Origin of the sequence: Acinetobacter sp. NIPH 2100 (assembly GCF_000369805.1) — a bacterium.
Taxonomy (GTDB): domain Bacteria; phylum Pseudomonadota; class Gammaproteobacteria; order Pseudomonadales; family Moraxellaceae; genus Acinetobacter.
This window is the reverse complement of sequence record NZ_KB850224.1, coordinates 2,129,633-2,186,386: the sequence shown is the minus strand read 5'-3', so window position 1 is coordinate 2,186,386 and position 56,754 is coordinate 2,129,633. Positions and strand designations below refer to the sequence as shown.

Sequence of the window (56,754 nt, the reverse complement as noted above, 5' to 3'; positions counted from 1 at the left end):
TTGCAGTTCAAACACGTGTTGAAAATGAAGACAGCATTGGCGAACTTGGTCAGTTCGATGTCATTACAAGTCGAGCATTTGCTTCTTTGACTGATTTTGTTGATGCAGCACAACCTTATATGCATGAGCAAAGTATCATTGCTGCAATGAAAGGCTTGATTCCAGAGGATGAAGTTGAGCAGATGAAAGATCAGTATTCATGTAAGATCATTGAACTGCGTGTGCCGAGATTGGATGAACAGCGTCACTTACTTTTACTTCAACTTATTCAATAAAAAATATTAAGGGTAGTCATGGCTCAAATTATTGCGATTGCAAACCAAAAAGGTGGTGTGGGAAAAACCACGACAGCAGTCAATCTTGCTGCCTCTTTGGCGATCTTGAAAAAACGTGTCTTGTTAGTCGATATGGACTCACAAGGGAATGCCACCATGGGGTCAGGTATTCAAAAGAATGATTTACTTTACTCAGTCACAGATGTGTTGTTGGGTGAAGTGCCAATTGAAACTGCGATTCAAAAAGCAGAAGTAGGTTATAAAGTTTTAGGTGCAAACCGTGAGCTAGCAGGTGTAGAACTTGCTATTGCCGAGCAAGAAGGCCGAGAGTTTATTCTGAAGAATGCTTTGCAGGAAGTAGATGCTGCATTTGACTATATCATTGTCGATTGTGCGCCAAGCCTCAGCTTAATTACCGTCAATGCCTTGGCTGCCGTGAATGGTGTGATTATTCCAATGCAATGTGAATATTATGCTTTGGAAGGATTAGCGGATCTCACCCAGACCATTGATCGTATACAAAAAGCCCTTAATCCAAACTTGGAAATTGTTGGGGTATTACGTACCATGTATGACGCTCGTAATGCGTTGACACGTGATGTGTCGGCAGAGTTGGAGCAATATTTTGGTAAAAAACTCTATGAAACGGTGATTCCTCGAAATATTCGTTTGGCAGAAGCACCAGCTCATGGTTTACCTGTAATTTATTTTGAAAAGAGTTCAAAAGGTGCAATTGCATATTTGAATTTAGCCGCAGAAATGTTGAAGAAAAGTAAAGTGAAAAAAGGAAGTGCTGTATGAGCATCAAAAAACGCGGATTGGCTAAAGGTCGTGGTTTAGATGCGCTATTAGGTTCAATTCAAAAAGAGAAATTGCAACTTGAAGCACAAGCCTTGGATCATGGTCAACTCAAGCAAATTGATGTCAATTTATTGAAACGTGGTGAATATCAACCACGTAGCTTTATCCAAGAACAAGATTTACAAGAGCTCGCAGCATCGATTGAAAAACATGGTGTGATGCAGCCAATTGTGATTCGTCCTGTGGATGATGAACAACATCCTTATGAAATTATTGCGGGTGAACGTCGTTGGCGTGCTGCCCAATTAGCAGGTTTGGCAGAAATTCCGGCAATTGTGCGTGACTTGAATGATCAAGTCGCAATTGCTTTGGCGTTGATTGAAAATATTCAACGTCAAGATCTCAATCCGATTGATCAAGCAGTTGCTTTACAACGCTTCCACGATGAATTTGGTTTAAGCCATCAAGAAATTGCAGATACGGTAGGCAAGGCACGTACCACGGTGAGTAACCTGTTACGCTTACTGAGCTTGGCTGATCCAATTAAAGAGTTAATCCAACAAGGTCAGATTGACATGGGGCATGCCCGTGCCATCCTGACGCTGAAGGCAAAAGATCAAATTGCGGTTGCACAAATCGTGATTGAAAAAGGTTTGTCGGTACGTCAAACTGAACAGTTAGTTCGTGAGTGGAGTGAACCAAAACCTGAAAAGGAAAAGGCTCAAATTTCTCCAGATATTGAACAATTGACTCAGAAGCTTTCCGAGCGTTTCGGAGCGAATGTGAAAATTGACCATAACCAGAAAGGTAAAGGGAAAATGGTCATTCATTACCACTCATTGGATGAGTTGGATGGAATCCTCAATATTTGCTTACCTAACTAATCTTGAGGGCGCATCCTTTTATATTTTAGATATTATTGGGGAATAATATGTGGGAACTTGTGAAAGCGGGTGGCTGGTTAATGCTGCCCCTTATTCTTTCATCAATTTTTACGGTTGCCATTACAATTGAACGATACATTCGTTTAAAACGGTCACAAGTTTTACCGCAAGCATTGCTTGTAAATGGTTCTGATGTTGATGCAGTTATTGTGCAATTAGAACAAGAAGATGCTCAAAAAAGTCCATTAGGTCGTATTCTTAAATCTGGCTACGATCAGCGCGATCAAGGTGAGCAATTTGCCCGTGCGCAAATGGAAGCAACAGCATCTCAAGAAATCAGTTATCTCGAAAAAAATATTAACTTTCTTGGAACCTTAAGTGCAATTGCACCTTTGTTGGGTTTACTCGGCACAGTTCTGGGCATCATTGAGTCTTTTTTGGTGATTGATATCGGTTCTGCGGGTAATGCCAGTATGATGATGCCAGGTATCTCTAAGGCCTTGATTACCACAGCTGTCGGAATGCTGATTGCGATTCCTGCAATGATTGCATATCGTTATTTTCAGCGTGTAGTACATGAATATATTGCTGAATTAGAACAGCAATCAACCTTGTTTCATGCAGCACTTTTCTATAAAAAAGCTGCTCATGTACAAGAACACCGTCGTGCAAGCTAAGCCGAGGTGGCATCATGAAGTTTAAACGTTCTCAAGTTGAAGATATTCATATCAATTTGACACCAATGATTGACTGTATGTTATTTATTTTGGTGTTTTTATTATTATCAACGACTTTTAGTCAGCAAAGCCGTATAAATCTGACATTGCCCGATGCGCAAGGTGTTCCACCTAAACAATTCGATCACAAAATTGAAATCATGGTAGACTCCACAGGGCATTATTCTGTGAACGGTCAGGCATTATCAAGTAAAGATATCGCTGATTTAAGCACAGCCATTAAGCAAGTTGCACAAGATCGTCGTGATTTTATGTTTATTATTGCGGCTGATGCCAAAGCAGCGCATCAAGATGTGATTCGAGTGATGGATGTCGCCGGTCAACTCGGTTTTGTTAACGTCAATATCAGCACCAAAGTTCCAACGAGAGGTTTTACTGAGTGAATCAGGATTTTAAGGTTTATGTCCGTTTAATATCGTATTTAAAATCTTATTGGGGCGTTGCCTTACTCGTCTTGCTTGGTTTTGGTATCAACGCGGCGACGGAGGTCTCTGTCGCAAAGCTATTGAAATACATCATTGATGCGATCCAAGAGGGTAGTCGTAGCAATCTGGATTGGTTTCCAGCACTCATTGTTTTATTGATGTTTTTCCGTGGCGTTGGTCTATTCCTCGGTGGTTACTTTTCCGCTGTGATTTCACGTAGTTTAGTGTTTAGCATCCGTCAGGAAGTGTATGCAAAACTGTTAAGATTACCAGCGCAATATTATCTTGATAACAGTGCTGGTCACATCAGTGCAAAGCTGATGTATAACGTGGAGCAGTTAACAGCTGCGTCTTCTGAGTCTTTGCAGACCTTAATTAAAGATGGTTTGATTGTTCTTGGTTTATTGAGTTATCTACTCTACACCAACTGGCGATTAACCTTATGTATTGTGGTCTTCATGCCTTTTATTGGCATATTGGTCAGAATCGCATCGAAGAAGATGCGTAAATTGTCAATCCAAGTACAAAATACCATGGGTGATGTAAACCACGTGGTACAAGAAACCATTACTGCAAATTCGGTGGTAAAAAGCTTTACTGGCGAAGAGTTTGAACAGAAACGTTTTTATAAATCGTCTGAAGAAAACTTGCGTCGTGGTTTGAAAATGGTTGTGGTGCAAAATATTAACAGCCCAATCATTCAGCTTTTATTATCAATGGCGATGGCAATCATTCTTTGGCTGGCTTTACGTCCACAGGTTTTTGGTGATACTTCTGCGGGTGAATTCATTTCATTCATTACCGCTGCGGGCCTTATTTCTAAGCCTGTTAAGAATTTGACCGATATCAATGAAAAGTTACAACGTGGTTTAGCTGCAGCACATTCCGTGTTTGAGCTATTGGATACGCCTGAAGAAATCAATAATGGTCAATTGAAACCTGCTTTAAAAGGGAATATTCAATTTGATCATGCCAACTTGCGCTATGAAGATGGTACGCATGCGATCAAGGATTTTTCTTTAGATATCAAGGCAGGACAAACCGTTGCTTTAGTTGGGCGTTCAGGTGCAGGTAAGACCTCATTAGTAAATATGCTGCCGCGTTTCCAAGAGTTGAGTGAAGGGCAAATCTATTTTGATGGTATTCCCGTTCAGGATATTGAGTTGGCTTATTTACGTTCTCAAATTGCGACAGTGAATCAGCAAGTTGTGCTATTCAATCGCTCAGTTCGCGATAATATTGCCTATGGGCAGTTACAAGACTCAAGCGATGAGCAAGTCATTGCGGCAGCGAAAGCAGCGTATGCACATGACTTTATTATGAACCTGCCGCAAGGTTATGACACCATTTTGGGTGCGCAAGGTTTGAACCTCTCAGGTGGTCAGCGTCAACGTATTGCCATTGCTAGAGCAATCTTAAAAGATTCTCCAATTCTGATTTTAGATGAAGCAACCAGTGCGCTTGATAATGAATCAGAATACTTCATTCAACAGGCATTTGATAAAGCGATGCAAGACCGTACCACGATTGTAATTGCTCATCGTTTGTCTACTGTTGAAAATGCAGATCTGATCGTGGTCATGGATAAAGGCCAGATTATTGAGCAAGGCACACATGCTGAGCTTTTAGCAAAACATGGTATGTATTATCAATTACATCAACGTAATTTCGAGGAAAACTAAGCATGTCGATGGCGCAACGTATTCAGGATGCTTGGAATCAACAAGCGTCATGGTTGATGGTGTTGCGTCCCTTGTCATGGCTATATCGATTGGGTTTTTGTACGAATAAAGCGCTTTATCAACATGGAATTAAACCCGTATATACAGCGCCCGTACCTGTTATGGTGATTGGGAACATTACCGTGGGCGGCAGTGGTAAAACACCATTGCTGATCCAACTGGTCAAATATTTGCAACAACACAATGTGCGGGTCGGTGTAATCAGCCGTGGTTATGGTGGTGCAGGTCCTTTTCCTGTTTTGGTTACTTCGCGTTCTGAGCCTGATATTGTAGGTGATGAACCTTGTCTGATTGTTCAATCTACCCATGTGCCCATGGCTGTCGGTCCTAATCGTCAAGCTTCAATCGAGTTGTTATTGGAAAATGAGCAGCTTGACCTGATTATTAGTGATGATGGTTTGCAGCATTGGGCTTTGGCGCGTCAGATTGAATGGATTGTGTTAGATCAAAATCGTGGTCTAGGCAATGAGAAGTTATTGCCAGAAGGTTATTTACGTGAACCTAAGTCACGCTTGAATGAAAGTACGGTCATTGAGCATACTAAAATTGCACAGGCTCAAAAAAATATGCATTTAGCGGTGGGTCAGCCTTATCTTTTAAATGCAAATACAGATACACATTGGTTTGATCCCAATCAATATTTCAATGCGGTTGTTGGAATTGGTTTTCCGCAGCGTTTTTATCAAACCTTGGCATCTTTGGGTGTACAGCAATATCAGGCACATGAATTCCCAGATCACCATGATTATGAAATTGATGATTTAATATTTGAAAATCATGATGCCATTATCACCACTGAAAAAGATGCCGTAAAGTTCAAGACTTTATTAAAGCAACATTCTGAATTCACGACCCCTATTTGGGTAGTACCCGTAGAAGCTGTTTTGTCAGCAGATTGTTATGATGTATTGAAACAACAATTACAGCACCTCGGTATTCAATTTTCTTAGAGAGCGACCATGAAACATATCGTCATCCCAGCTCGTTTTGCGAGTTCTCGTCTTCCAGCAAAACCGTTACTCCTGATTCATGGCCGTCCAATGATTCTCCGTGTGGTCGATCAAGCGAAAAAAGTTGCTGGTTTTGATGATTTGTGCGTTGCGACCGATGATGAGCGCATTGCTGAAGTATGTCGTGCTGAAGGTGTTGATGTGGTTTTGACAAACCCAGATCATCCATCGGGTACAGATCGGCTGAGTGAGGTTGCTCGTATTAAAGGATGGTCAGCAGACGATATTATTGTGAATGTTCAGGGGGATGAACCCTTACTTCCTGCGCAACTTGTGCAACAGGTGAGTCAACTGTTGATTGATCATCCACATTGTGCCATGTCTACTTTATGTGAACCGATTCATCAGTTAGAGGAATTTCAACGCGATAGTATTGTCAAAGTGGTGATGAGTAATCGCAATGAGGCGTTATATTTTAGTCGTGCAACCATTCCTTATGATCGTGATGGAGCAAAACAGGCTGAACAGCAAGTGCATAATCAAGCTTTTCGTCATTTAGGCTTATATGCCTATCGCGTCAAATTGCTACAAGAGTATGTCACTTGGGAACAGGGACAGCTTGAGAAATTGGAAAGCTTAGAGCAACTTCGCGTGCTAGAAAATGGCCATCGTATTGCCATTGCTGTGGCGGAAGCAAATTTACCCCCTGGTGTGGATACCCAAGCGGATCTGGATCGATTAAATGCAATGCCTGTGAGTTTATTTGAATAATATTATGGTCGATACTCAATCTACAGTGATTTACCCATGGCATGAGCAGACCTGGGAATTGCTCAGTACACGATTCCCAGAACTTGGACATGGTCTATTGTTTTATGGAAAGAAGGGCTGTGCCAAGAAAGAGTTTGCGGAGCGTTTCGTTGCTTGGGTATTGTGTTTGAATAAACAGCCGCAACATGCTTGTGGTGAATGTTCAAGTTGTCAGTGGTTACGCTCAGATACGCATCCAAATTATGTGCATATCACGACGGATGAAGATAATAAAAAACAAAATGCCAAAATTAAGATTGAGAAAATCCGAGAACTTCTGCCTTTTGTTCAGCAAACTGGTGAAGGTTGGCGTGTTGTAATGATTGAACCTGCTGAAGCATTAAATACCGCATCAGCAAACGCATTGTTAAAAACCTTAGAAGAACCTGGTGAAAAAGTTGTTCTGATTTTACTTGCTGATCATTACTTAAAACTTCCAGCCACGATCCGTAGTCGTTTACAGCATTTTGCGCTAGACCGAATGTCGATTCAGGATGCACAAGCATTTGTACAACAACAAATTCCAGAGACTACAACCGAACAAGTTAAACTGTTATTGAATCTTGCCAATGATATGCCACTGACGGCGATTGAGATTGAAAAGAGTGTTTGGCTACAAAAGCGGGCTTTATTCTTGAATGATTGGTTTAAATTGGTAGCTGAAAAAAATATGCCTTTAAACTATTCAAATAAATGGTCTAAAGAATTAAATTTTTCTGAATTTATCACGATGTTTGAATATCTTTTAGCTGATATCGTGAGTTTAAAACTGAACCAATCGTTAAAAAATGATGATTTAGATTTTAACCCATTGGCAGAATTTTATAGCTTAGAGGCTTTGTTTACAATCTATTCGGATTTGCAGCAAAAGAAATTAATGGTTGAGCAAAATGTACAAACACAATTGGTTCTCGATGAGTTATTTATTCAGTTAATGAATGTGAGTTAAGTAAGATTTAATACAGAATGAAGTTTTATTTTATCAAATAAGCTTTATTTTTGATTTTGATAGATCTTTGTTTTTATAGCATTTAATTGAGTTTTGTATATAAATTGTTCGTCTCTCTTTAATCCTGATTGAAAGTATATAAAATGTGAGTTACTTCACAATAATATTAAAAAATAAGGAATATGGAGATGAAAACAACATTTATAGCGATTGCTTTATCACTTACCATGATACCAAGCATTACAAAAGCTGAACCAAAGTTTGTATCGAATATTAATGGCTCATCTTTTGAGATTAATGCTTCGAATTTGGGTACACAGGCATACGAGTGTGTTTATAGCTACTCTTTTAATCATGCTCAAAGTTCTGCTGGAAATCAGTTTAGTGGTAAGTTTTATATTGAAGCTGGGGTAAACAATATTTCGGTACTTACGCGAAATACCGATCAAATGATCAGTAAGTTAAACTTTGATTATAAATGTACCGAAAAATAGAAAAGCATAAACCTAAGCTAGACAGGAAAAAAACCGCTCTTAAGAGCGGTTTTTTTATGGCAAAAAATTTTCATTATACAGAATGTTAAAAATTCACATCTTTTATTAAATATGTTATTTTTTCACATAGCGCTTTGCTATGTAAGTTAGGGAATTTTGAGATGCATATAAAAACACTTTTAGTTACTTTAAGCCTTCTTTCATTGAGTGGTTGCCAGACTTTGGATTCGGCCATGTCTGCAACGGATGGGATACTCAATAAAACTGGAGATATTTTGAGTGGTGACTTTCGCGGTTTAGGGCCTGCAAAGAAAGCAACTTTGTCTGAAATATGGAAAGACTGGCAGCAAAATGAAATCACCGCGAAACGGAAGTGGGATTCACAACGCCTTGAGGTACCTGGAATTATTACTCGTATTACTAAAACGGGTGAAATCGTTTCTCAAAATCAGATTGCGATTATTTTTAAAGATCCAAGCAATGGGAAGTGTAAAGGGCAAGGACTTACTCGTGATGATTTAAAAGTAAATACAGACAAAATCAGCAATTTAAAAGTTGGTGATCGAATTGTAGTCACTGGCGTATTAGGCACAACAGAATCAAAGTGGGCGACTCAAGGCGAATGTTGGTTCTCCTTTGACAAGGCAGAAATTGTCAAGGCTGCAAAATAATTGATAATGGAGATATAGCAAGCAGGTCTTGCTATATCACTTTCATTTATTGGCATCAGCATCGCTATCTAGATGCACTAAATAATTATGTTTCAGAGTATTCATCTTCATTCAGATCATATTGCTTTTAGGCTGATGTATCTCCTTGTTGGTTTGTCTCAATTGTACTGAGTCGCTAACCAATCCCTTCCAATGGTCTTATCCATCCATAAGTAACTGTCATAAGATTTTAAATAACGCTTTATACAATGCATTATTTGCTCTAATCATGGTAATTTTAGTTGTTTTACAAGGCTTTTGCTGAAACAGTATTTGTTGTTTGCTTGATTGTTTTCTATAATCAGGTCATAAATCACATATAGATCTTTATTTAACGGTCACCAATGGAAACTCTATAAAACTTATCAAAAGGAATGATATTTTTTTAGATTTATCAATGGTATAAAATTATTAATGTTTTAATCGATTCAGTATTTAACAGGGGAATGTTATGCAACCACAAATGATGGGCGGAATTATACAGGTTAATATTCCAGATAAAGCGACATTGCAATCTAGTTTTATGCCTTTTGTTGTCGGTGGTGGTTTGTTCGTACCGACCAAGCAAGCCGTTAAAATGGGACAGGAAGTTTTTGTGTTGGCGACCTTACCAGAGCAATCACAGAAGATTCCTTTAACGGGTAAAGTGATCTGGATTTCGCATAAGCAAACACATTTTAAGCCTCAAGGATTTGCAATCCAGTTGGTTGGTGAAAAAGGTGTGTATTATAAAAATGAAGCTGAAAAGTTATTAGCGGGTATGAAAGGCTTGGATCGTCCAAGTTATACGATGTAGTTGTAAAGAGAATAGGAAGACAGAGTGTTTGTTGATACGCATTGCCATTTAACCATGTTAGATCTAAATCCTTATCAAGGAGATTTAGATCAAGCACTTGAACAAGCTCGACTTGCAGGTGTTTCGAAATTCATGGGGATTTCAGTTGATCTGGAAGATCATATTAAATTGGCAGAAATTGCAGCCCGACATGACGATGTTGGGTATTCTGTAGGTGTGCATCCTTGTGAAGATGAGCAGATCATGGCACGTGCAACAACGGAGTATCTGGTCAATCTTGCTCAGTCAGACAAGGTATGGGCTTTGGGTGAAACAGGTCTGGATTATTATCACAGTACCGACTTCGTGGCTGAGCAAAAGCGTTGTTTCGCACGTCACATTGAAGCCTCTAAAATTGTTAAAAAGCCTGTTGTAGTTCATACGCGAGCGGCAAAACACGATACTGTGGATATCATTCGTGCAGAACAATCCACGCATGGTATTTTGCATTGTTTTACCGAAGATTGGGAAACTGCAAAAGCTGTTTTGGATTGCGGATATTATATTTCTTTCTCAGGTATTGTCTCTTTCAAAAATGCGCAGGACTTGCGTGATGTTGCCAAGCAGGTGCCACTGGATCGTTTACTGATTGAAACGGATAGCCCTTATTTAGCACCAGTCCCGTATCGTGGTAAAACCAATGAACCTAAATACGTTCCTTTTGTAGCAAAAGCGCTAAGTGATGTATATGATAAATCGGTTGAAGAGATTGGCATGATTACAACGCAAAATTTTGAGAATCTCTTAAATTTGAAATAAACGGTTTTGTTGTACTAGGAAAGAGAGTTATTACGTGAAAATGGATCGTCAAGCTCAGTTTAGAGCACGAGAAGTATTAATTTTTCAAATCGCGGAGCAACTCCTATTAGAAAATGGTGAAGCTGGCATGACGCTCGATGCTCTGGCAGCAGAGCTAGATCTTGCCAAGGGTACTTTATATAAGCATTTTCAGAGTAAGGATGAGCTGTATATGTTGCTCATTATTCGTAATGAGCGAATGTTGCTTGAAATGATTCAAGACACCGAAAAGGCATTTCCAGAACATTTAGCTTTCTTCATGTTGCATCATTTACATCATCCTGAGCGTACAGCGTTATTTCACCAAATTGAGGAACGTCTCTCAACCACTGGACAGGGTATTCAATTACTGTTCAGTGAGTTGTATAAAGTGAGAAGACAGCGGTTGCGTATTATTATCCGTATGACAGAAAGTTATTTACTGGACATCAATAGTACGATGACAACACGCGATTATCTCGCTTCAGTTTGGTCGTTGACCTATGGTGCGGCGGTTATCCTGAATTCAAGTTTTTATCAGCGTTATTTGGGATCGAGAGATACATTGCGTGTCGCTTATATAGAGCAAGCTTTAGCATTGCCAAAGCTACTTGAACAATCTGTTCCATAGTCGAAAATAGAATGAAATCACCACAGAGATTACAAACAGGTTTTACGCTTATTGAGGTCATGGTGGTGATTGTCATTATGACCATCATGGCATCTTTGGTGGTCTTAAATATTGGTGGGGTCGATCAACGCCGAGCGATGCAAGCCAGAGAGATGTTTATTCTAGATCTCAAAAAAATTAATAAAGAAGCGACTGATCAAGCCAAGGTCTTTGCTTTAAATACTCAAAATGCCACTGATGTTGCACCATTTAGTTATAATTTATTTGAATATCATGACCAAAGCCGTGAACAAATTCAGCAGGCTGATCGCACTTGGCAACTGTATAAAGAATTTAAAACACGTCAATTACCAGATCGTGTTTCTTTTAGTATTCAAAGCTTAGATGCTGAAAACTATAACAAAGCAAAAAATGAAGACTTATTGGGCGGCAGAGCTCCTCAGTTGATTTGGTTTGGGAATGGCGAGGTAAAACCTGTTCGGATCCAGTTCTATTATGAGCAACAACCCATTGGCCATGAGTTTGCATTAGATCACTTGGGTAAAATAGATGAAAATTAAATACTCAGAAGATCGTGCTTTGCCGTCTTATAAGGTGAACCTTTGCACTCGAAGCAGAGCTTTCGGTCTTGCAGCAGGGAGACCTGCTCACTTTGAGTATAGCCCTCCGTCATCTTGCGAAGCTGAGCTTCTCAGGGAGAAACGTTGTTTCTCTAATCCAGTTGTAACTCAAAGCATAGCTTCTCGCCTTGCGACACGATCGAGCGTTGCTCGATTTAATCGTGTCTCAGGATTTACATTGCTTGAAGTGATGGTTGCACTGGCGATCTTTGCAGTTGCAGCGATTGCTCTGACCAAAGTCGCTATGCAATACACACAATCAACGTCCAATGCGATCTTGCGGACCAAAGCGCAATTTGTGGGTATGAATGAAGTCGCTATGATGGAAATCAATCAGGAATGGCTGGAAGGAACACAGTCAAAACAAGTCACCTCTCAAGGTGAAACCTGGCAAATTGACAAAAAAGCCCAATCCACGATTAGTCCCAAGATACAGCGTATCGAATTGCAAGTCAGCTTGTTTAATAATGAGCAAGGTAAGGTTGAAGCAGGTATTACCAATCTTGTGTTCTTTAACTATCCGGCACAGGCTAGAACACAATGAAGTATAATTACAAGCATGGTGTTTCACCTCGCTCAGGCTTTACTCTGGTTGAGTTACTAGTTGCAATTGCAATCTTTGCAGTACTTTCTATGTTGGGCTGGAAGGTTTTTGATTATTTATTAAAAGTAAAAGATCGTAATGCTGAGCATGAGTTACACCTATTTGCATTGCAAGATGCCTATCAGCAGGTTTTAAGAGATAGCCTGCAAATCATTCCATTGACCGCCAATGATGGCAGGCAACTGCAAGCAGCTTTGGTTTTAAATAATGGAAGTTTTATATTTAGTAAGGCTGGTGTTTCAGATCCATTGAAGCAAGGGCTGTCACCTTATGAACGTATTGAATATCGCTATGATTCAGCACAGAAGAAAGTATATCGGTTGAAATATTCAAATCTCAATATTCCGAATCGTGTACAGCCTGTATCAAGTACATTATTGGAAAATGTAGATCAATTTAAAGTGATGGTTTTGAATCCACAAGAATTGACGCAGTGGCCCGAAAATAGTGATCCAAGCAATATTGCTGAATTGAAAAAATTACCGCTGGGTATAAAGATACAGTTAACTTTTGCGGGTACAGATTATGAATGGATTTATAGCTTGTTGAATACACAGGTGTATTTGCAGGCGATAGGAAATTCAAATGGCACGGGTGGAAGCACAAATCCACCAAATAATAAAGATAGATCAAATTCTCCAAGTCCCACTGAGCTTCCTACACAATGAGCAAGAGGCAATATCCCGTGATTAAAAAGGCTCAAAGTTATGGAACATCTCAGCGTGGCATTGCATTATTGACCATTCTTGTCATGGTGGCTTTGGCAACCATTCTTGCAGCGACCATTGCTAAACGACAAACCAATACCTCTGAAAATACAGGGTATCTGATGCGTCAAGATCAATCTTTATTGTATGCAAAAAGTGCTGAAGCCTTTTTTTCTGAACTCTTGATTCAAGATAGTGATAATGGAAGCAGTATTGATCACCTGCAAGAGAATTGGGCCAAGCCTATGCCTCCATTTCCGGTTGAGGATGGCTCTGTTTCTGGACGTTTAATGGATGAATCAGGCAAATTCAATCTTAATAATTTGGTGAAAGCAGATGGCAGTCAAGTGGATGATTCTGCTCGACGTTGGTTTGAAAAGTTACTGCAACGTGTTGGCTTGCCAGCAGAGTTGAGTCAAGCCGTGATTGATTGGCAAGATGTCGATGATGAAACTACAGGTGCAATGGGGGCTGAGAGTAATTATTATCAAGGTTTAGATCCTGCATATTTGGCCCCAAACACCAAGTTTCACAGTGTTGAAGAATTAAAACTGGTGAGGGGATTTGAGGGTAAAAATTACGACTTAATTAAGCCCTATGTCACTGCATTGCCTGAACAAACGAAAGTGAATATGAATACCGCACCAGCATTATTGCTTGCCAGTATTGATCCAAAAGTTGATATCAAAGCAGTGGAGCAAGAGCTTAAAACCAAGCAAGCGAATTTGACCTATTTTAATAATGTTGATGATTTGTGGAAATTAAATGCTTTTTCTGGGATAGAAGAGCAAAATAAAACTGATGCCGTTGCTTTGTTGGATAGCAAGTCCAATTATTTTACTGCACAAATTGAGGTTGTTTTAAGCGAACGAAAAAGGCAATTTACAAGTTCTTTGATCCGAAAAGATAAGCAAGTCTTTGTATATTCAAGAAGTCTTTCACCATTTCAGTAGCTTTTAATATTGGTTTATCAAATGGTGACAAGATTTAAAATCAATCCCAATGCACGTTTTTTTGCTTTATAATAAAATCCGTTTGCAGATAAAGATTAGCTTGGTGCATGTTAATTCGAAAATTGTTTAAGTTTGAAAATGCTCATATTGTGCGTAACTGTACATCGGATCGCTGTAAGCGTTCGATTCATGGGCATAGTTATAAAGTTGAATTATTATTAAAAGCGTCAAAGCTCGATCACGGACAAATGGTTTATGATTTCGGCTTACTCAAAGGCGTGATCAAAGAATTGTATGATAGTTTTGATCATGCAATTTGTTTTTGGCAGAAAGATGATCCTGCTTATATCGATGCATGTAAAACATTTAGTGCACGTTGGATTGCTTTACCCGTTTCGCCTTCGGCAGAACAGTTTTCGCGTATTTTCTTTTATCTTGCTCAGCAGGTATTAAACTCAACAACGACTCAAAATGGTGAGGGTGATGTTGAAGTTTATTCGGTGATTGTACACGAGACCGATACGGGCTACGCTCAAAGCTTTCAAGAAGATATTGATAATGCGCAAATGGGTACTTTAAGTCTGGATCAAATCGTATTTTCAGAACAAGTACAGGCTGAATGGAGTGATGTTCAGATGTATGAAAACCTGAAAAAAGGAATCAAGTTCCAAAATCCAAACGTAGAATTACAAGTCAATATTTGAGTGCTTTTTCACTCAGGTGAGTGAACTTATTTTCAAGGAATATGGATGCAATTTACTGAACAGCAACAGGACAAATTAAGTAAAGTTCAGTTGGACGAGTCTTGGAAAATTTCATTGTCAGAGTTCTTGCTCAGTCAAAAAATGGATAATTTGCGTGAGTTTTTACAGCAAGAAAAACTTGCACAGAAAACGATTTATCCACCAAGTAAACAGATTTTTAACGCGATGAATACCACGCCACAAACGGGTGTTAAAGTCGTGATTTTAGGACAAGACCCTTATCATGGTCCGAATCAAGCCAATGGTTTGAGCTTTTCGGTACAAAGAGGGGTTGCATTACCGCCATCTTTACGTAATATTTTCCATGAGTTGCATACAGATTTAGCTGTGCCTGTTTCACGTCATGGTGACTTGAGCAAATGGGCTGAACAAGGTGTACTGTTACTGAACAGTGTACTAACGGTAGAAGCAGGACAACCAACCTCACATCAGAAACAGGGATGGGAAGATTTCACTGATGCAGTGATTGATGTATTAAATGAACAGCGTGAACATATCGTGTTTATTTTGTGGGGCGCTTATGCTCAACGTAAAGGGCAACGTATTGACCGTAATAAACACCTTGTTCTAACAGCAGCGCATCCATCACCACTTGCTGCGAACCGTGGTGGTTTCTTTGGCTGTAAAGTATTTTCTAAAACCAATCAATATTTGAAACAACATGGCATTGAGCCTATAGACTGGCAATTGGACGCATAATGACTTCTCCTGATTTAAATAGCTATCATCCAGATTTAGTTATTGAACATGCAAAAAACGGTTGGCGAATCATTCGTCTTAATCGACCTAAATCTTTGCATGCTTTAGATGAGCCAATCGTAAGTGCTCTACTTCAAGTTTTCGAAGATTTTCATGTAGATGATACCGTTAAAGCGATTTGGTTTGATTCAACAACACCAAAAGCATTTTGTGCGGGCGGTGATGTTCGCAAATTACGCCAGTTGGTGATTAATCAGGAAGTTGATGCTGCGAACCTATTCTTCCAGCAAGAATATGCGCTTGATTTACTGTTGCATAATTACGCCAAACCGATTGTCGTCTGGGGTGAAGGTTATGTGATGGGTGGTGGGTTAGGCTTGTTCATGGCTGCACCATTCCGTTTGGTTACGCCGTATTCACGTTTGGCGATGCCTGAAATCAATATTGGTTTATACCCAGATGTCGGTGCGAGTCGCTTCTTGGCTGATCGTGGTCAGATCGGCTTGTTCACTGGCTTAACAGGTTCAATCATGACTGCCGCTGGCGCATTTAGTATTGGTTGGGCAACACACATCTGTGAAGCGCAACGTGACAATGTGCTTCAGAAAGTTTTGAATGTAGATTGGAATCATTATCCAGCGGGTGCATTCAGAGCCATTGATGACACTTTAAATAGTTTGCATCGCCCAGTTGCCTCTGGACCATTACAGAACTCAATTGATGTGATTCATAGCGTCTGTCGTGGACAAAGCTTTGAATATGACTATCAATCTATTATTGGTTTAAGTGATGCGAGTAGTGATTGGTTGCGCCAAGCCAGCGAGAACTTGCAGAAAGGCTCTCCAAGCACAGCTGCGATCACATGGCTGTTATGGCAATGGGGCAAACAAGGTCATGCATGGGATGAAGTGTTTGCATTAGAAGCACAAATTTCTGATTGGAAGATCCGTCATCCAGACTTTGTCGAAGGTGTGCGTGCTCGTTTGGTTGATAAAGATTTGTCACCAGAGTGGAAAGCAACCGAGCAATTGAGCTTAAAAGGTATTTTGGGTGACTGTGCTCCAGTGACCAATATTGAGAGCTGGAATGCGTTATTAAAGCAATACGGTGTCATTGCCTGATTGTGATGAGTTCAGAAAATCGTAATGATGAATATTGGATGCAGCTTGCCTATGAGCAGGCTGCATTAGCTGCAGCACAGGGTGAAATACCCGTCGGGGCAATTTTGGTGAGTAATGGACAGGTACTTGGTGCTGGCTACAATGCGCCCATTAAATTGTCAGATCCAACGGCACATGCTGAAATACAGGCTATACGTGCTGCTTGCCAGTCTTTGGATAACTACCGGTTGCCTGAAGATACTACGCTCTATGTGACACTCGAACCTTGTACCATGTGTGTGGGGGCATTAATTCATGCACGAATTCAGCGTGTGGTTTTTGCGACGACCGAACCTAAAGCAGGTTCATTGGTGAGTGCTAGACAATTGCTCGACAGTGGTTATTACAATCATAAATTTGTTTTTGAACAAGGTTGCTTGCAAGAACAATGCTCATTGCAATTGAGTGCTTTTTTTAAGCAAAGAAGACATGAAAAGAAGAAAATCCGTTCGTCAAAAACGTCCTTAAATGATTAAAAATGTCTCATGAGTTGTGGCAAACTAAGCCTCCGATGATTTTGGGTCACATCAAAAGGCGAACTTATGCGTAATGCAATCACCATACAAAAAGAATTTAATGCACCGATTTCTGAAGTGTTTGACTTGCTGTCAAAACATGCCACTTATAACAAGGCATTTGCACCTTTACAGGTTGTACGTGTCAAAGACTCTGCTGATCCTAAACGTCCTGATGGTATTGGCTCGGTTCGTCGTATGGGCTTTGGTCCAATCAAACCACTCCAAGAAGAAATTACTTTATTGGAAGAAAATAAACGTATTGAGTATAAATTAATCAACAACCCTTTGGTGAAGCATCATTTGGGGCAAATTGATTTTAAAGAAATCACTCCTTTTATTACTTTAGTCACTTATAAGATTGAATTTACGGCAAAAGCGCCCTTAGTAAGCAAATTAGTTCTTGCACAACTCAAAGCAGCGATTACACTAGGTTTTTCAAAATTAGCCAAATCAGTTGCTTCATAAGAGATGGGAATGACAGTTCATATAATTACGATTGATGGTCCAAGTGGTTCAGGCAAAGGAACATTGGCTGCAAAAATTGCCGCACATTATGGTTTTAATTTATTAGATTCTGGTGCGTTATATCGTTTACTTGGATTGTCATTGTTCCAGCGCGGTTTGCTGGAGCAAATTGATGCACATTTAGATGAATGTGTTGAATATGCTACACATTTGGATATCGAGTTTAAATCTTCAGACGCTGCGACAAAGATTCTTCTGGAAGGTGTTGATGTCACCCAGACCATTCGTACTGAACAAGTGGGAGAGTATGCGTCTAAAGTTGCAACCGTTCCTGAATTAAGAAAAGCATTATTTGCACGCCAGCGTGCATTTATTCAAGCACCAGGATTGGTTGCGGACGGTCGTGACATGGCAACATCGATCTTTCCAGAAGCTCAAGCCAAGATTTATTTAACAGCATCGGCAGAGTCTCGAGCAGAGCGACGCGTAAAACAGTTGCAGGGTATGGGTCTTGATGCTAAAATAAGCGACATTTTATCTAACATACAGGCTAGAGATAAAAGAGATATGGAGCGTACAGTTGCTCCACTCAAGCCCGCTGATGATGCGTATGTCATTGATAGTTCTACAATAGGCATCAATGAAGTGTTTCAGTTGATGGTTGACTATATCAATAGCCGTATAAAATAGATACACAATTTTTTTATCAGTTGAAGCATTGCTTGATCAGATTTTTTGGACAATGTAACAACTTAACTAAACCGGCCTTGTCTGATCCAAGACCGCGGACTTTATCAGGTATATCATGACCGAATCTTTTGCAGCCCTCTTTGAAGAAAGTGAATTAAACCTCAACGTTGAAAAGGGTGCAGTCATCCAAGGTACTGTTGTTAGTATCGATTCTGACTGGGTTACTGTTGACACTGGCCTTAAATCTGAAGGCGTAGTTGACCGTGCTGAATTTTTAAATGAACAACGTGAACTTGAAGTTCAAGTTGGCGATACTGTTGACGTAGTTGTTGAAGCACTTGACAACGGTATGGGTCAAACTGTTTTATCACGTGAAAAAGCGAAACGTGCTGAAACTTGGACTAAACTTGAGAAAATCTTTGAAGACGGCGAAATCGTTACTGGTGTTATCTCTGGTAAGGTTAAAGGCGGTTTCACTGTTGACATCGGTCCTGTACGTGCATTCTTACCAGGTTCTTTAGTTGACACTCGTCCTATCCGTGACACAACTCACCTTGAAGGTAAAGAGTTAGAGTTCAAAGTAATCAAACTTGATGCTAAACGTAACAACGTTGTTGTATCTCGTCGTGCAGTTATGGAAGCTGAATCTTCAGCTGACCGTGAAGCATTGCTTGCTCAACTTGAAGAAGGTCAAACAGTTACAGGTACTATCAAGAACCTTACTGATTACGGCGCGTTCGTTGATCTTGGCGGTATTGATGGTCTTCTACATATCACAGATATGGCTTGGAAGCGCATCAAACACCCTTCAGAAGTTGTTGAAGTTGGTCAAGAAGTTACAGTTAAAGTACTTAAGTTTGACCGTGAGCGTAACCGCGTATCTTTAGGTCTTAAGCAATTAGGCGAAGATCCATGGTTAGCGATCATGAACCGTTATCCTAAAGGTTCTATCGTTAAAGCGCGTGTAACTAACTTAACTGATTACGGTTGTTTTGCTGAAATCGCTGAAGGCGTTGAAGGCTTAGTACACGTTTCAGAAATGGACCACACAAACAAAAACATCCACCCATCTAAAGTTGTTCAGATTGGTGATGAAGTTGATGTTATGGTTCTTGAAGTTGATGAAGAACGTCGTCGTATTTCATTGGGTATCAAACAAACTCGTGCTAACCCATGGGAAGAGTTTGCTAAAGCAAATGAAAAAGGCGAAAAAGTTTCTGGTACGATCAAATCAATCACTGATTTCGGTATCTTCATCGGTTTATCTGGTGGAATCGACGGTTTAGTACATTTGTCTGACATTTCTTGGAACGAACAGGGCGAAGAAGCTATCCGTCGTTACAAGAAAGGTGACACAGTTGAAGCAGTTATCTTATCTGTAGACGCTGAAGGTAACCGTATCAGCCTTGGTATCAAGCAATTAAACAGCGATCCATTCAATGACTTCTTAGCTGCGAACGAACGTGGTGCTTTAGTTAAAGGTACTGTGACTGCTGTTGATGCTAAAGGTGCTACAGTTAAATTAGCTGATGACATCGAAGCGACTCTTAAAGCTTCTGAAATCAACCGTGATCGCGTTGAAGATGCAACTAAATTCTTAGAAGTTGGTCAAGAAGTTGAAGCGAAGATCATCAATGTTGATCGTAAATCTCGCTCTATCAACTTGTCTATCAAAGCGAAAGACGAAGCTGAAGAGAAAGAAGCAGTGAACACTGTTCGTCAAGCTGCTGCAACTCAACCAGCAGACAGCAATGGTCCTAAGACTATTGGTGACTTAATTAAAGCTCAAATGAAGTAATTTGTTAAAAGGTACGTTTCTTGTAACAGAGACGTACTTTTTATACAAAAATACTGCAAACGGTAGCGTAGTAATTATATACTGCGCTACCGTTTTGTATTTAAACAGGTTATTATTAAAAACATTGAAAAGTAGCAATAATTAAAGAGGTCATCGATGACTACTGAAGCACTTAATAAATCTGATTTAATTGAACGGATTGCACTAAAAAACCCACACTTAGCTGAGCCTTTAGTTGAAGATGCAGTTAAGATTATGATTGATCAAATGATCGAAGCACTTTCAAGTGGCGATCGTATTGAGATCCGTGGTTTTGGTAGTTTTGCTTTGCATCACCGTGAGCCACGTTTAGGACGTAACCCTAAAACTGGTCGATCTGTTGATGTTGCAGCGAAAGCAGTTCCACACTTTAAACCTGGTAAAGCACTTCGTGATGCAGTAAACGAATCTGGTGAATAAGAATTGAGGTGTTTATGCGTTATGTATTAATTGCATTACTTGTTGCCATTTTTGGCTATTCACTCGCTTTGGTTCTTCAAAATCCAGCTGAATTACAAGTAGATTTATTATTTACCCAAGTCCCAGCAATGCGTTTAGGTCTTCTCCTGTTATTGACTTTAGCATTAGGTATTGTGGTTGGTTTATTACTTGGTGTTCAAGTTTTCCGAGTTTTCCAAACCAGTTGGGAAATTAAACGACTTCGTAAAGATATTGATCATCTTCGCAAAGAGCAAATTCAGCTCGCACAACAAGCTGCCGCAGAAGCTGCTGCAAGTGTGAGACATGAAAAAACAGTATTGGATATTAATCCTGAGAGTCAAACTCGTACTCCACTGTAATTGAGAATATTTTGAGGGTTGTAAAGTCTGAAGATTTTATAATCCAAAGAAATAGCCCTTTATTTGATTTAAAGGGCTATTTTTTATGGGAAACCGAGATATCTTAAACTTGCAGTCATTAACATCGCCACTAGAATAACAACAATCAGTGAATATTTTTTCCATGCGAAAATGATTGCGACACAAACACCAATGATTTTACTGATGCCACTAAAATGGGTTTCTGTAAAAAGAGTATTAAAGATAGCCAAGGTAAAGAGCAGTACGCAAGCGGAGTCAGCAAGAAGTTGTTTATGCTGTTCTTTGAAGGTCATGCGATTGGCGAGATAAAAACCTGAGTAGCGAATCAAATACGTACCAAGGGCAAGTACAATAATTCCAATAAAGATATAACTTTCACTATATTTCATTTTGACTTGCCTTTTAACAGTAGACCTAACATGGAAACGAGTACAGGTAAGCCTGTTGGTAGTAAGGGGATAGATGCCAAGGACAGTATGCTGCCTAAAAGCACACGATGACGAGTGGTTTTATTTCTAAGCATTGGGAGAATTAAGGCGAACAGAATGGCTGGGAATGCGGCATCAATACCAAATGCATAAATATCTGGAATGTTTTTACTCAATAGATAGCCAATAAGCACACCAATCGGCCAAAGAATAGCAATCCCTATTCCACACATCCAATACGCTTTTTGCTTGGCTTGATCATCTTGCTGGCTCAATCCAAACATGACACTTTCATCATTCATGATATGGCAGGCAACAAATCGATAAGCATTTTTTTCAATAAATGTTGCAACAGATAACCCAAATGGTAGGTGGCGTAAATTGATTAATATGCCAGTCAAAGCTGCGAAAATCGGATTTGCGCCCGTTGCAATCATACCAATAAACGTAAATTCTGCGGCACCTGCGAGTACAGTAAGTGATAACAGCAAAGGAATCCACAAGGGTACATCAAAGCTCGCAGCAACAGAGCCTAAGGAAATACCGACAATTCCAGTTGCAATCGAAATTAGTATGATGGCTTTGATTAGATTAAATCGTTCTTTATCTTGCATCTTTGTTTTCTATATCAAACGAACGTACGATATAATAGATTAATTTTATATCGTTCGTCAAAACGAACATTCGTTTTTTATGGTGTTATATGACTTTGCCAATTGAAATTGTTGCGAAAGGCTTACAAAGAGAAAGACAGAAGTCTGGACTATCATTAGCCGAAGTGGCTCGCCGAGCGGGAATCGCGAAATCGACGCTTTCCCAATTGGAAGCAGCTCAAGGGAATCCAAGTCTGGAAACTTTATGGGCTTTATGTGTTGCTTTAGATATTCCATTTGCGAAATTAATGGAATCGAATATTACACAAACACAAGTGATTCGTTTTGGTGATGGCCCATCGGTAAGTTCTGAAATTGCTCACTATCAAGCAATCTTATTGGCCAATTGCCCAACGGGTGCTAGACGTGATGTATATATGTTAACAACACAACCTGGTGAGCCGCGTTGTAGTCAGCCACATCCGATTGGTAGTATTGAACATATTATTCTGATGAAAGGGCGAGCAAAAGTGGGTTTGATTGCAGAACCTATTGTCCTGAATGAAGGGGATTATATTTGTTATCCCGCAGATCAAGCGCATATCTTTGAAGCCTTAGAAGTAGATACCAGAGCGATTTTGATATCAGAGCAAAGATAGAGATCATTTTATCATTTTGGAAAAGCTTTTTTTCATAATGATGACTTTCTTGCTTTGTTCATTTTATTAATCACTTTATAATTAGCCGATTTTTATGTGATGGAACTAGATTCGTGAGTATTATTGTTGCCCTAGACGCAAAAAGCCAATATGACGCCTTAACTATTGTAGATCAGCTTGATCCGTCACTTTGTCGTGTCAAAGTAGGCAAGGAGCTTTTTACTCATGAAGGTCCATCAATCGTTAAGAACTTGCAAGATAAAGGTTTTGAAGTTTTTCTTGATTTAAAATTCCATGATATTCCAAACACCACTGCTCAAGCGGTATGTGCTGCCGCGGATCTAGGTGTATGGATGGTGAATGTACATGCCTCAGGTGGTCGCAGGATGATGGAAACCTGTGTTGAGCGACTCAAAGCAGGTAACTATCAAACGCAACTGATCGCAGTCACTGTCTTGACTTCAATGGGTCGTGAAGACCTTCGTGATCTAGGTTTAGATATCGAACCTGTTGAACATGTAAAGCGTTTAGCAAAACTGACTCAAGACAGTGGATTGGATGGTGTGGTGTGTTCAGCACAAGAAGCCAAAATACTTCGTGAAATGTTAGGTCAAACGTTTGCATTGGTAACACCGGGTATTCGCCCAGAGGGTTCAAATGCAGATGACCAAAAACGTATCGTAACGCCAAAACAAGCAATCCAAGACGGCTCAACGCATTTGGTTATCGGTCGTCCAATTACCAAAGCTGAAAATCCAACTGAGATGTTGAAATCAATTTTGGCTTCCATCTAATGCAGTCAAATTTTTAAAATTTCATACTCAGAAATAAGCTGATTAAGAGTGGTGCGATGAGCGATAAGATCAATCCACTCATCATGGCATGTGGGACATAATGTGTGCCACATGATTGCTTTACCATTGCAAGGGTAACATCCATTGAGGTTGCCCCAGCACTTGAGATTGCAGAACGTGGAAAGCGCCAGCCAAGACAATACATCAATAAAATTGCAAAGATTTCTCTAAACAAGTCGGTTAATAAGGCTATTCCACCCAATTTGGCTGAATGCAATTCCGTAAATAAAATCCCCGACATCGAATACCAGCCATAGCCTTGAGCTAAGGCCATCACTTCATTGAGACCATAGTCATTGGATAAAATGAAATAATTTAACAGCGCTGCCAAGCATGAACCAACAAATGCTGCCACGGGAACCAATAGAATTTTCCAGCTTAACCAGCTACGATCAAATTGGGTGAAAGCCAACTCAACACCAATTAAAAAGATAAAAACCAGTAACAAGTACCAACTATTAAAGGTCATTTGAAGTTCTGAGGCATTCACAAGCATGCCTAAAACAATCCCGACTGCTAACGCTAAAAAGGCTTTGCCGATATTCTTCAATGCATTTAGAAAAAGGTGTAAAGAAATTTTCCCTTGTACACTTTGACGATCAATCAGCTTATAAGTCATTAAACAAATGAAAAAAGAACCAATTGACGTGGTAAAGGCAATCAGTAGGGCTGGCGGGAGAATGGCAGCAGGATGGTCAATATGGTTGAGCGCTTGAGTGAGTTCAAAAGCCACACTAATCAGCAAAATATAGGAAAAATAAGGAAGAATTTTAAATACGAATTGTTTAAGTGTTTGTGAAAGATGTGGGGCTAAAAAATAGCCTAAGCTTAGGCAGATAAAAATTTGTAAGATTAAAACAAGAGAGGTCATACAATCTGAGTGTTAAAAGTGCTGATTTATTATGCAGGGAAATCTGATACTTGAATAGATTTATATATCATTTGATATAGAAAGTTTTGAAGCAGAACCGATATCCATAAACGAAGGTCATTTTGCTTGGTAAAGGATTGATTGATGTATTGTCACTTGAAAAGATAGTTATAAATACAAGGGCTTATTCTGCTATGAATATGAGGTGAGCTGAAATATACTTTTAGCAGTAACAGAGGTAGATGATTTGTGACAGCAGCTAAGATTCAAAAAGTGGCATTAGAACGTTTTGCAAAACAGGGCTTTGCAGCAACATCTCTAAATGAAATTGCGACGGATGTGGGGATTAAAAAGCCTTCGATCTATGCACATTTTAAGAACAAGGATGAACTCTATCTCAGTCTCATTCCAATCATGATTGATGAAGAATTGGGGCATGCCAAGACTGTTCTGCAAGGCGGAGAAAAAATCCAGCAGCAATTACGTCATTACTTTGAAAGTATCGAGCAGCGCTTTGATGCATCTTACGGGGTTCAGTTTTGGATGAATGCATTAATTAGCCCGCCTGTACATTTATATGATCAGGTAATTGGGCCGATGCATGTTTTTATGGCAGAGCTAGAACAGGTATTTTCTCAAGCAATTCAACACTCAAGTTTAGTAGAGCACAAGTATCAACTGGATAGTTTGGCTTTGGCTCGTGTTTGCATGAGTTTTGTTGATGCCTTACAAAGTGAGTTGATCTATGGTGGGCGAGAGAAGTTTCAACTGAGATTGGACGCAATTTTAAAAGCATTAAATATTCTGATCAGCGCCTAAGTCCAGACACTGATCAGATCTAGAGCATTCTTTATTCTGTTTCTGCTATAGCAAATGATTCACGCTGTTCTAGTGCTGCATAAAGACATAAGCCCAGAGCCATAGCACCACAAATAAACAGGCAGGTCGGAAGTAGGCTAATATTGATTTCTATTAAGCTCACAACAAAACCGATCAGTGCCGCGAAAGCATACTGTAGTAAGCCCATTAATGAGGAGGCAGCCCCCGTTAAATGTTGTGGACTTTGCTGCATGGTCAATGCTGTTAAATTGCCAAAAATGAACCCAGTTGACCAGATGCTTAATCCTAAAAGCGAAATGTATTGCCATAAATTTAAATCATAAAAATATAGGCTGAGCATCAAAATAAAACTAGAACCGCTGAATAAACACATACCGATGACGAGCAATTGTTGAGCCGACCATCGTTTGAGTAACAGGATTGAGGTTTGCCCCAGAATAATTAGACCAATGGCATTGGCTGCAAACAAGGTACTAAAACTTTCGTTATGAATATGATAATGCTGAATAAAAATAAATGGTGATTGGCTGAGGTATACAAAGAAAGCACCTAAGATAAATCCACCAGCAAGCGTATAACTGATAAAGCTTTTATTCAGGCAAAGTGTTCGATAGCTATTTTTGATTGCAGTGAATTGCAATGCTTGTCGATATTGTGGTTTTAAGGTCTCTGTAATGAGTTGATTTCCCCATAGCCATAGGATCGAACCAAGCACTGCCAATGTATAGAAAATTAAATGCCATGAGCCGATGCGTAGAATCAAGCTACCCAACAAGGGTGCCAGAATCGGAACAATCATCATCACTTGCATCAAGATAGAAAAATTCTTGGCACTGGTTTTAGCATCACACACATCAGAAATAATGGCTCTTGGAACCACTAGACCTGCTGATGCACCAATCGCTTGTAAGAAGCGTGCTGCCAGCAACCATTCAATGGTGGGTGCAACAGCAGCCAAGATTGACCCCAAGATAAAAATAGCAATTCCGATCAATAATGGATTACGGCGACCAAAGCGGTCAAGTAAAGGGCCGTAGATACCTTGACCAATGGCCAGTCCAATCAGAAATACTGACAGGGTGAGCTGTATATGGCCTGGCGTTGTGGCAAAACTTTCTGCAAGCAGTGGAAAAGCAGGCAGATAGATATCAATTGCCAGAGCATCTAAGGCTGTAAATAGGGAGAGCAGTAATAATAAAGACCAACTGATCGTTGAGATGGGAGTAACAGCTTTCATGTTTTATGTACTCTTGCGAGGGAAACAATATTTATTTTAACTACCTAACGGTAGGTAGTTAAAATGTTAGCATGATTATTTGTGGTTTGCATAGATAAAACAGGGGATTAAAGACTCACCAATAAATTGGAGAAAAAAAAGCACCTTTGAGTGTTCAAAGGTGCTTCTTATGTTTGAAAGGATGAGGTTATTTCATCTTAAGCGGCATTGTTTTTTACATTCGTCGCTGTATGGATAAAATTATAATCAGCTACATTTACTTTGCGTGTTTCAAGCCAATATCGCCATGTATAGGTTGGCCATAACGAGAAATTCTTACCATCCGCTGCCTGATACCAACTGCTACAACCGCCAGCTTGCCATACGGTACCTTTCAGTTGCTCTTGTACACGTTGATTGAACTGGTCTTGTATTTGATGCTTGATCTCAACCGCTTGGCTGCCTGTTTTATCAACGGTTTGGATCAATTGTAGAATATAGTTGACCTGAGACTCGATCATGAAAATCACAGAGTTATGGCCAAGAATCGTATTTGGTCCAAGTAACTGGAACAAATTCGGGAAGTTCTTGGTGCTTACACCATAATAGCTTTCTGCACCATCTTTCCACGCTTGTTTAAGTTCAATTCCGTTACGACCAACACAATTGAAATGCTTTAAGTAAATGCGTGGGTCTGTAATAAAGCCTGTCCCATAAATTAAGCAATCAATTTGGCGTTCTTTGCCATCTTTAGTGATAATGCCATTGGCTGTAATTTCTTGAATGCCTTCCGTCACCAATTCAACATTTTTACGGTTGAAGGTTGGGAAATACTTATTTGAAATAAGGATGCGTTTACAGCCCATGACAAAATCTGGTGTCAATTTTTTCGCAAGCTCTTTGTCTTTCACTTGATAGCGGATAAACGCTTCAGCAAGTTTTTGACCATATTTCATAATCTGTGGTTGCACGATGGGTACAACACGTGACTCATTGGTCCAATAGAGGCGGGTACGGTGAATTTGGCGATAAATATTCGATGCTTTAAATAAGCTTTTACTGAGCTGAGAATATTTACGCTCATCTCGTGGAATGACCCAAGCAGCGGTGCGCTGGAACACATAAAGCTGTTTTACTTCTGCTGCAATTTCAGGAATATATTGAATCGCGCTACCACCAGTACCGATTGAAACGACTGCTTTGCCGTTTAGATCGTAATTGTGATCCCATTGAGAAGAATGGAACACTTTACCTTTAAATTTCTCAATGCCTTTGATATGTGGAATTTGTGGCACATGCAATGGGCCTGATGCAAAGATCACAAATTGAGCTTCAAGTGTTGCATGATCTTTAAATTCTACCGTCCAAAGGTTGCGGTTTTCGTCAAATTCGGCATTGGTGACTTCATGGTTGAATTTGCAATAATCTTTAAGTTTGTATTGTTCAGTAATGTCTTGAATATAATTAAAGATTTCATCTGCTTCTGCATAGCGTTTCGACCAGTCGGTTTTGGGGGCAAATGAAAGGGAATACATATGTGATTGAACGTCACACGCTGCGCCAGGATATTGGTTTTCTCGCCATGTACCACCAACATCGTTGGTTTTTTCTAAAATTACAAAATCATTGATTTGACTTTGTAATAGTCGAATAGCCATTGCTAAGCCACCAAAGCCTGCACCAATAATTGCAACTTTTGTTTTTTGAATCGCTTTTTTGGTTACATCACGCATAGTCTACGTCCTACACAGCTAAATTTTGTGCAAGTTTAACGATTTTGGCGAGATTAAATATGATTGTATAGACGCAAAACTTGATCATTTCGGCAATTCATTTGCACAACGTTTTATAGTAAAACATTAAAGTTTTGAGAACTGCATTCGGAACTATGAAGAGATCTATCCTCGGATTGATGTATTTGATTCAAGGCATGCGTCATGTCGGGATCGACGTGGATGCACGTTTAGCAAATATGGGAATACAAGCCGATGCTTTAGATCCAAGCTCAATTATTCCAGATGAGATTGAATGGGATATTTTGCAGCATATTAGTCAGGATATTTCGCCTGAACAAGGTCTATTTATCGGACAGCATTATGCATTAGCAGGATATGGACCCTTCCTGATGTTACTGGTCACCAGTGATACTTTGCATAAAGCTCTATTAAATGGGGTTCAGTTTCAGCAACTCACTCATCTCTTTGGTTCTTTACAGTTAAGGATTGAAGATGACTTGATCCATTTGCTATATCGACCGATTGATTTAAGTATGCATTTAGGCCAATTGAGAGCGCAATGTGAAATCTCAGGTACCTATAAGTTTTTACAAGATATCTTTAAAATGATGGGGCTTGATGTCCCTCACATTCAGATTGAACTGCCATTTCATCGACCAAAAGACTTAACATTGCTTGCTGCTTATCAAGATTATTATGGACATGATGTCAAATTTGGGTGCGCGCAAGCCGCTTTTATTTTAGAAAATACACAAATTTTAAACACTAAAATTCCGTCTGCCGACATTTTGACGTATCGCATTTATGAAGAAAAATGCCTACAGGATATTCAACTTTTAGAAAAAACGGCCAGTCTCAAATTGACTGTTGTTGAATATGTCGAGGATTATCTTGAAATGCAAAATGGGGTCATTCCAAGTATGGCAGAAACGGCTTGTGCCCTGGATATTCCGGAACGTACTTTGCGGCATCAATTGCAGCAAATGCAGACCAGCTATAAAGAAATCCGCGAAAGATTAATCAAACAGAAGGCAATAAAGTTTATTGAAAATAGCTCATATTCCATCGAACAGGTTGCCGAAATGTTAGGTTATTCTGAGCCTGCTGCATTTAATCATGCCTTTAAAAGATGGTTTGGATTGAGTCCTCGGCAATATCATCGAAATCATTAAATGATTAAAAATGGTACATTATGATGTTTAAACTCTATGATAATTAAGCCTAAAATCTAATGTCATTGAACGGAATGTTCGATATAATTTTCACCAATTAAAATTGCAATAACACCTTATGTCAAATTCTAAACCAGACTCACATAGCACTGCATATATCCCAACATCACCTGCTGAGCGTTATGCTCAAGCACTTGAGTCAGGACAATTCATGCCAGATGAGGCTCAAGCACAAGCAGTGCAAGAGTTGGATCGAGTATGGAAAGAGTTACTCACTCGCTATAAAGCGTCTAAGAAAGCGTTTCGACGTTTCCGTCGTCAGACCTATCCGAAAGGCGTTTATATGTGGGGTGGTGTAGGTCGTGGAAAAACGTGGTTAATGGATCAGTTCTATGAATCTGTACCATTCCGCCGTAAAACACGTATGCATTTCCATCATTTTATGCAACATGTACATAAAGAGTTGAATAAACTTTCTGGTCAACGCAATCCTCTAGATTTGGTCGCTGATCAAATTTATAAGAATGCCGTTGTCATTTGTTTTGACGAATTTTTCGTATCGAATGTAACTGATGCGATGATCCTAAGTGATCTGTTCCAAAAGCTGTTTGAGCGTGGAATAACATTGATTGCAACGTCAAACATTGCGCCAGATGGTCTATACAAAAATGGAATTCATCGTGATCGTTTTATTCCGACGATCGAGCTGGTCAAGAAGAACTGTAGTGTTTTAAATGTAGACGCTGGTGTGGATTATCGTTTGCGTGTATTGAAGCAAGCACAATTGTTCAAATATCCATTAACCGATGATGCTCAAGCGTGGTTAGCTGGTCGTTTTAAAGCTTTGACACAAACCCAGACACAGTCAAATTCACCAATCATGATTAATAATCGTGTGGTTGAAACGTTGGGGCATACTGAAGATGTATTGTGGTGTGAGTTTTCCGAGTTGTGCTTCAAGCCACGTAGCCCGGCTGACTTTATTGAAATTGCCAATATTTACAATACGGTATTGGTCAGCAATGTTCCGCATTTGACCGACTTCTTGTCTGAAGGCACCCGTCGATTCATTTACTTGGTCGATGAATTCTATGATCGTGGTGTCAAACTGATTTTAACCTCAGAAGATTCGATCATTGATCTTTATGAAGGTGAGAAATTGGCATTTGAGATTGAACGGACGCGTTCACGTTTATTAGAAATGCAATCGGATGATTATTTACATTCGGAGCATCGACAAATTCAGGTCGCACAGACTTCATAAATCAAAAAGGCATTCTTCGGAATGCCTTTTTTTATAAACTTACATGGATAAAGCTTTATTCTTGGTGGTTTTTTGCTATAACTAGATGAGTTTGAAAAAGGGAGTATGTCGCATAACTAAAAGTACAGCACTCATTATCTGATAATTTGATAAGTATAAAAAACTATGTTTGTCAATACTTCCAATGGGGAAAATGCTTACTATTTAGGAATGTGATATTACTATTCAGGCTAGTATAAATCAGTATACTAGAATTCTTGTTATAAAAAGTTAGCACCATCAGGAAAGACAATGACTGCACGTATTCAAAAAGGCAAGCTAGCGATTGCTAAAGAACTTTACGATTTCATCGAAAATGAAGCTTTACCAGGCACTGGTTTAGATAGTGAAACTTACTGGAAAAACTTCGAGCAAGTCGTTGTAGACCTTAGCCCAAAGAACAAAGCATTATTGGCTAAGCGTGATGATCTTCAAGCAAAGATTGATGAATGGCATCGCAATAACAAATTTGAATTAAATGCTTATAAAGCATTCTTAACTGAAATTGGCTACTTGGTTCCAGAAGTTGCTGACTTCCAAGTAACCACTGAAAATGTGGATGAAGAAATCGCTTTATTGGCAGGCCCACAATTGGTTGTACCTGTACGTAATGCACGTTATAGCCTAAATGCTGCAAATGCACGTTGGGGCTCTTTATACGATGCGCTTTATGGTACAGATGTTATTTCTGAAGAAGGCGGTGCGGAAAAAGGCAAAGGGTATAACCCAGTCCGTGGCGATAAAGTTATTGCTTTCGCAAAAGATTTCTTAAACCAAACTTTCCCATTGGCTCAAGGTTCGCATGCAGATGCAACCCAATATGCAATTGCAAACAATGGTTTAGTGGTGACCTTAAAAAATGGCTCTACCACAGCTTTGGCACATGAATCGCAGTTTGTTGGTTTTAATGGTGAAGCTGCAAGCCCAACTGAAATTGTTTTACTAAATAATGGCTTGCATGTCATTATTGAAATTGATGCAAATAGCCCAGTGGGTAAGACCGATGCTGCTGGTGTGAAAGATTTAACACTTGAAGCTGCGGTAACAACTATTCAGGATCTGGAAGATTCAGTTGCTGCGGTTGATGCAGAAGAGAAAGTTGAAGGCTACCGTAACTGGTTAGGCTTAATGAAGGGCGACTTACAAGAGTCAATCGAGAAAAATGGCAAGACAATTACTCGTACCCTGAACAAAGACCGTACGGTTCAAAACCTCATTGGTGGCACGACAAAATTACATGGTCGTTCATTGATGTTACTTCGTAACGTCGGTCACTTGATGACAAACCCTGCCATCCTTGTGGATGGTCAAGAAGTGTTCGAAGGCATCATGGATGCTTTGGTAACACCATTACTTACCGTTGCTGATATTCGTGGTCAAAACGAAAATCAAAACTCTCGTAAAGGTTCAATGTATATCGTTAAACCAAAAATGCATGGTCCAGAAGAAGTTGCATTTGCGGTTGAATTATTTGAGCGTGCTGAACAAGCGATTGGCTTGCCTGCAAAATCACTCAAAATCGGTATCATGGATGAAGAACGCCGTACTTCTGTAAACTTGAAGAACTGTATTGCTGCGGCGAAAGACCGTACCATCTTCATTAACACTGGCTTCATGGACCGTACAGGTGATGAAATCCATACTTCTATGGAAGCAGCACCAGTTGTACGTAAAGAAGCAGTAAAAACGCAAAAGTGGATTGCAGCATACGAAAACCGTAACGTTGCAATTGGTTTAGCATGTGGTTTACAAGGTAAGGCGCAAATTGGTAAAGGCATGTGGCCAAAACCAGACAGCATGAAAGATATGTTGGCGACTAAGACTGCACATCCAAATGCGGGTGCATCTTGTGCTTGGGTTCCATCTCCTACAGGTGCGGTACTTCATGCATTGCATTATCATCAGATCAATGTAAAAGCACGTCAAGATGAATTGGCTGCTGAAAACATGTTGTCATTAGATGACTTGTTAACACCACCGTTTGCACCAGAAACCAATTGGACTGCGGAAGAGTTAAACAACGAACTTGAAAATAACTGTCAAGGGATCTTGGGTTATGTGGTTCGTTGGGTTGACCTTGGTGTTGGTTGTTCTAAAGTACCAGACATCAACAACGTTGGTTTGATGGAAGACCGTGCTACTTTACGTATTTCATCTCAACACGTTGCAAACTGGTTACGTCACGGTATCGTAACGCATGCACAAGTTGAAGAAGTGCTTAAACGTATGGCTGTGATTGTTGATCAGCAAAATGCGAATGATGCACTTTATACACCAATGGCGCCAAACTTTGATGGTATTGCGTTCCAAGCTGCTTCTGACTTGATCTTCAAGGGTGCAGAACAGCCATCTGGTTATACAGAGCCATTGTTGCATGCTGCTCGTCTAAAATTAAAAGGTTATACAGGTGATTAAGTTTACTTGCTAGACTGATAAGAGGTACCTATTCGATAGGTACCTCTTTTTTTATAAGTAGAGGGAAAAATGTATTTTTGGAACACAAAAAAATTAATTGAAGATTTAAGAAATGGCCGTTTAAGTGAACAGAATTATAAAAACTATTACTTAATCAGTAGCGTATTTATGTTCATCATTATGTTTGCTATGCGTTTGAGCCCTATTGTTGATATTGTTCCAAACCTGATCGATGCACTGATAAGTATCATAATACTCATTATAGGTGTCAATTTTTGTTTCAATGCGAATGGTGGGAATCAAGGGAAACAATTTCTTAATCGTTTAATTTGCATATGTTTGCCTATAGGCGTGCGATTTCTTTTAGCCTATATACTCATTATGGTTTTTATCATCATCGCTTTTGTTGTTACTGCAAGATTTATTGAGCCCACACAAATTCCAGCGTTGATTGCGCCGTATAAACATTGGGTTATGTTTTTCATTTCAATTTTAATGCAGGTGATGATGTATTGGCGTTTTTGTGTCGCACTTAAAGCAATTAGCCGTATAGACAATTAGGTCTTCGAAACAGGATAAAACATCCTATTGATGAAATTTTTGCTATAATTCTCGTAGTTTGATCATTTAGCCGAATCATAACGATGTCACAAATTTTAAAATTAGATGCTTTAAAACAAGCGCAAGTTTCGACTTCGCCATATCCTTACTTTGTTGTGGAAAATTCAATTGTAGACAGTGAAGTCAAAGCTGTTATTCAGGATTTCCCAAAGATTGAACAGGGTGGCAGTTACAATATTGAAGATGTTGAAATTAAGCCTAATTTTGATCGTTTTCTAAAGTCATTAGATACCAAAGAATTTCGTCAGATTTTAACTGAAAAATTTGATGTGGATGTGATGGAGCATCCGATGATGATCACCTTGCGTGGTTATTCACGTCAAAAAGATGGTCGTATTCATTCTGACTCAAAAACCAAACTTTTGACCATCCTGATTTACTTAAACGAGTCTTGGGAAGCGCCTACAGGTCGTCTACGCATCTTGAATGATGAAAAGAACATGGATGACTATGTTGAAGAGATTGATGCGGGCCCAGGTACTTTGGTTGCGTTTAAAGTGACTGATAATGGTTGGCATGGTTATGTACCCTATGAAGGGCAACGCCAGTCGATTCAAATTAACTTTTTAACCAGTGATAAAGCCAATGCCAAGCACCGTTTTATCCATGGTTTAAGTGCAAAAATGAAAAAATTATTTGGCTAATTTTTGCAATTAAAAAGAGGAGGGTTGATACCTCCTTTTTTTAACTTTGTTTTTAAGGATAAATACTCAACGAACTATGTGTGCCAACTATAAACCATTGACAGTCGAGCAAGCTCAACAGCTTGGTTTGCCTCCGATTCCATTTGAATATGGGGAAGAAGTTTACCCAAGTTATACAACGCCGTTGCTATTTAAATCGGAGCAAGGGCTGGAGTGGCGGGAAGTATTGTTTGGTTTGGTACCCAAGTGGTCAGAAGATACCAATATTTCCAAGCATACTTACAATGCCCGACATGAAACCATTTTTCAGAAACCTAGTTTCTTGGAGGCGGCTTCAAAGTGCAAATTTGGTGTCATTCCTGTTTATGAGTTCTATGAAAGTAAATACATTGATCATAAGCCTCAAAGATGGGGTGTTCGCCGTAAAGATGGAAAGGCTTTCTTTATCGCGGCTTTATATGAGATCAGAAAGTTGAATGATCAAATCATTCGCTCGGCCACCATGCTGACCATGGATGCCATAGACCATCCGATGATGAAAGATTTTCATGAGCCAGGAGATGTAAAGCGATCAGTGGTGGTTATTCCGCATGAGCGTTTAGATGAATGGCTAAGTTTAAAACAGCCACATCAGCTTTATGAGTTTATGCAGGGTTTTCCTGTTGAGGAATTTGAGTGTTCCCATATTCCTAAAGCAAAAATTGCGAAAATAACCCCGCAACTGAATATGTTTGATTGAACTGGACATTTGCATCAATGAGATCAAAAAAGGCTTCCTATGGGAAGCCTTTTTATGTTGAATTCGTTGCTTAGCGTGCAAGATTTTTAAACATATGGCGTAGAATTTCCATGGTTTTTTCAATTTGCAATGGTGTTAAGCCATCAAATGATTGCTCCAGGATAACTGAAGTGAGATCATTGATTTTAGTAATCATTTCTTGGCCTTTGTCTGTTAGGTAGACGCGAGTAATACGCCCATCTTCCTTACAAGAGTAAGTATCGATATAGCCTTCATCTTTGAGGCGATAAACGATCTTGGTTGTGGTCGACATCTTGGAAATGACCATGTCTGAAAGCTCAGACACACTTGCATGAGGTTTGACATGCAATGCAATGAGAATACGGCGGCGAGAATTGTCTAAGCCATATTTTTTGAGCACGTTATCGATGTTTTGAACGTACTGAGCATTTACTTGAGAAATCCAGTAAAAAGGAAAGTCTTCCAGGTTAAATGAATCGGCTGTAGGTAAAAAACGCGCATATTTTTTTGGCATCACTTATTTCCTATACTTGCACAAGGAGCCACTCCTAGTCGCTCCTAGATTCCATGAAATGTCTATAACTTGCCTGTTAAAAAAATCGATTTCCTGATTTTTTTAGCATTCCATTTTTTAACAAATCTGTTCAAAGATAACGGTGAAATTATCTTTATTCTCAATGAATAAGTCATCATAAAATTCACATAAATCAGCTATTAATGATGTACTATCCAGTCGTCTTTCCCTCAAGGTTGTCCTACAGCCTTGCATTGCTGCTGATTTGTAGAATAATCGTATTGTAGAAAAAAAATACGATTTTTGACGTGACATTTTTATAATATTTTCTGTCTAAAATGTCATAAATATACGAAATCAATATATTTATAAAATAAATAACGCTTAAAAAAATAGCTAATACAAATATTTGAATTAATCAATTGGTTAAAATATAGCACATAAAAAAATTTAAAAAAGTTGAATAAATACATTCTTTATCACATTTTTTCGATGAAATTTTAAAATTTGCAGCTTTTAACAACTTTGGAGCGAGTTTAATTTAGAGATGAATTGGGAGTAGAGGTGGAGTAAGAGGAAATCGAGATAAGATTTTTTATAGGATAGGAGATTCGAAGACAAAATCTATAAAAAGACGCATCTAAACAGGATTACAGGTTTAGATGCGTAAAGTGCAAAATTGTCGTGTGGAAATGGTTTTAAATGTTAAGTTCACGCTCCATTAAGGGCCATAGTTTCTGATGTGATTTCTTGAACATCGACATGTGTCCAATTTGTTTATAGCCATGTTGCTGCGGATTGAGTTCAATTAATTTGGTTGGTGCGTTGGGATATAAGCGCAGTAGATCTTTAACATTGGCTTGCGTGGCAATCTCATCATCCGTTGCCCAAAAAGAAGTAATCGGGCACTGAATCTCTTGATGATAATCTTCGAAGATACTTTTACCAATCGCATTCATGACATAGCCAGGTTTACTACAAAACTCGGCCCATTGTTTTGCAACATTTTTAGGGAGATTTTCTCCCATCCCAATAAATTGAGTTGCACCATAGCCTTTTAAAAAGCTTGAAACAGGGAAAATAACATTAAACATAACGGGCGCAAGGATTTTAGTTTTACCTTTCAGGCCCTTAACATGTCCAGTTGAACCTGCAATTGCTAATACCTTTGCAACTTTATGGTAATTTGAGGTGATACCAAGTAGCTGTCCGCCTGCACTGTGACCAACAATAATCACTTTTTCAGCTTGTGTTTTGTTTAATAGGGTTTCGATTGCTGCTGGGATGTCATAGATTCCCCAGTCATTGATGCTTGCAGTGGAGTCTTTCAGTGGACCATGTAAAGACTCCCCAATGCCTCGGAAATCAAAGCTTAAAACAGGATACCCTTGCTGATTCAACCAATTTGCAAAAGCATGATAGAAATTTTTGGTAATTCCTGTCGCTGGACAAATCAAGACTGGATAAGGTTTAGTATGATCTTGTGCAGGATAAAATTGAGCTGCAAGTTGATAGTCATCTTTGCAACTAATCCAAAAAGATTCATAGCTATTCATTTGAAAGATACTCTTATAGATGCATATTTCTACTTTACACAAGTTCCAAAAAGAAACTCGTTTAAAAAATGACTTAAAAGTCAAATTTTATGTAATATACGCACACAAAAGGAATAATTTAATTTCGGGGATGATATGTACGCTTTAAACACTGCAACACAGCTTGCAATTGTATTTAGTGGGATTTTTCTGTGGGTGGGGATGCTGACTGGGGTTTGGAAATACTATCAAATCAGACAAACAGCGCAGGCAAGAGCACATTATTATGTGGATATTGCTCATCGGAGCAGTCTGCTTTATGCGGCAGCCAGCCTAATTTTAGCAGCATTGAGTTTTTTTACAGTTCTATCTGATTCAATCGCATTATTTTGTGTTGTTGCAAACTTATTCTTCTTTGCGATGTCGATTTTAATTTATATTTTGCATGGACTATTAAAAGATACCACCAATCAATTCAAACAGCCGCATCAAATGGGGAAATGGACATTACCAGCATGGTGTATGACATTGATGATGTTGAGTTTAATTATCGTAGAGTTGGGGGCAACAGGGATTTTAGTATTGGGAACGATTGGTCAATTTTTACATTAAAAAAATGGATGATCACTCATCCATTTTTCCTAAAGAATTTTTTTGGCGCACTGCGCTTAACTGTCGAAACTTTCGATCGACGATCGCCCACATACAAAAGGCCAGAGATACAATCAATGCATATGCAAAATATTCGGGTTTTAAATTGCCTTTAATGGTGCCTTGAAATAGCAACGTGACCATTAAGGCAAGCGTTGTAGTTGCATATACGATTGAATCATTTGCCTTCAGAGTGTTAATGAAGACTTGCTTGCTGAAATGTATTGATAACATCTCCATCCCTCCTTGTTGTGACGACAAAACCATGTGTTTTTGTCTGAATTGTTTTTTAAGTTGTACTGCTATTTTCTGAGCATTTCAATAGGGATAATGACTATTTTGAAAATAAATTTATGAATGTATTGATTTATATAACTTTTAGGTATTTTTTATATTAATTTGTACTATTTTTTAGTTAAATATTGACCATTATTTTTACATTTTGAAAAATTTGCTAATGAACTTATCTGAATGAAATAGTCGTTTTAAATCAGAAATCGCATATGTGAGCCACATTTAATGCATTGTCTTTGAATCAAGAAAAGAAAGATTTGTCGTAAACAAAAAATGAGCGTTGGATAAAAGAACATTTTTTGTATAGCTAAAATCATGTTTGGGTAAAACATCATTTTAACGACAAATCATTTTAATCTTTAGATGACAATACGCGATCGACCACAATTGCAAAGACAAGAACGATCAGCGAAGGAAGTAACCATGCAAGATTTTGTTCATTCAATGGCAAATGTTGAATAAAAGTCGGTAATTGCGTTGTAAATCCAGCAGCTTTAATCGCTTCAAAAATACCAAACAGGAAAGCAACAGCGGTTACAGATCCAACCACGATAGATGGATTATTCCAACGTTTCCAGAAGAAGCTCAGCATGATCACGACAATTGCTGGTGGATAAATTGCACTGAGTACTGGAACAGAAATCGCAATCAGCTTTGTTAGACCTAAATTAGAAATTAACAAAGAAAAGCCAGTCAGGATAAACACGAGCAACTTATAAGATAAGCCAGTTAATTCGGTAAAATATTCAGCGCAAGCACAGGTAAGGCCAATTGCAGTAACCATACATGCCAGGAAGATTAAGATCGTTAGGAAATATGATCCGTAATCACCAAATGCATGTTGTACATAAGCATGCAAAATGATTGCACCATTGGCTGCATTAGGTGCAACTTCATGACTGCCTAAGCCCAGTTTAAACAAGCTGAGATAAACAAGCGTGAGTCCTACACCCGCAATCAAACTTGCGATAATGGCATATTTAGTAATCAGCTTTGTGTCAGTTACACCACGAGATTGGATCGCTTGAATAATCACGATACCAAATACCAGTGCTCCCAAGGTATCCATGGTCAAATAACCACTCACGAATCCTTCAGAAACAGGACTGGTTATATAGTTGTTAACTGGTGCAGAAATGAGACCTGTAGGGATCGCAAATGCCGCAATACCCAATATTGCAAGTGCAATAATCTTCAAAGGTGCAAGTACATGGCCGACAGTATCGAGTAGCTTATTTGGATACAGTGAAACTGCAGTCACAAATGCAAAATACACAATGCTATAAATAAGAAGGCTGCTACCGGATGTACCAAAATAAGGTGCAAAACCAATTTCATAAGAAACGGTTGCGGTACGTGGTGTTGCAAATAATGGACCTACGGATAAATAGCAAACAATGGTGAGGAGTAAGCTAAAGAACCGTCCAAGTGGAGAACTGATGATTTCGATTGAGCCTTTCATGCGAGACAAGGCCATAATCGTAATAACAGGCAAACCAACTGCGGTGATTAAGAAACCGAACGCAGCGAGCCAAACATGTTCACCAGCCTGCTGAGCAACGATTGGAGGAAAGATAATATTGCCCGCGCCAATAAATAACGCGAAGGTCATAAAACCTAAAGCAATGATATCTCCTGTACGAAGTTGATTCATAAAGAGGGAGGCATAAAATAAAAGTGCGAATTTTAGAACAAAAATGCGTTCTTTTGAAACTAATTTATGTGAAATTTGGTTGATTTTTGACTAAAAAGAAATGATTAAAATCATATAATTAGTCATGGTAAAGCTAATGTGTTGAAAAACTTTCCAAAACTCAAAAAATGCAGAAAGATATATTTTTTCCCTTATTCGGCCCCTCAAAATTAAATGTAAAATAAAAATGGTCTTTTAGTCTTAAATAGATTGAAGATTTCAATGGGAAGGCGTACAAATATTGAAATACTTTATGCAGTCCCCATATTATTTTTTCTGCATGTGATTTTAATCTGATTGATGAATAAGGAAAATCTCGAATGAGAGCTTCTACTGTGACCATTAAAACTGAACAAGATCTAGAGAAATTACGTATCTCTGGTCGTTTAGCGGCACAAGTGTTAGAAATGATCGGGCCTTATATCAAGCCTGGTGTTTCAACTGAATATTTAGATGATATCTGCAATGATTATATTGTGAATACGTTGCAGGTAATTCCAGCCAATGTGGGCTATCACGGTTTTACCAAGACGACCTGTATTTCTGTTAATGAAGAGGTTTGTCACGCGATTCCTTCTGCGAAAAAGATTTTGCAAGAAGGAGATATTTTAAATATCGATGTAGCTGTGATTAAAGATGGTTATTTTGGTGATACCAGTCGAATGTACTTTGTTGGTGAGCCAAGTGCAGCAGCGAAAAAACTGGTTGAAACGACCTATGAAGCGATGTTGGCAGGTATTCATACAGTGAAGCCTGGTGCGACATTGGGAGATATTGGTTATGCAATCCAGTCCGTTGCGCAGCTTGAAGGCTATAGCATTGTGCGTGAATACTGTGGGCATGGTATTGGCCGTATTTACCATGAACAGCCGAACATCTTGCATTATGGTCAGAAAGGCCAAGGGATGGTGTTGAAGAAAGGGATGGTGTTTACCATAGAACCGATGGTCAATGCGGGCAAACGACATGTAAAAGAGCTGAATGATGGTTGGACTGTGGTGACACAAGATAAATCATTGTCTGCTCAGTGGGAGCATATGGTTGCTGTTACTGATGATGGTTTTGAATTATTGACGCCATGGCCGAATGGTACAGGACACTATCCAGCTGTTTAAGCTGGCATGATCCGTGAAAGCGCGATTTCTAATCGCGCTTTTTTTTCGTTGAACATTGGGTGAGTTGTTCGACCAAATAATCGATAAAAACTCGAACAGCAGGCAATAGACCGCGTCTAGATGGATAAACTGCATGGAAAATACCATGTGGTGCAGTCCATTCGGGTAACACTGTCACCAGTTGTCCTGTTTTCACAAAGTCTTGAGCAATACTGTCGGGTAGCAATGCAATTCCGCAGTTTTGAGTGGCTAACTCAGCCAGCATCAATAAGTTTGAACCCATAATCACAGGGTTTACTTTAATCTTCTTCTGTTGATGATCTGGGCCAGTCAACAAGAACTGTTGGTCAAGATGATCTTCTGCCATGCTGATAATACGATGTTCAGCCAGTTGTTCTGGAGTGGTGAGATGACCAAACTCATTTAAATAGGCTTGGCTGGCAAACAGACGTTGTTCGATTGCTTCAAATTGACGCAGTACAAGGTTCGGATCATCATCTAATTTAGAGCGAACACGCAACGCAAGATCAATCCCTTCATTAATCACATCAATACGACGATTGCTGATCATCATCTGCACCCGAACTTCAGGATATTTCTTCAAAAAGGCAGGTAGGATTTTTGCCATCTGGTTTTGAGCAATATCGACAGGCACACTCACTTTGATGACACCACGTGGCTGGCTGCTTAAATGATTGACGACATCATGCGCGGCTTGGGCTGCATTCATCATTACTTGGGCATGGCGATACACATCCATCCCAATATCAGTCACTGCAAAATGGCGTGAACTACGTTGAATCAGACGTACACCAAGTTGTTCTTCAAGATTGTAAACCCTACGGCTGAGTTTGGATTTAGGAATGTCGGTTGCGCGTTCTGCAGCACTAAAGCCACCATGTTCCACAACCAGTGCAAAGCAATAAAAATCATCTAAATCCGTTAGCATTACGCTATAAACTCCAGCTTATTGTGATCAAGTTAAATGAGTATAAACGTGATTATTAAACATTATGGGCTAATAATATATCTCGAACCTGTTGATATTGTTTCATTCGCTCAAAATCTTTGATTGTTGGCGATGGAATTCGAGATAAGTCCATATTGTCAGTGATATCTGCCAATTTCACAACACGCGCTAATGGATTTTGTACAGTTCGTTGGGCTGCTTCGATTCGAGATTCACCTTTTTGTTTGGTCAGTGCAATAATCGCTTCGATAATCTGTGGCTCAAAGGCTAAACGATATAGGTCATCGATGCTTGTCTCAGTATCCTCCAAGACATCATGTAATACAGCCACAATTTTATGTTCAATGCTGGGTACATTCAGCATGACCCTAAGTGGATGCAAAATATAGGGTACATTGGCCTTGTCGACTTGACCTGAATGTTGTTGTGCGGCAAATGCAATCGCCTGTTCTAGTGTCGCCATCAGCTAAATCCTCCGCTTCAAGATAGATTAGCGCGTCATATTCTTTTAAACTGGCTGAAATTTTTTGCGCTTAAGTATTATGTCATACCAACTCATCAATATTGTCGATGCGACTCAAAACATTCAATGTCCATTTTGCCAGCATGCAGTTTTAGACTGGCAACAAGAGCAATATATTCAACCGTGTGAGCATACGCTATTTATGGCAATGGATTTAGGTTTTGAATTTATTGCTGATCGTTTTGAAGAGGTTCTATCACAGTCGGTTGATGAAATTCATGAAGATCCAAATATGAATATTTTTGCCAGCGTCTCTCAAGCACACTATGCCGATATGCACATATATAAAGCAGATTTAGGCGTGGAAGGGTTGTTTCGTTACGTTGGGTTTAGCAAGAACTAAATCTAAGCCAATAAAAAAGCCAATCATTTGATTGGCTTTTACTTTGACAGCTTATGCTTCAGGAGCAGGGCTGTACTGTTCAACTAATGGTTTTAACTCACCATTTTGGAACATTTCAAGCATAATATCGCTACCACCAATGAGCTCGCCATTGATCCATAATTGTGGAAAAGTAGGCCAGTTCGCAATTTGAGGTAAAGTTGCACGAATATCTTGATTTTCCAAGATATTTACATAGGCAAATGGACGACCAATTTGGCTAAGTGCTTCTACTGCACGAGCAGAAAAACCACATTGCGGGAATTGTGGAGTGCCTTTCATGTAAAGTAAAACAGGGTGTTTCGCAATTTGATCACGAATTAACGCTACTGTATCACGCGCTTGTTCCGTCATAGATAGATCCTCAACTAATCTCCACGCATTATATACCTAAAAAAATAGCTTGGCGGAGGATTGATAAAGATTTTTCTTATATAAATGTGACTTTACGCTTTCAATCTACGCAAGTTTTTGCTTATATAACTTTTTTGACCACAACTACTGATAGATTGAGTTTGTTATGACTAATATCACTCTTGCTCCTGTGCAACCTGATCAACCATCACACCTTATGGCAACCTATGGTCGCCAAGCGATCAGCTTTGTACGAGGACGAGGGGCGTATCTATATACGGCAGATGGTACAGAATATTTAGATGCTTTAACGGGGATTGCTGTTTGTGGTTTAGGACATGCACACCCTGTGATTGCAGAAGCGATTGCTGAACAAGCTGCGACTTTGGTACATACCAGCAACCTCTATGAAATTCCTTGGCAAACCGCTGCGGCACAGAAACTGGCTGAAGTTTCAGGCATGGAAGAAATCTTCTTTGCCAACAGTGGTGCAGAATCAAACGAAGGTGCGATCAAAATTGCACGTAAGTTTGGTGCACAACAAGGCATTGCATACCCTAAAATTCTAGTCGCAGAACAATCTTTCCACGGTCGTACCTTGGCAACCTTATCTGCAACAGGCAATAAAAAAGTTCAAGAAGGTTTTGCACCATTGGTGGAAGGTTTTATTCGTGTACCGTTTGGAGATGTCGAAGCGATTCAAGAAGCAGCAATCAATCATCCAGATATCGTTGCCGTCCTGATTGAACCCATTCAAGGTGAAGGTGGCGTGAATACTGCACCACAAGGATTTAGTTACTTAGAAGATATACGTGCGCTGTGTAATCAACATAATTGGTTGATGATGCTGGATGAGATCCAAACAGGTAATGGCCGTACAGGTAAATACTTTGCCTATCAACACACCAACATTATTCCTGATGTCATGACTACAGCCAAAGGTTTAGGGAATGGCTTTCCAATTGGTGCAGTCATGACACAAGGTAAAGCAGTCGGTTTGCTGGGTGCAGGTAGTCATGGTTCAACTTATGGTGGAACAGTGTTAGGTTCACGTGTGGTATATACCGTGCTTGATACCCTGGAAAAGGAAAATGCTGTTGAGAACGCTGCTACAGTCGGTGCTTATATTGTCGATCAGCTCAGAGCACAATTGGCTGATTACAATGTTCAAGTGCGTGGCTTTGGCATGATGATTGGTGTTCAACTACCAAAAGACTGTGCTGAACTGGTTGCGATCGCACGTGATGAATATAAGTTGATTATCAATGTAACGGCAGGTTCAGTGGTACGTTTATTACCACCGCTAAACATGACACAAGCGCAAGCGGATGAGTTACTACAACGCCTTGTTCCAGTTATTGAGAACTTTCTAAAAGCATAATTGATAGAGATGAGATCATAAAAAAGGGCAATTGATTTGCCCTTTTTTAATTTGTTTCTTAAATCAACCAGAAATGTATTGTTGAAGCTGTTCAATCAGAATACGTTGATCATCCATCGCAGCCTTGACTAGGTCTCCGATAGAGATAAATCCAACTAACTTTTCTTGGTCTAAAACAGGTAAATGACGCAAATGACGATCAGTCATGAGGTTTAAGCATTCTTCTACAGTATGGTTTAGACCTACAGAAATAACTTTTGACGTCATAATGTCTGATACAGGGGTGTTGTTTGATGAACGCTCCATCAAGGCAATTTTACGGGTATAGTCACGCTCAGAAAAAATACCTACGACGGTTTCATTTTCCGCGACAACTAAAGCACCTACACCTTTTTCAGCCATAATTTTAATTGCTTCAAGTACCGTCGCATTCGGTGAAATGGTAAAAATTGATTGTACTGCTTTATTCTTTATGACTTGAGCAACGATTGTCATTGTTTATCCACCTGTGTTGTATTGTCATTTTCATTTAACTTAACGGTATTTTTTTTAAATGCAAAGCCCTAATTTCAATCCAATGATAACTTTTCTTCATGAATGTCTAAAAAGTCATCATTGTCATAGAGAGAAAGGTTAAACCGTCACTGCTGCTTGATGTGGCATAAAGAAGAAATGCTGCATTTGCTGAGTTGAAAGTTTAAATTTACGATGTGAAGAGTTAAATAAAGCAGGTTCAACTTGTAAGCGCGTTAAGGTTGGCAGTAATGATTCGTGGAAATCTTTCGGCGTAATCTTACGTGGTGTGTAGTTTTTCCAATGCGCTTTAGCATAGCGATGTGCTTGTACGCCGTTTAGCCAAAAGGGGAATACATGACCGTCTTGATCAGATTTGATTGCCCAACCTTGATGGTATAAACCCCAAAGAACGCCACAATACATCATTGTTTTTAGAATTGAAATTTTGAACATCAACTCACGTGAGACCGGTTGGAAATGGCTAAAACGATACATGTTATTAAACTAATATTCTTAAACTTATGTTTTATTATAAGAAAGATAGATGGCAGTTATGTTTAAACAATTGATCTAAATCGTAAGCAAATATTGTAAGTATCAAATCAAAGCAACTAAAGCTTTGACGCAGCTTAAGTTAAACAAAGTGAAGATAATTATCTTCATAAGTTTTATAGAGGGATTAAAAAACGCTACTTGAGCAAGACAAAGAGATTATAGCTTTGGTGTGGCGCAAGTCAGGAATGTGAAAGAATCATGTTAATAGGTTTTAAGTAGGTATTAAAAAACGCCACCTGAGCAAGACAAAGCGACTAAAGCTTTGGTGTGGCGCAAGTCAGGAATGTGAAAGAATCATGTTAATAGGTTTTAAGTAGGTATTAAAAAACGCCACCTAAGTGACGTTTCGTTATGCTTGTAGGGTTGCCATCTTCTGCCAATACTGTGCTTTCAAGGAATCACGTTCTACTCGGAAGCCTTGATAATACAACTCTGCTAAAAATAATGCCGCTTTACCGTGACCTGCTTTAGCAACTTCTTCAAGCTCTTTCACTGCATCTTGGAAGTTTTTTTGCGATTGAATTGTATTTACCGCATTTGCATATACATGCTCTAGTTCATGGTGTGTAAATTGTTGAATCATATATAACTCCTTATTTTAATTATGATTACCGCAAATTCTATTCAAAGTTACTCTACTTTGAATTTAAGCTACTTTAACTTAGATTTGTTAAATTATTATGACAAAATTGATTGAATTGTCAAATATATTCGGTGTCATTACGTAAATAAAATCTTACACGATTAAACATTTGTCGCAAATAATTTTAAGTAAAATCAAAGTGAGAATAATAGAAAAGGAGAATAACATGTCCAATGTCATTGATGGCGTAACTGTGGATGTCCCACCATTAGAAAGTCAAATTATTGCTTTAGCTCATCATCATCGTCAATTACTTGATGAAGCCATTTTCCATCAGGAAATTCACTTGGGTGATTACTGCTTGGCACAACGTAAACGAGTGTATGACTTTGCCAGTCATTTAAGTCCTGAACAAAAGGATCAGTTTTATCGGATCTATGATGGAGAGTTGAAAAATATTGCCGATGATGATGATTTACATCCAGCAGATGCAGAAAGTGGCGTAGGGATGTTTGCGATTTTTATTACCTTGGTCATCATTGCATTTATTTTGTACTTTTCCTTTGTTCGTACATTAGTCAGTTAATTATTGCTAAAGTGGTGTGCGTTCAATAAGTTGTGGAATTGTGACTTATTGAACGTTGTACTTGTCCTTAGCGAATCAGAGACTTACACTACCTCTAATTCGAGGTAGATTATGTTGTCTATAATTTTTAAACATAAGGTTATGCAATCCAAATTAGGATTTAAGTTGGACCAAACTTATAATGTTTTGGTCGGTATTATTATTTTGTCTATTTTTATACTTGCGTATAACGCTTTACAACGCCCAATTAATCCAGTGCAGTATCAAACAGTTGTTCAGTACGCACACCAAGCGAGCCATCCTAGAACACAGCATTTGGCTGAAGATATTTTAGAACAAGCTAAAATTCGACGTGTAGATTATCTAAAGCTTTTAAATGCTTACCAATTTGAATCGAATCGTATTAAACAATATCCGGCGATGGCAAAAGAAGATGAGTGAGTTTTAAACGATTCATTTCTATTTATAAATGAATGGTTTGCCTCTGTCGGAAAAAAGAAATCAATTTATGCTAGACTAGCGGTCTTTTTTAAAAGCTGCTTTATTCTCAAGGAATCGACATGCAACAGCAATCGAATATGCAAAATAAATTCTTGATAGATGCTGACATTGGTGATGATGATGTCACATTACCGAATTTACCTGCTGTCGATGTTCCCATTATTGATGAGCCAGTTGTAAAAACTACAGTTGAAACTCCAGCACCTGTAACGATTGCAGCAACAGTACCTGCTGTTGAAGAAGAAACCCAGCCTACGGGATTCTTTGGCCGCATGAAAGATGGTTTGACTAAAACACGTCGTAGTTTCACCGATGGTATGGTCAATATTTTGATCGGTGGTAAAGAAATTGATGACGAGTTATTAGAAGAAGTCGAAGAGCAAATGTTGGTTGCTGATATTGGTGTAGATGCAACTAAAACCATTATTGCCAATTTGACCGAAAGAACAGCTCGTGGTGATTTGATCTATTCGCATGCTTTGTACAAAGCATTGCAAGAAGAGTTAGTTGCTTTACTGGCGCCACGCGTTAAGCCATTGCATATCGATCCGAATAAATCACCCTATGTGATCTTGATGGTCGGGGTAAATGGTGTAGGTAAAACCACAACCATTGGTAAATTGGCAAAGCGTTTACAAGGCGAAGGCAAAAAAGTGATGTTGGCAGCGGGCGATACTTTCCGTGCAGCTGCAACGGAGCAACTTCAAATTTGGGGTGAACGTAATGATATCCCAGTGGTTGCTCAAGGGCATGGTGCAGACAGTGCTTCTGTGATTTTTGATGCATTTGAAAGCGCACGTGCTAAAGGCATCGATGTATTGATCGCTGATACAGCTGGACGTTTGCAAAACAAAGCCAACTTGATGGAAGAGTTGAAAAAAGTTAAACGTGTCATGCAAAAAATTGATGCGACTGCGCCTCATGAGATTATGCTGATTGTTGATGCAGGCACAGGTCAAAATGCGATTAACCAAGTGCAGTTGTTTGATGAAGCTGTTGGTTTAACAGGGATTACCATTACCAAGCTTGATGGTACGGCAAAAGGTGGCGTGTTATTCAATATTGCAAGCCGAACGCATGTACCCATTCGCTATATCGGTGTGGGTGAGAAGATTGACGATTTACGTCCTTTCTCTGCCAAATCATTTGTGGCTGCATTATTTGAAACAGATAAGTAATTAAATTATGTTAAAAAAGACTCCACGGAATGTGGAGTTTTTTATTCAGAATAAAAAATTAGACTGTTTCAAAAAAAGAACGATCTGTCATATTTTTTGGTCTATTCCTAAAAAATGCGTCGTTATACACTACATTCAATCCAAGATAACGCCGAAATGGCACAAGGTAGGAATAACAACATGAGCAACTTCTTAAATAGCATTAAATCTCGTCGTACCATCTATGCGATTGGTAAAAACCTTACAGTTGATCAAACAACTGTTGAAGAAACAATTCGTGAAGCAGTAAAACAAAGTCCATCATCATTCAACTCGCAAACATCACGTGTTGTGACTTTGTATGGTGACTCCCATGTTAAATTCTGGGAAATCGTACGTGAAACTTTGCGTAAAATGATTCCTGCAGAAGCTTTTGCAAATACAAGTGCAAAAATTGATAGCTTTGCTGCTGGTTTTGGTACAGCGTTATTTTATGAAGACCAAGATGTTGTAAAAGGTCTACAAGAACAATTTGCATTGTATGCAGACAACTTCCCAGTATGGTCTGAACATTCAAGTGCAATCGCTCAGTTTGCAACGTGGACTGCATTATCAGAAATTGGTGTAGGTGCATCATTACAACACTACAACCCAATTATTGATGCAGAAGTTGCTGAAACTTTTGATATTCCAGCGAACTGGAAATTACGTGCTCAGCTTGTATTCGGTTCAATCGAAGCAGCAGCAGGTGATAAAACTTATATGGATGATTCTGCACGTTTCAAAACTTTTAACTAAGTTAAAACGACTAGCGAAAAAGAGCACGAAACAGTGCTCTTTTTTTATGTCTATTGGTTATTCGCCAAAAGAAGTATGGCACTTATAATCAAAAATGATGTATATATCTTAAATAAGCCGAATTGATGGAATAGACAGTTTTGTTTTCTGTCATAAAATAGTCACAATCGCATTGCATAGTGCATACGATTTCATAAATTGTTTATATCGAGAAGAGTCTAATGTCTTTAAGAGTTGGTGTTGCTGCTTTCGGGTTATTATTAAGTAGTTCAGTTTTTTCGGCAGTCACAATCACTGCACCTGAAGAAATCGTGATTCTTGCTGTAAATGGTCAAGAAGTAAATAATGGATTAATTCCATCAAAGAAGAATAACTATCAAGTAGATCCAGGCAATTTAACAGTTAATGTTCGTTATCGTGAATATTTTGAGCATTTAAACGGTGAGCATGACATCGTTAAATCAGGTGTAGTCACCATCCAAGCGCCAGACCTGCAAGACAATCAATCCTATACTTTGGGTTTGGTAAATGGGCCTAAAGACTTTGATGCAGCAAAGAAATATGCTGACCAACCAACAGTTGCATTGTATGATCAAAACAAAAAGTTGGTTGTACAGCAAACGGGTGCAAACAATGAGGCACAACCTTGGTTTACTGGCAGTAATTTATTAAGCCGTACTTTAGATTTAACACAAAAGAATAAAAACAATGCTGCGAATCAACCTGCACCTGTTTATGCAGGTGCGACCGCACAAGCAGTTGCTGCTGCACCCGTTGCAGTAACAACAGCAGCGACAGTGGGTACAGCAAAAACCACAGATCAACAATTGGCTGAATTGTGGCAGAAAGCATCTAAAGCTGAACGCCAAAAATTCATGGCTTGGCTAGCGGGTCAAACCAACTAATTCAGCAATAAAAAAAGCCGATGATTACATCGGCTTTTTTTATTGTTTAATGAACAGGTTACGCTTGGTTCTCAGTGAGAGGTGATACTTGCTCAGCTTTTTGTATAGACCAAATTGAACCTATCGGTGCAGCTTGTGCACGATCCTTAGCTTGTTGATAAAAACGTATAAATAGCAAAGCAAGAACAAAAGCAACGATATCGATCCAAATTAGAGAGCCAGTCGAATGCCAAAGTCCTTGAATTGGCAATAGATAGGCCAAGATTGAAGTGATCGGAATCAAAAATAGAATGATTGCAGTTGCTAGGAATAACTGAGGTAAAGCTTTTGCAGCATTGATAATAAATACATAGGCAATTGCTGCGATAAACACCAAATAGTAGCTATACATGAACACATGGTTATGACTTTGTAATTGCAATGGTATGACATAAGCCCATCGACCAATCAACATACTGGTAAATATAGCCAACATACAGCCCAAACAAGCACCGATGGTAAGATTGGCAATAAACATAACATCCTTGCGTTGTTGCGGTGCTGGTAAGTTCGGATTCTTTTGCTTACGCAAGCGAGTCTCTATCCACAAAATATTGCCAGAGTAGAATAAATAAGCACCACCCAGGCCAAAAATTAAATAAATCCAGCGAATCGGTTCGCCGCCATAATTGCCAAAATGCAAAGCAAACATCGAGCGAATCAGTGAGCCAGCGGAGCTTTCTTCAGTTGATAGTGTTTTGGTTGGATAAGGCGTAGTTTGATACGGATTAAATGACATATAGTCAAAGGTATCGCCACGAAGCATACGGTCTGGATGATACAACGCAACAAAAGCGGAGGCACGTTCTGGATTATCCAGCTGATTAAAACGGATGCCGTCAATCCGATAATCTGGCGCAGCCTTTTGAATATTCAAGAAAATGTTTTCTACATTTAATCGAGGTGTTGGATCAATAATCTTTACCGCAGCAGGTCGCTCGAATAAGGGTTTGTCCTTCGATACCAGTTGGGTCAATGCGCCATAGAAAATATCATGAAAGGCGAATACAACCACAGTCACACTAATGATGATATGAAAAGGTAAACTGGTAATGCCGATGACGTTATGGGTATCCAGCCAAAAACGCTTTTTATTTTTACCTTTGCGTACAGCAAAATAGTCACTGATTAAGGTTGGTAGTAATACGATTAAACCAGACATGATGGCAAGAAAGTATAAAACAGCAACAACGCCCATCACCATTACACCAGCTGTGTGATGTCCCATCATGCCTGGGATACCCGCTGTTTCATGCAGTTGTTCAATCAACCAACCCAATTTAGACACATTTTCTTCTTTAGCGAGTAGTTGACCATTAGCATCAAGTGTTGCCATCATGCTTGTTTGGGCAATATCAATGCCATGATGATCTTCAGCCTCTGCATGGGTAGCTTCCCATTGGATCGGTGCATTATGTCCTTCTGGCGAGCTAAAGCTTAAAGTAAATGCCTTTTGTGTTTCAGGGAATTTGGCCTGTACTTGCTCAACCAGTTGATTATATTGATTAGGCTGAATTGCAGCTAATTTTTGTTGGGGAGGCGTAGCCCATTGGCTGAGGTGATGCTGGAACATGGTTAAACCACCAGCAAAAAAACAGATAAATAATAAAATACCTGCACTTATGCCAACCCATGTATGTAGGTTTTTGCCAGTTTTAATGATATCTGCGCGAATTTTCATTTTAAGCTCTCAACCAAAATAACAGGGCATAGGCAAAAATGTTTGCAAGGCTAAAAATCACAATACTTTGCCAACCTTTAGGAATGAAATAAGCAATAAAGAATACACAGAGCCAAATCCATGGAATGGACCACATTCCTAACTGCGGTGCAATCGAAGAATCAGCATTGGATTTACTGAGTAAAAGAATGATTGCCCCCATAGCCATTGCAAAGCTTAGGCCAAGGACGCCTCCAGCGAATGTTTTGCTCCACCAATCGGGTTGTAGTTTTTGTTTGAGCATGTTCATTTAAGATGACCTTTTCATGAGCATAATGAAGGGTGCAAATGACCAAACAAGAGTAGCAATTGCAAGCCAAATCAAGATAGCAACCAAGATGGGTAATGCGTAAATGAGTAAACTTAGCCCAATGAATAATCCTAAAAGCCCTAAATATTTGAATGGAGCAGAAAGTGATTTTTCTAAGAAAATCTGATTCGGGTGGCTGAGATAAAGACTCAGACAAGACAGCAGTGAAACCATGATCCCTAATATTTTTAAAGTCATGTGTACGGCCCAAAAAGTATAATGATAATAATTATTATTTAAATTTATTAAAAATTAAAGTACAAATTCAAAAACTTAATCTATCCAGCTGAATTACGGAAAGATTAACGCTATTGATAATTGTTATCATTTGTGTATTATGTAAAAAAATATTACATACTCGGGGGAGTCATGAAGCACCACAATTTATATACAGCGATTATGTTAAGCTTGCTAGGCAGTTCTACAAGCATGGTTTGGGCCGAAGATACATCAGAAAATTCAAATAAATCAGATGTGTTACCTGTTATTCATCTTAAAGCTGATCATGAAACTTCTGCATATACCGTTAAAAAATCAAAATCGGCGACTAAACTGGATTTATCTTTAAAAGAAACGCCACAGTCTGTCAGTGTGATTACAGAACAACAAATCAAAGATCAGAATTTAACAAGTGTATCGGCAGTGCTTGATCAGATTCCTGGGGTTTATCGTCAAAGTTATGGGGCAACGTCAGCTTGGGGAACAGGTGGTGAATATACCTCTTATTATTCACGTGGTTCTAAAATCCTAAACTTTCAAATCGATGGTTTATTATCGAGTCCTGCAATTGAAGGTCGTAACAATACTGCACTAAGTAATATTGATACGGCTATTTTTGAAAATGTGACTGTAGTAAAAGGTGCAACAGGCTTATTAAATGGCAGTGGCTTACCCAGTGCCAGTGTGAACTTCAATCGCAAACATGCCACACCCAATGCACAATCCATGGCTAAAGTAAGTTATGGCTCGTGGAATACATGGCGAAGTGAAATTGATGCATCTCAAGCATTGAATGAATCTGGAACTGTGCGTGGGCGCGTGGTTGCAGCACACCAACAAGGAGATAGTTGGCAAAAATGGGGTGATGCTGAATCGACCATTTTATATGGTGTGGTAGATGCAGACTTGAGTGATAAAACGGTTTTAAGTGTCGGAACATCCTTAAGTCGGAATCAAAGTAATGGTCAAAGTATCCATGCTTATGCAAATTTCGATGCGAAGAATATTCTTTCGCCAATGGGACGCAAAGATAATTCTGCACCACGTTGGGCTTATACCCATACGGATAGTTTGAATGCATTTGCCCAGTTGCAACATGAATTTGAAAATCGTTGGAAATTGAATGCAAACTATAATTTTGCCACAACCGATACAGAAAGCATTTATGGTGTGATTGGTTCCAACACGTCTGGTGTTTATAAAATGCAAGACGGAAAGCGCGTACCTGTCATTGGTGCAGATGGAAAACCCGTTTATTACACGGATTATGAAAATAATACATCAACAATAACAGCGGGTTATCAACATACAAAACCTGTTGAGCATTCGATTGATTTAGGCCTAACGGGTCCATATCAATTATTTGGCCGTGAACATGAATTGATTCTTGGCGCTAATTTTCAAGATGTAGATCAAAATGATCCTTATTACAATCGTGTGATGGGTGAACCAGGTTCGATCAATATCAAAACATGGAATGGTTATACAGCACAGCCTGCAGGTTTATATACCCCTGTAAGTACAGGAAATTCTGTACTGCAATTTAGACAATATGGCGGCTATTTAGCAACTCGCTTAAATCTTCTGGATAGTCTCAAAGTAATTTTAGGTGGCCGTATTTCAAACTTTGATTATTATGCAGAATCTGGTAATAAAAATAACGGAACAAAAATTAAAGTTGACGATCAGTTTACGCCTTATGCCGGTATCGTTTTTGATGTGACACCTGAATGGGCTGTTTATGGGAGTTATACCAGTATTTTCTCTCCTCAATCGAATAAAGACTATCAAATGAAGCTACTTGATCCTAAAGAAGGTGATAGCTATGAGTTTGGCGTAAAAGGTGAACTATTTTCTGGTCGCCTAAATACGAGTTTGGCTTTATTTCAATCTAATCTAGATAATGTTGCTGTTGAAGCTGGTAAATATGCAAATAGTGAAGAAGTTCCAGGGGCGGTTGCTGGAACATCTTATTACCGTTCTGCAAAAGGCGCGAAGACAAAAGGCTTTGATGTGGCGGTGTCTGGAGAAGTACTGCCTAATTTAAATCTGAACGGTGGATATACTTATTCTGAGACCAAGGAAAAAGGCGATTGTATTAACACCGATATTCCAAAAGATCAGTTTAAGCTCTTTGGCACCTATAAGTTTTCTGGCAATTTAGAAAAGCTTACAGTTGGGGCTGGAGTGACGTGGCAGAATAAGATTTATAGTAGCTATGACATGGATGGCTTTGCGCGTGATACCAATGGTCAAAAAGCTTTTACATTGGTTGATGCAATGGCGAAGTATGAGCTTAGTCCAGCGTTAACCGTGGGTTTAAATCTCAATAATGTTACGGATAAAACCTATCGTTTAAATACATCGAATCAAACTTATGGCGCACCGCGTAGTGTGACTGGTTCTGTATCCTTCAAGTTTTAATAACGTATCGATAAAAAAGAGGAAGCAAGTTTGCTTCCTCTTTTGGTTGGTTGATTCGAAATTAATTTCCAATCCAAATAAAGTAACCCAAAACCATTAATGGCCAAGCGATATAAGGACTGAATAACCACTTCCATAACCAGAATCTTGGTATAAACCCAACGCCATGAATAAAGCCGCCAGAGATCCCAATCATCACAAGCATCAGCAGGCTATGATTATAGTGCCCGTTAGCATCCAGCATCAGTGATGGGTGTACCAATAAAATAGCAGCAAGGGGCAATGCCAACAAAAACGAAATGGTCATTGCAAGTACTTGCGCTTTACTATTCTTCGGTGTTGTCATTGCTTCAGCCATTTTGTTATTCCTCATCTAAATCTTGATGATGTTCGATATAAAGTGCACTCAGTACACCTGCGAAACATGCCATCAAAACACCTAGAATCCATGCAAAATACCACATGTCATATCTCCTCATTAATACAAACTATGTGAATTTTCTTCGATATGTTTGTTGGTGATGACACCCCACATTTTGTAATACGACCAAGAGGTATAGATCAAAATGAGCGGAACAAAGATACATGCAGCAACGGTCATTACACCTAGGGTTTTATGACTAGAAACAGCATCCCACATGGTCAAGCTTGACGTTGGATCAATGCTTGAAGGTAACAAGAATGGGAACAAGGCAAAACCGGCAGTCAAGATTGCACCGACAATCATTAAACTTGTACCTGTGAAGCTTGCTGCAGATTTATGTTTTGCGGCACTGACAATCACCAATAATGCACCGAGGATCGCAACAATAGGCGCAGCCATGGTGATTGGATAGGTTGCATAGTTATTTAACCAGCCATGATTGGCATTGGTTACCACATCTTTTGCCAGTGGATTCAATGCAGCATTGGTATTTACGGCAGTGGCATAACTATAACCAGAGATATTGCCAAAGACTAACCATGCACCTGCTGCCAAGAAGCAGACAAGAAATACAATAGCCATGATTTGTGTTGCTTTGGCTGAACGGTTATGCAAATTACCATCTGTACGTAGCATCAACCAAGCACCGCCGTGTGCACATAACATTGATAGGCTGACAATACCGCAAATTAATGCAAATGGATTTAAGAGTGCAAAGAAACTACCCGTATATTGTGAGCGCAAAGTGTCATCCAAGCTAAACGGTACGCCTAGGAACAAGTTGCCGAATGCTACACCAAACACCAGTGCAGGTACAGCACCACCGATGCATAGGCCCCAGTCCCAAGACGTACGCCATTGGGTATTTTCTAATTTAGAGCGATAGTCGAATCCGACGGGCCGCAGGAACAGGGCAAATAGAACAAGGAGTAAGGCCCAGTACATTCCGGAGAACGCAACCGCATAGACCATTGGCCATGCAGCAAATAGTGCACCACCTGCTGTAATGAACCAGACTTGGTTACCATCCCAATGTGGTGCAATGGTGTTGATTGCAGCACGGCGCTCAGAGTCAGTTTTTCCCACAAATGGCATCAGTGCCATTGAGCCCATATCGAAACCATCGGTGAGGGCAAAGCCAATCAGTAGTACACCGACCAATACCCACCAAATAATTTTTAGGAGTTCATATTCGATCATGATTGAGCCTCCCCAGTTTTTGCTTCTAGTTTTTCAAAGTGATATTTACCCGTATGCAAAGAACTTGGACCTAAACGAGCAAATTTGATCATTAAGTACATTTCAATAATGAGCAGCACGGTATAGAACGCTGCCAATGCAATAATTGAGCCCCACACATCACCAGCGCTGACGCTTGATGCAGAAAGATGTGTCGGTAAGATTTCACCGATTGACCATGGTTGACGACCACCTTCAGCTACATACCAACCTGTTTGAGCTGCAATCCATGGGAGTGGGAGCGCAAACAAAGCAAATTTAAGTAACCACGGTTTACCTTCGGCATTACGTTTTGCGACTGCCCAAGTTGCGAAAAGGAACAGCAATAGCATCAGGAAGCCAGAAGCCACCATTGCACGGAAAGAGAAGAACAATGCAGCTACGTTTGGAATGGTA

General features: G+C 39.3%; 68 protein-coding genes (2 of these 68 only partly in view). 46 read left to right on the top strand and 22 right to left on the bottom strand.

The annotated features are described in order from the left end of the window. The 27 genes from rsmG to F887_RS07850 form a co-directional block, all read left to right on the top strand. Positions 1-275, top strand: the 3' end of a protein-coding gene (gene rsmG / locus F887_RS07720) for a 16S rRNA (guanine(527)-N(7))-methyltransferase RsmG (RefSeq protein WP_005294684.1). 361 nt of this gene lie to the left of the window's left edge; only the last 275 of its 636 coding nucleotides appear in the window; the start codon falls outside the window, past its left edge; the stop codon is at positions 273-275. An 18-nt stretch (positions 276-293) separates the two neighbouring features. After that, the gene (locus tag F887_RS07725) at positions 294-1,076 is read left to right on the top strand and encodes a ParA family protein (protein WP_005294681.1); all 783 of its coding nucleotides are present in this window, start codon (positions 294-296) and stop codon (positions 1,074-1,076) included. Further along, positions 1,073-1,960, top strand: coding sequence for a ParB/RepB/Spo0J family partition protein (locus F887_RS07730; RefSeq protein ID WP_005187946.1), 888 nt, complete (start codon positions 1,073-1,075; stop codon positions 1,958-1,960). Before F887_RS07725 ends, F887_RS07730 begins: the two co-directional genes overlap by 4 nt. 47 nt (positions 1,961-2,007) lie before the next feature. Further along, positions 2,008-2,637, top strand: a complete 630-nt coding sequence (locus F887_RS07735) for a MotA/TolQ/ExbB proton channel family protein (protein ID WP_005294679.1) — start codon at positions 2,008-2,010, stop codon at positions 2,635-2,637. 14 nt (positions 2,638-2,651) lie between these two features. Further along, on the top strand, positions 2,652-3,080 hold the full coding sequence (locus F887_RS07740) for an ExbD/TolR family protein (RefSeq protein WP_004806616.1): 429 nt from the start codon (positions 2,652-2,654) through the stop codon (positions 3,078-3,080). Beyond that, positions 3,077-4,804 carry a lipid A export permease/ATP-binding protein MsbA gene (gene msbA, locus F887_RS07745; RefSeq protein WP_005294677.1) on the top strand — a complete coding sequence of 576 codons (1,728 nt, stop codon included), beginning with the start codon at positions 3,077-3,079 and terminating at the stop codon, positions 4,802-4,804. The genes F887_RS07740 and msbA overlap by 4 nt, the downstream gene beginning before the upstream one ends. 2 nt (positions 4,805-4,806) lie before the next feature. After that, positions 4,807-5,814, top strand: coding sequence for a tetraacyldisaccharide 4'-kinase (gene lpxK, locus F887_RS07750; RefSeq protein WP_005294674.1), 1,008 nt, complete (start codon positions 4,807-4,809; stop codon positions 5,812-5,814). Positions 5,815-5,823: 9 nt separating this feature from the next. Continuing rightward, on the top strand, positions 5,824-6,585 hold the full coding sequence (gene kdsB / locus F887_RS07755; protein ID WP_005294671.1) for a 3-deoxy-manno-octulosonate cytidylyltransferase: 762 nt from the start codon (positions 5,824-5,826) through the stop codon (positions 6,583-6,585). A 4-nt stretch (positions 6,586-6,589) separates the two neighbouring features. Continuing rightward, positions 6,590-7,573 (top strand): DNA polymerase III, delta' subunit, encoded by a 984-nt coding sequence (locus F887_RS07760; protein WP_005294669.1) that lies wholly within the window; start codon positions 6,590-6,592, stop codon positions 7,571-7,573. 188 nt (positions 7,574-7,761) lie between these two features. Continuing rightward, positions 7,762-8,067, top strand: coding sequence for a hypothetical protein (locus F887_RS07765; protein WP_005153463.1), 306 nt, complete (start codon positions 7,762-7,764; stop codon positions 8,065-8,067). A 161-nt stretch (positions 8,068-8,228) separates the two neighbouring features. After that, a complete protein-coding gene (locus F887_RS07770) occupies positions 8,229-8,738 on the top strand; it encodes a hypothetical protein (protein ID WP_005294667.1) in 510 nt (169 codons plus the stop codon). 490 nt (positions 8,739-9,228) lie between these two features. Further along, a complete protein-coding gene (locus F887_RS07775; protein ID WP_005187977.1) occupies positions 9,229-9,573 on the top strand; it encodes a PilZ domain-containing protein in 345 nt (114 codons plus the stop codon). A gap of 24 nt (positions 9,574-9,597) precedes the next feature. Beyond that, entirely contained in the window at positions 9,598-10,371 is a 774-nt protein-coding gene (locus F887_RS07780) for a TatD family hydrolase (protein WP_005153456.1), read from the top strand. Between the two features lie 40 nt (positions 10,372-10,411). Continuing rightward, positions 10,412-11,020 (top strand): TetR/AcrR family transcriptional regulator, encoded by a 609-nt coding sequence (locus tag F887_RS07785; RefSeq protein WP_032862890.1) that lies wholly within the window; start codon positions 10,412-10,414, stop codon positions 11,018-11,020. An 11-nt stretch (positions 11,021-11,031) separates the two neighbouring features. Next, on the top strand, positions 11,032-11,580 hold the full coding sequence (locus F887_RS07790; RefSeq protein ID WP_005153451.1) for a pilus assembly FimT family protein: 549 nt from the start codon (positions 11,032-11,034) through the stop codon (positions 11,578-11,580). Continuing rightward, complete coding sequence (gspI, locus tag F887_RS18330) at positions 11,570-12,184, top strand: type II secretion system minor pseudopilin GspI (RefSeq protein WP_081401642.1); 615 nt, start codon at positions 11,570-11,572, stop codon at positions 12,182-12,184. Before F887_RS07790 ends, gspI begins: the two co-directional genes overlap by 11 nt. Beyond that, positions 12,181-12,912 (top strand): type II secretion system protein GspJ, encoded by a 732-nt coding sequence (locus tag F887_RS07800; RefSeq protein ID WP_005294661.1) that lies wholly within the window; start codon positions 12,181-12,183, stop codon positions 12,910-12,912. Before gspI ends, F887_RS07800 begins: the two co-directional genes overlap by 4 nt. Positions 12,913-12,929: 17 nt before the next feature. Further along, positions 12,930-13,904, top strand: coding sequence for a type II secretion system minor pseudopilin GspK (gene gspK / locus F887_RS07805; protein ID WP_005294659.1), 975 nt, complete (start codon positions 12,930-12,932; stop codon positions 13,902-13,904). Between the two features lie 107 nt (positions 13,905-14,011). Continuing rightward, positions 14,012-14,608, top strand: a complete 597-nt coding sequence (locus tag F887_RS07810) for a 6-pyruvoyl trahydropterin synthase family protein (RefSeq protein ID WP_005294657.1) — start codon at positions 14,012-14,014, stop codon at positions 14,606-14,608. Positions 14,609-14,653: 45 nt separating this feature from the next. Then, complete coding sequence (ung, locus tag F887_RS07815) at positions 14,654-15,367, top strand: uracil-DNA glycosylase (protein WP_005294654.1); 714 nt, start codon at positions 14,654-14,656, stop codon at positions 15,365-15,367. After that, positions 15,364-16,488, top strand: coding sequence for an enoyl-CoA hydratase/isomerase family protein (locus tag F887_RS07820; protein WP_171067358.1), 1,125 nt, complete (start codon positions 15,364-15,366; stop codon positions 16,486-16,488). The genes ung and F887_RS07820 overlap by 4 nt, the downstream gene beginning before the upstream one ends. A gap of 5 nt (positions 16,489-16,493) precedes the next feature. Continuing rightward, positions 16,494-17,003 (top strand): tRNA adenosine(34) deaminase TadA, encoded by a 510-nt coding sequence (gene tadA, locus F887_RS07825; protein WP_005294651.1) that lies wholly within the window; start codon positions 16,494-16,496, stop codon positions 17,001-17,003. Between the two features lie 66 nt (positions 17,004-17,069). Beyond that, a complete protein-coding gene (locus F887_RS07830; protein WP_005294649.1) occupies positions 17,070-17,510 on the top strand; it encodes an SRPBCC family protein in 441 nt (146 codons plus the stop codon). Positions 17,511-17,519: 9 nt separating this feature from the next. Then, positions 17,520-18,200 carry a (d)CMP kinase gene (gene cmk, locus F887_RS07835; protein ID WP_005294646.1) on the top strand — a complete coding sequence of 227 codons (681 nt, stop codon included), beginning with the start codon at positions 17,520-17,522 and terminating at the stop codon, positions 18,198-18,200. A gap of 115 nt (positions 18,201-18,315) precedes the next feature. Then, complete coding sequence (gene rpsA / locus F887_RS07840; RefSeq protein WP_005053831.1) at positions 18,316-19,998, top strand: 30S ribosomal protein S1; 1,683 nt, start codon at positions 18,316-18,318, stop codon at positions 19,996-19,998. A 156-nt stretch (positions 19,999-20,154) separates the two neighbouring features. Further along, positions 20,155-20,457 carry an integration host factor subunit beta gene (locus tag F887_RS07845; RefSeq protein WP_005153429.1) on the top strand — a complete coding sequence of 101 codons (303 nt, stop codon included), beginning with the start codon at positions 20,155-20,157 and terminating at the stop codon, positions 20,455-20,457. Between the two features lie 14 nt (positions 20,458-20,471). Next, positions 20,472-20,837, top strand: a complete 366-nt coding sequence (locus F887_RS07850) for a lipopolysaccharide assembly protein LapA domain-containing protein (RefSeq protein ID WP_005153427.1) — start codon at positions 20,472-20,474, stop codon at positions 20,835-20,837. 83 nt (positions 20,838-20,920) lie between these two features. On the opposite strand, the gene F887_RS07855 is transcribed toward F887_RS07850, so the two are convergent. Then, entirely contained in the window at positions 20,921-21,247 is a 327-nt protein-coding gene (locus F887_RS07855) for an AzlD domain-containing protein (RefSeq protein WP_005294643.1), read from the bottom strand. Further along, a complete protein-coding gene (locus F887_RS07860) occupies positions 21,244-21,900 on the bottom strand; it encodes an AzlC family ABC transporter permease (protein WP_005294640.1) in 657 nt (218 codons plus the stop codon). The genes F887_RS07855 and F887_RS07860 overlap by 4 nt, the downstream gene beginning before the upstream one ends. A gap of 89 nt (positions 21,901-21,989) precedes the next feature. On the opposite strand from F887_RS07860, the gene F887_RS07865 reads away from it, so the two are divergent. Both F887_RS07865 and pyrF read left to right on the top strand, forming a co-directional pair. Then, positions 21,990-22,538, top strand: coding sequence for a helix-turn-helix domain-containing protein (locus F887_RS07865; protein WP_005153422.1), 549 nt, complete (start codon positions 21,990-21,992; stop codon positions 22,536-22,538). A gap of 113 nt (positions 22,539-22,651) precedes the next feature. After that, on the top strand, positions 22,652-23,332 hold the full coding sequence (gene pyrF / locus F887_RS07870; RefSeq protein WP_005294638.1) for an orotidine-5'-phosphate decarboxylase: 681 nt from the start codon (positions 22,652-22,654) through the stop codon (positions 23,330-23,332). 13 nt (positions 23,333-23,345) lie between these two features. On the opposite strand, the gene F887_RS07875 is transcribed toward pyrF, so the two are convergent. Continuing rightward, on the bottom strand, positions 23,346-24,263 hold the full coding sequence (locus F887_RS07875; protein WP_005294635.1) for a LysO family transporter: 918 nt from the start codon (positions 24,261-24,263) through the stop codon (positions 23,346-23,348). 249 nt (positions 24,264-24,512) lie between these two features. Between F887_RS07875 and F887_RS07880 the strand changes: the two genes are divergently transcribed. Next, positions 24,513-25,082, top strand: a complete 570-nt coding sequence (locus tag F887_RS07880) for a TetR/AcrR family transcriptional regulator (protein ID WP_005294632.1) — start codon at positions 24,513-24,515, stop codon at positions 25,080-25,082. A 31-nt stretch (positions 25,083-25,113) separates the two neighbouring features. On the opposite strand, the gene F887_RS07885 is transcribed toward F887_RS07880, so the two are convergent. Both F887_RS07885 and F887_RS07890 read right to left on the bottom strand, forming a co-directional pair. Continuing rightward, positions 25,114-26,340 (bottom strand): multidrug effflux MFS transporter, encoded by a 1,227-nt coding sequence (locus F887_RS07885; RefSeq protein ID WP_005294629.1) that lies wholly within the window; start codon positions 26,338-26,340, stop codon positions 25,114-25,116. Between the two features lie 197 nt (positions 26,341-26,537). Further along, positions 26,538-28,052, bottom strand: a complete 1,515-nt coding sequence (locus F887_RS07890) for a flavin-containing monooxygenase (RefSeq protein ID WP_005294627.1) — start codon at positions 28,050-28,052, stop codon at positions 26,538-26,540. Positions 28,053-28,207: 155 nt separating this feature from the next. Between F887_RS07890 and F887_RS07895 the strand changes: the two genes are divergently transcribed. From F887_RS07895 to F887_RS07920, 6 genes are all read left to right on the top strand, one after another. After that, positions 28,208-29,227, top strand: a complete 1,020-nt coding sequence (locus tag F887_RS07895) for a helix-turn-helix transcriptional regulator (protein WP_005294625.1) — start codon at positions 28,208-28,210, stop codon at positions 29,225-29,227. A gap of 118 nt (positions 29,228-29,345) precedes the next feature. Then, positions 29,346-30,491 (top strand): cell division protein ZapE, encoded by a 1,146-nt coding sequence (gene zapE, locus F887_RS07900; protein ID WP_005294623.1) that lies wholly within the window; start codon positions 29,346-29,348, stop codon positions 30,489-30,491. A gap of 291 nt (positions 30,492-30,782) precedes the next feature. Further along, complete coding sequence (locus F887_RS07905) at positions 30,783-32,945, top strand: malate synthase G (RefSeq protein ID WP_005294621.1); 2,163 nt, start codon at positions 30,783-30,785, stop codon at positions 32,943-32,945. A gap of 69 nt (positions 32,946-33,014) precedes the next feature. Continuing rightward, complete coding sequence (locus tag F887_RS07910) at positions 33,015-33,506, top strand: hypothetical protein (RefSeq protein ID WP_005294619.1); 492 nt, start codon at positions 33,015-33,017, stop codon at positions 33,504-33,506. A gap of 83 nt (positions 33,507-33,589) precedes the next feature. Continuing rightward, positions 33,590-34,210: a 2OG-Fe(II) oxygenase gene (locus tag F887_RS07915; protein ID WP_005294617.1), complete on the top strand. Its 621-nt coding sequence runs from the start codon at positions 33,590-33,592 to the stop codon at positions 34,208-34,210. 76 nt (positions 34,211-34,286) lie between these two features. After that, positions 34,287-34,949 carry an SOS response-associated peptidase family protein gene (locus F887_RS07920; protein WP_005294614.1) on the top strand — a complete coding sequence of 221 codons (663 nt, stop codon included), beginning with the start codon at positions 34,287-34,289 and terminating at the stop codon, positions 34,947-34,949. A 70-nt stretch (positions 34,950-35,019) separates the two neighbouring features. On the opposite strand, the gene F887_RS07925 is transcribed toward F887_RS07920, so the two are convergent. Beyond that, entirely contained in the window at positions 35,020-35,484 is a 465-nt protein-coding gene (locus F887_RS07925; protein WP_004653790.1) for a MarR family winged helix-turn-helix transcriptional regulator, read from the bottom strand. A gap of 698 nt (positions 35,485-36,182) precedes the next feature. After that, a complete protein-coding gene (locus F887_RS07930) occupies positions 36,183-37,040 on the bottom strand; it encodes an alpha/beta hydrolase family protein (RefSeq protein WP_005294611.1) in 858 nt (285 codons plus the stop codon). A gap of 135 nt (positions 37,041-37,175) precedes the next feature. Between F887_RS07930 and F887_RS07935 the strand changes: the two genes are divergently transcribed. Next, the gene (locus F887_RS07935; protein ID WP_005294609.1) at positions 37,176-37,631 is read left to right on the top strand and encodes a hypothetical protein; all 456 of its coding nucleotides are present in this window, start codon (positions 37,176-37,178) and stop codon (positions 37,629-37,631) included. Positions 37,632-37,643: 12 nt separating this feature from the next. Here F887_RS07935 and F887_RS07940 read toward each other — a convergent pair whose 3' ends face one another. Both F887_RS07940 and brnQ read right to left on the bottom strand, forming a co-directional pair. Further along, complete coding sequence (locus tag F887_RS07940; RefSeq protein ID WP_004806700.1) at positions 37,644-37,904, bottom strand: hypothetical protein; 261 nt, start codon at positions 37,902-37,904, stop codon at positions 37,644-37,646. 412 nt (positions 37,905-38,316) lie between these two features. Continuing rightward, positions 38,317-39,618 (bottom strand): branched-chain amino acid transport system II carrier protein, encoded by a 1,302-nt coding sequence (gene brnQ, locus F887_RS07945; RefSeq protein ID WP_005294606.1) that lies wholly within the window; start codon positions 39,616-39,618, stop codon positions 38,317-38,319. A gap of 359 nt (positions 39,619-39,977) precedes the next feature. On the opposite strand from brnQ, the gene map reads away from it, so the two are divergent. Continuing rightward, a complete protein-coding gene (gene map / locus F887_RS07950; protein WP_005294603.1) occupies positions 39,978-40,772 on the top strand; it encodes a type I methionyl aminopeptidase in 795 nt (264 codons plus the stop codon). Positions 40,773-40,800: 28 nt separating this feature from the next. Here map and F887_RS07955 read toward each other — a convergent pair whose 3' ends face one another. Beyond that, entirely contained in the window at positions 40,801-41,721 is a 921-nt protein-coding gene (locus F887_RS07955) for a LysR family transcriptional regulator (protein WP_005153397.1), read from the bottom strand. A 55-nt stretch (positions 41,722-41,776) separates the two neighbouring features. Then, entirely contained in the window at positions 41,777-42,205 is a 429-nt protein-coding gene (locus F887_RS07960; RefSeq protein ID WP_005294600.1) for an HD domain-containing protein, read from the bottom strand. A 79-nt stretch (positions 42,206-42,284) separates the two neighbouring features. Between F887_RS07960 and F887_RS07965 the strand changes: the two genes are divergently transcribed. Continuing rightward, positions 42,285-42,608 (top strand): hypothetical protein, encoded by a 324-nt coding sequence (locus F887_RS07965; protein WP_005294598.1) that lies wholly within the window; start codon positions 42,285-42,287, stop codon positions 42,606-42,608. A gap of 51 nt (positions 42,609-42,659) precedes the next feature. Here F887_RS07965 and grxD read toward each other — a convergent pair whose 3' ends face one another. Further along, positions 42,660-43,001 (bottom strand): Grx4 family monothiol glutaredoxin, encoded by a 342-nt coding sequence (grxD, locus tag F887_RS07970; RefSeq protein ID WP_004639270.1) that lies wholly within the window; start codon positions 42,999-43,001, stop codon positions 42,660-42,662. Positions 43,002-43,167: 166 nt separating this feature from the next. Here grxD and F887_RS07975 point away from each other — a divergent pair, with 166 nt between their 5' ends. Continuing rightward, entirely contained in the window at positions 43,168-44,382 is a 1,215-nt protein-coding gene (locus F887_RS07975; protein WP_005294595.1) for an aspartate aminotransferase family protein, read from the top strand. Between the two features lie 63 nt (positions 44,383-44,445). On the opposite strand, the gene F887_RS07980 is transcribed toward F887_RS07975, so the two are convergent. The 3 genes from F887_RS07980 to F887_RS07990 form a co-directional block, all read right to left on the bottom strand. Beyond that, positions 44,446-44,877 (bottom strand): CBS domain-containing protein, encoded by a 432-nt coding sequence (locus tag F887_RS07980; protein WP_004806717.1) that lies wholly within the window; start codon positions 44,875-44,877, stop codon positions 44,446-44,448. A 138-nt stretch (positions 44,878-45,015) separates the two neighbouring features. After that, a complete protein-coding gene (locus F887_RS07985; protein ID WP_005294591.1) occupies positions 45,016-45,393 on the bottom strand; it encodes a DUF2750 domain-containing protein in 378 nt (125 codons plus the stop codon). Between the two features lie 409 nt (positions 45,394-45,802). Further along, on the bottom strand, positions 45,803-46,036 hold the full coding sequence (locus tag F887_RS07990) for an SEL1-like repeat protein (RefSeq protein ID WP_004653777.1): 234 nt from the start codon (positions 46,034-46,036) through the stop codon (positions 45,803-45,805). A gap of 226 nt (positions 46,037-46,262) precedes the next feature. Between F887_RS07990 and F887_RS07995 the strand changes: the two genes are divergently transcribed. From F887_RS07995 to F887_RS08015, 5 genes are all read left to right on the top strand, one after another. Beyond that, complete coding sequence (locus F887_RS07995) at positions 46,263-46,622, top strand: hypothetical protein (RefSeq protein ID WP_004806721.1); 360 nt, start codon at positions 46,263-46,265, stop codon at positions 46,620-46,622. A 111-nt stretch (positions 46,623-46,733) separates the two neighbouring features. Beyond that, positions 46,734-47,063, top strand: coding sequence for a type IV pilus modification PilV family protein (locus F887_RS08000; RefSeq protein ID WP_005294588.1), 330 nt, complete (start codon positions 46,734-46,736; stop codon positions 47,061-47,063). 119 nt (positions 47,064-47,182) lie between these two features. After that, on the top strand, positions 47,183-48,301 hold the full coding sequence (gene ftsY, locus F887_RS08005; RefSeq protein WP_005294586.1) for a signal recognition particle-docking protein FtsY: 1,119 nt from the start codon (positions 47,183-47,185) through the stop codon (positions 48,299-48,301). A gap of 180 nt (positions 48,302-48,481) precedes the next feature. Then, entirely contained in the window at positions 48,482-49,078 is a 597-nt protein-coding gene (locus F887_RS08010; RefSeq protein ID WP_005294584.1) for a nitroreductase family protein, read from the top strand. A gap of 221 nt (positions 49,079-49,299) precedes the next feature. Beyond that, positions 49,300-49,983 carry a DUF2057 family protein gene (locus tag F887_RS08015; protein WP_005294582.1) on the top strand — a complete coding sequence of 228 codons (684 nt, stop codon included), beginning with the start codon at positions 49,300-49,302 and terminating at the stop codon, positions 49,981-49,983. Positions 49,984-50,041: 58 nt separating this feature from the next. On the opposite strand, the gene F887_RS08020 is transcribed toward F887_RS08015, so the two are convergent. From F887_RS08020 to F887_RS18945, 3 genes are read right to left on the bottom strand one after another with little or no spacing between them, the layout of a single operon-like run. Further along, complete coding sequence (locus tag F887_RS08020; RefSeq protein WP_005294580.1) at positions 50,042-51,703, bottom strand: PepSY-associated TM helix domain-containing protein; 1,662 nt, start codon at positions 51,701-51,703, stop codon at positions 50,042-50,044. Position 51,704: 1 nt separating this feature from the next. Further along, complete coding sequence (locus F887_RS08025; protein ID WP_005294578.1) at positions 51,705-51,992, bottom strand: hypothetical protein; 288 nt, start codon at positions 51,990-51,992, stop codon at positions 51,705-51,707. Next, on the bottom strand, positions 51,993-52,250 hold the full coding sequence (locus tag F887_RS18945) for a hypothetical protein (protein ID WP_005294576.1): 258 nt from the start codon (positions 52,248-52,250) through the stop codon (positions 51,993-51,995). Between the two features lie 171 nt (positions 52,251-52,421). Between F887_RS18945 and F887_RS08030 the strand changes: the two genes are divergently transcribed. Further along, positions 52,422-54,695 carry a TonB-dependent siderophore receptor gene (locus tag F887_RS08030; RefSeq protein ID WP_005294574.1) on the top strand — a complete coding sequence of 758 codons (2,274 nt, stop codon included), beginning with the start codon at positions 52,422-52,424 and terminating at the stop codon, positions 54,693-54,695. 61 nt (positions 54,696-54,756) lie between these two features. Here the strand turns inward: F887_RS08030 and F887_RS08035 are convergent, their stop codons facing one another. The 4 genes in view from F887_RS08035 to F887_RS08050 are tightly spaced (at most 14 nt apart) and all read right to left on the bottom strand, a layout consistent with a single transcriptional unit that may run on beyond the window. Next, positions 54,757-55,053 carry a cyd operon YbgE family protein gene (locus tag F887_RS08035; RefSeq protein ID WP_005294572.1) on the bottom strand — a complete coding sequence of 99 codons (297 nt, stop codon included), beginning with the start codon at positions 55,051-55,053 and terminating at the stop codon, positions 54,757-54,759. Positions 55,054-55,057: 4 nt separating this feature from the next. Next, a complete protein-coding gene (gene cydX / locus F887_RS18320; protein ID WP_004653762.1) occupies positions 55,058-55,159 on the bottom strand; it encodes a cytochrome bd-I oxidase subunit CydX in 102 nt (33 codons plus the stop codon). A gap of 14 nt (positions 55,160-55,173) precedes the next feature. Beyond that, positions 55,174-56,319: a cytochrome d ubiquinol oxidase subunit II gene (gene cydB / locus F887_RS08045; RefSeq protein ID WP_005294569.1), complete on the bottom strand. Its 1,146-nt coding sequence runs from the start codon at positions 56,317-56,319 to the stop codon at positions 55,174-55,176. Beyond that, positions 56,316-56,754: the 3' end of a cytochrome ubiquinol oxidase subunit I gene (locus F887_RS08050; protein ID WP_005294567.1), read on the bottom strand. The gene runs 1,139 nt beyond the window's last position; the window shows 439 of its 1,578 coding nt (coding positions 1,140-1,578); its start codon lies beyond the right edge, outside the window; the stop codon is at positions 56,316-56,318. The genes cydB and F887_RS08050 overlap by 4 nt, the downstream gene beginning before the upstream one ends.

Bases quoted from the DNA above. Each gene is read 5' to 3' on its own strand.
- F887_RS07985 (WP_005294591.1), bottom strand. From the start codon at position 45,393: ATGTATCGTTTTAGCCATTTCCAACCGGTCTCACGTGAGTTGATGTTC.
- F887_RS07800 (WP_005294661.1), top strand. From the start codon at position 12,181: ATGAAGTATAATTACAAGCATGGTGTTTCACCTCGCTCAGGCTTTACT.
- F887_RS07940 (WP_004806700.1), bottom strand. From the start codon at position 37,904: ATGTTATCAATACATTTCAGCAAGCAAGTCTTCATTAACACTCTGAAG.
- F887_RS07885 (WP_005294629.1), bottom strand. From the start codon at position 26,340: ATGAAAGCTGTTACTCCCATCTCAACGATCAGTTGGTCTTTATTATTA.
- cydB (WP_005294569.1), bottom strand. From the start codon at position 56,319: ATGATCGAATATGAACTCCTAAAAATTATTTGGTGGGTATTGGTCGGT.
- F887_RS07995 (WP_004806721.1), top strand. From the start codon at position 46,263: ATGTCCAATGTCATTGATGGCGTAACTGTGGATGTCCCACCATTAGAA.
- F887_RS07740 (WP_004806616.1), top strand. From the start codon at position 2,652: ATGAAGTTTAAACGTTCTCAAGTTGAAGATATTCATATCAATTTGACA.
- F887_RS07845 (WP_005153429.1), top strand. From the start codon at position 20,155: ATGACTACTGAAGCACTTAATAAATCTGATTTAATTGAACGGATTGCA.
- F887_RS18945 (WP_005294576.1), bottom strand. From the start codon at position 52,250: ATGACTTTAAAAATATTAGGGATCATGGTTTCACTGCTGTCTTGTCTG.
- zapE (WP_005294623.1), top strand. From the start codon at position 29,346: ATGTCAAATTCTAAACCAGACTCACATAGCACTGCATATATCCCAACA.
- F887_RS07810 (WP_005294657.1), top strand. From the start codon at position 14,012: ATGTTAATTCGAAAATTGTTTAAGTTTGAAAATGCTCATATTGTGCGT.
- F887_RS07930 (WP_005294611.1), bottom strand. From the start codon at position 37,040: ATGAATAGCTATGAATCTTTTTGGATTAGTTGCAAAGATGACTATCAA.
- lpxK (WP_005294674.1), top strand. From the start codon at position 4,807: ATGTCGATGGCGCAACGTATTCAGGATGCTTGGAATCAACAAGCGTCA.
- F887_RS07910 (WP_005294619.1), top strand. From the start codon at position 33,015: ATGTATTTTTGGAACACAAAAAAATTAATTGAAGATTTAAGAAATGGC.
- F887_RS07875 (WP_005294635.1), bottom strand. From the start codon at position 24,263: ATGACCTCTCTTGTTTTAATCTTACAAATTTTTATCTGCCTAAGCTTA.
- F887_RS07770 (WP_005294667.1), top strand. From the start codon at position 8,229: ATGCATATAAAAACACTTTTAGTTACTTTAAGCCTTCTTTCATTGAGT.
- F887_RS07775 (WP_005187977.1), top strand. From the start codon at position 9,229: ATGCAACCACAAATGATGGGCGGAATTATACAGGTTAATATTCCAGAT.
- F887_RS07980 (WP_004806717.1), bottom strand. From the start codon at position 44,877: ATGACAATCGTTGCTCAAGTCATAAAGAATAAAGCAGTACAATCAATT.
- F887_RS07895 (WP_005294625.1), top strand. From the start codon at position 28,208: ATGAAGAGATCTATCCTCGGATTGATGTATTTGATTCAAGGCATGCGT.
- tadA (WP_005294651.1), top strand. From the start codon at position 16,494: ATGAGTTCAGAAAATCGTAATGATGAATATTGGATGCAGCTTGCCTAT.
- cmk (WP_005294646.1), top strand. From the start codon at position 17,520: ATGACAGTTCATATAATTACGATTGATGGTCCAAGTGGTTCAGGCAAA.
- F887_RS07830 (WP_005294649.1), top strand. From the start codon at position 17,070: ATGCGTAATGCAATCACCATACAAAAAGAATTTAATGCACCGATTTCT.
- F887_RS08000 (WP_005294588.1), top strand. From the start codon at position 46,734: ATGTTGTCTATAATTTTTAAACATAAGGTTATGCAATCCAAATTAGGA.
- ftsY (WP_005294586.1), top strand. From the start codon at position 47,183: ATGCAACAGCAATCGAATATGCAAAATAAATTCTTGATAGATGCTGAC.
- F887_RS08025 (WP_005294578.1), bottom strand. From the start codon at position 51,992: ATGAACATGCTCAAACAAAAACTACAACCCGATTGGTGGAGCAAAACA.
- F887_RS07785 (WP_032862890.1), top strand. From the start codon at position 10,412: ATGGATCGTCAAGCTCAGTTTAGAGCACGAGAAGTATTAATTTTTCAA.
- F887_RS08035 (WP_005294572.1), bottom strand. From the start codon at position 55,053: ATGGCTGAAGCAATGACAACACCGAAGAATAGTAAAGCGCAAGTACTT.
- F887_RS07915 (WP_005294617.1), top strand. From the start codon at position 33,590: ATGTCACAAATTTTAAAATTAGATGCTTTAAAACAAGCGCAAGTTTCG.
- F887_RS07925 (WP_004653790.1), bottom strand. From the start codon at position 35,484: ATGCCAAAAAAATATGCGCGTTTTTTACCTACAGCCGATTCATTTAAC.
- cydX (WP_004653762.1), bottom strand. From the start codon at position 55,159: ATGTGGTATTTTGCATGGATTCTAGGTGTTTTGATGGCATGTTTCGCA.
- ung (WP_005294654.1), top strand. From the start codon at position 14,654: ATGCAATTTACTGAACAGCAACAGGACAAATTAAGTAAAGTTCAGTTG.
- F887_RS07850 (WP_005153427.1), top strand. From the start codon at position 20,472: ATGCGTTATGTATTAATTGCATTACTTGTTGCCATTTTTGGCTATTCA.
- F887_RS08020 (WP_005294580.1), bottom strand. From the start codon at position 51,703: ATGAAAATTCGCGCAGATATCATTAAAACTGGCAAAAACCTACATACA.
- F887_RS07965 (WP_005294598.1), top strand. From the start codon at position 42,285: ATGTCATACCAACTCATCAATATTGTCGATGCGACTCAAAACATTCAA.
- F887_RS07920 (WP_005294614.1), top strand. From the start codon at position 34,287: ATGTGTGCCAACTATAAACCATTGACAGTCGAGCAAGCTCAACAGCTT.
- F887_RS07730 (WP_005187946.1), top strand. From the start codon at position 1,073: ATGAGCATCAAAAAACGCGGATTGGCTAAAGGTCGTGGTTTAGATGCG.
- F887_RS07760 (WP_005294669.1), top strand. From the start codon at position 6,590: ATGGTCGATACTCAATCTACAGTGATTTACCCATGGCATGAGCAGACC.
- F887_RS07860 (WP_005294640.1), bottom strand. From the start codon at position 21,900: ATGCAAGATAAAGAACGATTTAATCTAATCAAAGCCATCATACTAATT.
- gspI (WP_081401642.1), top strand. From the start codon at position 11,570: ATGAAAATTAAATACTCAGAAGATCGTGCTTTGCCGTCTTATAAGGTG.
- F887_RS07905 (WP_005294621.1), top strand. From the start codon at position 30,783: ATGACTGCACGTATTCAAAAAGGCAAGCTAGCGATTGCTAAAGAACTT.
- F887_RS08015 (WP_005294582.1), top strand. From the start codon at position 49,300: ATGTCTTTAAGAGTTGGTGTTGCTGCTTTCGGGTTATTATTAAGTAGT.
- F887_RS07765 (WP_005153463.1), top strand. From the start codon at position 7,762: ATGAAAACAACATTTATAGCGATTGCTTTATCACTTACCATGATACCA.
- F887_RS07975 (WP_005294595.1), top strand. From the start codon at position 43,168: ATGACTAATATCACTCTTGCTCCTGTGCAACCTGATCAACCATCACAC.
- F887_RS07735 (WP_005294679.1), top strand. From the start codon at position 2,008: ATGTGGGAACTTGTGAAAGCGGGTGGCTGGTTAATGCTGCCCCTTATT.
- map (WP_005294603.1), top strand. From the start codon at position 39,978: ATGAGAGCTTCTACTGTGACCATTAAAACTGAACAAGATCTAGAGAAA.
- rpsA (WP_005053831.1), top strand. From the start codon at position 18,316: ATGACCGAATCTTTTGCAGCCCTCTTTGAAGAAAGTGAATTAAACCTC.
- F887_RS07935 (WP_005294609.1), top strand. From the start codon at position 37,176: ATGTACGCTTTAAACACTGCAACACAGCTTGCAATTGTATTTAGTGGG.
- F887_RS08010 (WP_005294584.1), top strand. From the start codon at position 48,482: ATGAGCAACTTCTTAAATAGCATTAAATCTCGTCGTACCATCTATGCG.
- F887_RS07725 (WP_005294681.1), top strand. From the start codon at position 294: ATGGCTCAAATTATTGCGATTGCAAACCAAAAAGGTGGTGTGGGAAAA.
- brnQ (WP_005294606.1), bottom strand. From the start codon at position 39,618: ATGAATCAACTTCGTACAGGAGATATCATTGCTTTAGGTTTTATGACC.
- F887_RS07865 (WP_005153422.1), top strand. From the start codon at position 21,990: ATGACTTTGCCAATTGAAATTGTTGCGAAAGGCTTACAAAGAGAAAGA.
- F887_RS07890 (WP_005294627.1), bottom strand. From the start codon at position 28,052: ATGCGTGATGTAACCAAAAAAGCGATTCAAAAAACAAAAGTTGCAATT.
- F887_RS08030 (WP_005294574.1), top strand. From the start codon at position 52,422: ATGAAGCACCACAATTTATATACAGCGATTATGTTAAGCTTGCTAGGC.
- F887_RS07855 (WP_005294643.1), bottom strand. From the start codon at position 21,247: ATGAAATATAGTGAAAGTTATATCTTTATTGGAATTATTGTACTTGCC.
- F887_RS07960 (WP_005294600.1), bottom strand. From the start codon at position 42,205: ATGGCGACACTAGAACAGGCGATTGCATTTGCCGCACAACAACATTCA.
- grxD (WP_004639270.1), bottom strand. From the start codon at position 43,001: ATGACGGAACAAGCGCGTGATACAGTAGCGTTAATTCGTGATCAAATT.
- F887_RS07955 (WP_005153397.1), bottom strand. From the start codon at position 41,721: ATGCTAACGGATTTAGATGATTTTTATTGCTTTGCACTGGTTGTGGAA.
- F887_RS07990 (WP_004653777.1), bottom strand. From the start codon at position 46,036: ATGATTCAACAATTTACACACCATGAACTAGAGCATGTATATGCAAAT.
- F887_RS07790 (WP_005153451.1), top strand. From the start codon at position 11,032: ATGAAATCACCACAGAGATTACAAACAGGTTTTACGCTTATTGAGGTC.
- kdsB (WP_005294671.1), top strand. From the start codon at position 5,824: ATGAAACATATCGTCATCCCAGCTCGTTTTGCGAGTTCTCGTCTTCCA.